Consider the following 56,075-nt stretch of genomic DNA (forward strand, 5'->3'; position numbering starts at 1 on the left):
GAGTCCTCCTTTGAAGACAGTCTGACTGGGTACGACGAGGAGGGGTCTCGAGCAGAATCTCTTGGAAATGCATCGACCCGTCGCGAGTTCTCTCAGCACGTGGGAGAACTGGCGACGGGTCGACGGTTCAGATCAGGCCTTCAGCAGGTTGCGCAGGACGTACTGCATGATGCCGCCGTTGCGGTAGTAGTTCGCCTCACCGGGAGTGTCGATGCGGACGACCGCGTCGAACTCAATGTCGCCTGCCTTGACCTTGACGGTCTTCGGCGTGGTGCCGTCGTTGAGCGCGGTGATGCCGGAGATCGCGAACGTCTCGTCGCCGGTCAGGCCCAGGGACTCGGCGTTCTGGCCCTCGGGGTACTGCAGCGGGATCACGCCCATGCCGATCAGGTTCGAGCGGTGGATCCGCTCGTAGGACTCGGCGATGACCGCCTTCACACCGAGCAGCGAGGTGCCCTTGGCCGCCCAGTCACGCGACGAGCCGGAGCCGTACTCCTTGCCGGCGAGAACCACCAGCGGGACGCCTGCCGCGATGTACTTCTCCGACGCCTCGAACACCGTGGTGACCGGCGTGCCGTCGGCGAGCAGGTCGCGGGTGAAGCCACCCTCGGTGCCCGGGGCCATCTGGTTGCGCAGGCGGATGTTGGCGAAGGTGCCGCGGATCATGACCTCGTGGTTGCCCCGGCGCGAGCCGTAGGAGTTGAAGTCACGCGACTCGACGCCATGCTCGGCGAGGTACGTGCCCGCGGGCGAGTCCTTCTTGATCGCACCGGCCGGGCTGATGTGGTCGGTGGTGACCGAGTCGCCCAGCTTGAGCAGCACGCGCGCGCCCTCGATGTCGGTGACCGGGTTGGGTTCATCGGGCATGCCGTCGAAGTACGGCGCCTTGCGGACGTAGGTGCTGTCCTCGCCCCACGCGAAGGTCTTGCCCTCGGGGGTGGGCAGCGAGCGCCACCGCTCGTCACCGGCGAACACGTCGTCGTAGCTGTCGAACATGTCGGCGGTCAGGGCAGACGCGATGGTCTCCTCGACCTCGGACGGCGAGGGCCAGATGTCCTTGAGGAAGACGTCGTTGCCGTCGGTGTCCTGACCGAGCGGGTCGGTGAACAGGTCGACATCCATCGAGCCGGCCAAGGCGTAGGCCACGACCAGCGGCGGGGACGCCAGGTAGTTCATCTTGATGTCCGGGTTGATCCGGCCCTCGAAGTTGCGGTTGCCCGAGAGCACCGAGACGACCGAGAGGTCCTTCTCGTTGACCGCGGCGGAGACCTCGGGGATCAGCGGACCGGAGTTGCCGATGCAGGTGGTGCAGCCGTAGCCGACGAGGTTGAAGCCGAGCTTGTCGAGGTACGGCGTCAGGCCGGCCTTCTCGTAGTAGTCGGAGACCACCTTGGAGCCGGGAGCCAGCGTCGTCTTGACCCACGGCTTGCGCTGCAGCCCCTTCTCGACGGCCTTCTTGGCCAGCAGGGCGGCACCGATCATCACCGACGGGTTCGAGGTGTTGGTGCACGACGTGATGGCGGCGATGGTGACCGCACCGTGGTCGAGGGTGAACTTCGTGCCGTCGGCGAGGGTGACATCGACCGGGTCGCTCGGGCGGCCACCGTCCCTCGGTGCGGCCGAGAGGTGGTTGCTGGGAGCCTCCGAGCCGTTGCTGCCGTGGTACGCTGGCGCGTCAGAGGCCGGGAACGACTCGGCTGAGGCCTCGTCGTACCCCTTCTCGTCCTCGTCGACGTAGTCGGCGAGCGACGCACGGAACGACTGCTTGGCGTCGGTGACCTGGATGCGGTCCTGGGGCCGCTTCGGGCCGGCGATCGACGGGACGACCGTCGACACGTCGAGCTCGAGCCGCTCGGAGAAGCGCGGCTCGGCCGACGGGTCGTGCCAGAGGCCCTGCTCCTTGGCGTAGGCCTCGACGAGCGCGAGCTGCTCCTCGGTGCGGCCGGTGAGGCGCAGGTAGTTGACCGTCTCCTCGTCGATCGGGAAGACCGCGATCGTCGAGCCGAACTCCGGGCTCATGTTGCCGATCGTGGCGCGGTTGGCCAGCGGCAGCGCCGAAACGCCGGGTCCGTAGAACTCCACGAACTTGCCGACGACGCCGTGCTTGCGCAACATCTCGGTGATGGTGAGAACGAGGTCGGTGGCGGTCGTGCCCTCGGGCAGGTCGCCGTTGAGCTTGAAGCCGACGACGCGCGGGATCAGCATGGAGACAGGCTGGCCGAGCATGGCCGCCTCGGCCTCGATGCCGCCGACGCCCCAGCCGACGACGCCGATGCCGTTGACCATGGTGGTGTGGGAGTCGGTGCCGACGCAGGTGTCGGGGTAGGCCTGGAGCACTCCGTCGACCTCGCGGGTGAAGGCCACCCGGGCCAGGTGCTCGATGTTGACCTGGTGCACGATGCCGGTGCCGGGCGGGACGACCTTGAAGTCATCGAAGGCGCCCTGGCCCCAGCGCAGGAACTGGTAGCGCTCGCGGTTGCGCTCGTACTCGATCTCGACGTTCTTCTCGAACGCACCCGGGGTGCCGAAGACGTCGGCGATGACGGAGTGGTCGATGACCATCTCGGCCGGCGCCAGCGGGTTGATCTTCGACGGGTCGCCGCCGAGGTCGGCCATCGCCTCACGCATGGTGGCGAGGTCGACGACACAGGGGACACCGGTGAAGTCCTGCATGATCACGCGGGCCGGCGTGAACTGGATCTCCTTCGACGGCTCGGCGTCGGCGTCCCAGCCGGCCAGGCCCAGGATGTCGTCGGCGGTGATGTCCGCGCCGTCCTCGGTGCGAAGCAGGTTCTCGAGCAGCACCTTCAGCGAGAAGGGCAGTGACGCGACGTCAACGCCCTCTCCGGTCACGGCGTCGAGGCGGAAGATCTCGTACGACTTCCCGTCCACGTCCAGGGTGCCCTTGGCACCGAAGCTGTCCTGACTGGCCATCAGCCACATCTCCTCAGAAGTCTTTGGTTCACTCGCGCCCATCTTGCCGTCGTCGGCCATCCCCTGGGAAGAGAGGGTTGCCTAACCACGAACGCGGAACGCGAATGCAATGTCTCTTGACATCAAGATACATGACGTCAAGGGGAGAGCCAACACCGATCAGTGTCAGCGACTGGGTCGTTCCGACGCGATCCGGACTTGGTCTTGCGCTCGCCGGGCCGACGGTTCGCGGCCTTTGACGATCACGCTGCGTCGTTGGCGCAGCGGAAGCCGATGTTGCCCGAGGACGACTCGGCCGTATTCGAGGAGCGCGCGGCGACTCGGTAGCGGTTGCAGTCGCTGTCGTGGCAGAGGTAGGAGCCTCCTCGCATGACTCGACGTATCGCCCCGGAACCGTCCGCGTCCGACGGCTCCGGGGAAATCGGGTCCACAGCGGGTTCAACACCGGCGCGCTCGGCGTACTCGGTGTCGCGAAAGGCGTCCTGGCACCATTCCCAGACGTTGCCGACGGTGTTGAGCAGGCCGTAGCCGTTGGCTGGAACGCCGTCACCGGCGCAGTGGTGAGGTAGCCGTCGTCGAGAGTGTTGCGGTGGGGCAACTCGCCAATGCCAATCGAATCAGTCCCACGACCGCGAGCTGAGCACCAGGCGGTACCCGTCTGGGTCCACGACGGTCACGCCCCACCTCTCCCAGTACGGGTTTCGTGTCCGTACGCGCCGTGAGCCGTGCTCCTCCAAGCGTGCGAGCCACTCGTGGGGGACGTCATTCCCGAGGTAGATGACCAGAAGATCCTCCGCACTCGGCGGATGATCAGCCAGGGCCTCGGGATCCTGCACAAGCTCGAGATGCCAACGCGCGTCGGGGATGCCCACCATCAGCAGATTCCGCTCACCGTCACCGTCGGCGCGCACACGCTCGATGACCTGTAGGCCGACACCGCCGACCCAGAACTCTTCGGCAGCAGTCAAGTCACGACTTGGACGGGCAATCCGAAGCGTTGTCTCAACGGGAATGGCTGACACAGGTCCTCCCTCAGTCACGAGTCTCGGACGGGTTCTTCATGAACCGCCCGACGGTCCACCGATTACCGGCACGCATGCGCCAGCTCGATTAGTCGAGGAAGTACTCCTCGAAGATCCAGAAGCCATAGAGGCTGCTTTCGAAGTCGCAGCCACCCACGCAGTACCACCGGTTGCCGAATGAGTTGTCGCAATAGCCTCCGATCCGGTAGGACGTGCCCGCCGAGGCGAAGTATGCAAGGCCGGAACTTCCCTTGGGGAGGGTGTGGACGGGCGCTCGGTGTTGCACCGTCAGGGTCGCTGCTGCCTGGTGACACTCGATGGATGCAGCCGACGCCGGCGCAGGCGACGCTGACGCGGCCGACGCGGCCGCTGGCCAGGGCACACCCGTCGACAGCAGGCCGGCCCCCGCGAGGACGGCTGAGGAAAGGAGCAGACGGTTCTTCATGGACTACCTCCAAGGTCGTGGTTTGATACCGCACTCACTCACGTGATCCCTGGTGCGGCACGAGCCACGTTCGCAGGCGATCCGGAAGTCCCGCTTCCTCATGGAGGCCTGATTTTTTCGGGAGCGTGCCGGACGGTGTCTGTGTAATGGTGAAGAACATGTCCCGTTCCGCAACCCGCCTGCTGTCGCTGTTGTCGCTGCTCCAGGGCCCGCACATCCGCAGCGGACCCGAACTTGCGAAACGGCTTGAGGTCACTGTTAGGACGGTGCGCCACGACATCGAGCGCCTCCGCGATCTCGGCTACGAGGTCAACGCGATCCGCGGAAGCACCGGTGGCTACCAGCTGTGCGCGAGTCGCGACAGTGGCCTACCACCCCTGCTCCTCGACGACGACGAGACGATGGCAGTGGCCGTCGGACTGCGGACCGGCGTGAACTGCATCGTCGGTGGCATGGAGGAGACGTCGTTGCGGGCACTGGCCAAGCTCGAGCAGGTGCTGCCGCAGCGCATGCGTTCCCGCATCCAACAACTCAATCGCTACACCGTCCCGATGCCAAGCACCGCACCGGTGCCGATGGACGACCCCGGCCTGCTGGTGTCACTGGTCAACTCGTGTGCCGAGCGACGACGGATTCGCTTCCACTACGACGGCAGCGAGGATCCGGCCGGCGTCGAGGTGGAGCCGTACCGCCTCATCGCCAGCGGGCACCGCTGGTTCCTGCTCTCGTATGACGTCCGCACCGAGGAGTGGACCATTCATGATGCCGCCGGGATCAGCCTGCGGGTCCCGGGGGGCCCGCACTTTGAGGCGCGGCCGCTGCCAGCTGAGGACCTGGAGACATACGTCGCGCGACGCGTGCCGCAAGCCCGGCTGTGGAGTCACATGGCGCGGGCCGACGTCGCAGCCCCGGCTGAAGAGGTGCGCCGTGCACTCGCACCCGCTGAGGGCATTGTTGCGAGCACAGGCGAGTCGACCAGCGACGTCTGGGTCGGTGGGACGAGCTGGCGCATCGTCGCCCTCAACCTGCTCCGACTCGGAAGCGACTTCACCGTGACGGAGCCGCTGCATCTCTTGGACGAGTTGTCGCTGCTGGCACAACAGTGCAGGTCAGCCGTCGCTGTCTGACCCCGCCACGCGCCCACGAGGGCGGGGAGAGGACCGCCGGCGGTAGGCGGCAAAGCACGCAGCTCCACCAGGCACGTAGGACGAGTGCGGCGTTGACTATGGTCCGCCGGCGGGTTCGCTGCCAAAGGGACGTACGTCGAGTTCGGCGGCCATCTCTGTCTGAGTCCCAGAACACTTGGACGACGTCTGCGCAGAGGACACGCGCCTCGAGACCGTTGATTCCGATCACTTGAACATCGGGGTCAGCCGACTCCTGTGCCAGCAGGTCGAGCGTGGCGTCGATATCCCAGCGGCGACCCGACGTGCCGATCTCTATGAAGGTCGTGGCCAACGGCTCCAGCAAACGCACCGCGCTGCTGCGCGCCGCCGAAGACTGGACCTCGAGCTCCAGCTCGAAGACGTGCTTGATCTCGGCTTCGGTCACAGTCATGACATCGATCCTCGACCGCCTCCGTTGGCCGACACAAACTCAATTCTCGACCCGACGACGACGTCTATGCTCGGTATGACAGTCCAGGTCTTGAGTGCAACACCAGTACCCCACACGGCGCGCCGAACCGGACCAAGGGGTGCAGGCTGACCGAGTGGGTCGTCAGCGAACTCGAGTCCGTCGGGGCTGTCAAGAACCACCGGAGGGGGGTATCGATCAGCCTTCGTGCATGAGAGCAAGGCGGCCCATCGGCTCGATTCTTCCGGCGCCCTCGCTCAGTCGTTCGGCAGCGAGGCGTCGAGCCGCGTCGTCCGTGGTCAGGCCCTGGGCTCGTGCCTCGTCGAAAATGTTGCCAAGCGTGTCTCCGATGCCTTCGACATGCTGAGCAACACGTTCGACTGACCAGCCGAGCACTTCGCGGCCAATGAGATCGATGGCACCTCCGGCATTGGCTACGAAGTCCGGGGCATAGACGATGCCCCTCGCGCGCAGGATCCCCGCCGCTGCAGGATCCGCAAGCACGTTGTTAGCGGCACCGGCGACTACCCGCGTCTGGATCGAGGCGGCGGTTGCGGAGTCGATGACACCACCGGTCGCACAGGGCACGAACACGTCAGACGCGACCTTGAGCACTCGATCGGCAGAAATCACGTCCGCTCCCACTTCGGTCGCCCGAACGGAAACTTCGTCGTCAACGTCGGCCACGAGCAGTCGCGCGCCATCGACGGACGCCAACCGGGCGACGTCGAAGCCAACAGCCCCCAGTCCCTGGACCAAGATCGTCAGTCCCGCCACCTCTCCCATACCTGCTTCCGTGACAGAGCGTTTGATGGCGGCGTACACCCCACGGGCGGTCGATGGCGCACTGGACCCCGGGCCACCGCTGGCTGGCGATCGTCCGGCGGCGTAACCACAGCGAGCATGCAGGACGTCCATGTCGGCCGACGTCGTTCCGATGTCTGGGCCGGTGAAGTAGTTGCCTCCAAACGTCGCCACGTTCTGTGCATGGAGTTCGAGGATCCGCTTCCACCTGCTCGGGGCCAATTCACTCCGAGGCGCCGGGAGAGCGATCACGGACTTCCCACCACCGAGCGGCAAACCTGCTATGGCCAGCTTGAGCGACATCGCCTCGGCCAGTCGGCTGGCATCGGCAACAGCATCCGCGGAGGAGGCGTACTGCATCGCTCGGGTGCCGCCGGCCGCCGGTCCGCGGGCTAGGGAGTGGATGGCGATCACGAAGAACGCGCCGGTCTCCTCGTCGAATCGAGTGGCCCGGAGCAAGCCGCCCCAGGCCTCCAGATGGTCATTCATGACAGCGTCCTCTCCTCATCGTCGACTGCAGCCAGAAGGCCGATGCGCGCCTCGTCATATGCGGCGACAGAGCGCAACTTGACCTCTTCGTAGCCACGGATCACTTCAGGCAGCCGCGCGAGCGCCAGCGCTGTGGGCAGGGTCCGCGACGACAGGCGACCCGCGATCCGGTGCATCGTCTTCTCGTACTCCTCAGCTAGTCGACGCTCGGTTCGTCGCACGTGGGCGTACCCGAACGGATCGAACGCAGTGCCTCGCACCCGACGCAGACGAACCAGCACCTGGAAGGCCGGCCTGAACCAGGGGCCCAAGCGCAACTTGCGCGTCACCCCGAGCGCACGCAGTACCGGTGGGTACAGGTTCCAAGCCACCCTGGCGTTGTCGCCAAACTCCGCCGCGACCCGGGCACCTTCGTCGGGGTCCAACGCCAGTCTCGCGACCTCGTACTCGTCCTTGTAGGCGAGGAGCTTGAAGAACCCACGGGCCACAGCATCGGTCAGGTCGGTCTCCCCCGGGGCCACCAGTTGCTCAGCCTTGCGCACCATTTCGAGCAGGGCCGAATAGCGACGTGCGTACCGTGCGTCCTGGTAGGCAACGAGCTCCGCAGTCCGACGCGCGACGAGGGGCTCACCTGTAGGCACGGGCTCGTCATTCCAGCGTTCTGTTGCTGCGCGCGCCCTGGTCAATGCAGCGGGGTCCGCGACGAATTGACGACCACGACGAAAGGCCTGCACGTTGGTCTGCACCGCCACGCCGTTGAACTCAATCGCCGCCTCGATCACCTCGGCAGAGAGGGCAAGCGCCCCAAGTTGGTGGGCGATGCCGAGCAACATCATGTTTGCGAACTGCTCCGACCCGAAGAGATCGCTTGCCACCCGAGCTGCGTCGAGGGTGACCAGCCGACCGCCGCTCAGGTGGGCGTTGATCCGGCTGGTCACCTCCCCGACAGCGGGCATGTTGCGGGACCGATCGCGCACCATTGCCCCGGTGGGTACCTCCGAAGTCGACAGGATCGCCGTCGCTTCGGGAGAGAGAACTGTCAGGTTCTGAGGGTCGGCTGCGACGAGAGCGTCGTAGCCGAGATACAGGTCACAGGCCTCCGGACCGAGTCGATTGCCACGGCTGGCAGAGTCGACCAAGATCCTGATGTCCGAGACGACGGCACCGCCCTTCTGGGCCAGACCCGTCTGATCGAGGGTCCGGACATGTCGACCCGACAGGAACCCGGCCGTCGCCAAGATCTGGGACGTAGTGACCACTCCTAGTCCCCCGATTCCCATCAGCCTGATCCCTTGGTCGCGCGCGGTCATTGTCACGTGCGGAAGGTCGGTCGCGTCCAGCGTCATGCCAGTCCCTGGTCGTGCCGGAGCAGCGCCTCCACGCACGGTGAGGAACGCCGGGCAATCGCCTGCCAGGCACGTGAGGTCCGCGTTGCAGGACGCCTGGTGGATCTCGGTCTTCTCGCCGTACTCCGTCGCACGTGGGCGCACCGACAGGCAGTTCGAGGTAACGCCACAGTCACCGCATCCCTCGCAGATCCGCTCATTGATGAACACACGCTCCCGAGGCTGTGGCGCGTTGCCTCGCTTACGCCGTCGCCGCAGCTCGGCCGCGCACTCTTGGTCGTGCAGGAGGACGGTCACTCCCGGCGTGGCGGCCAACAGACGTTCTGCCTCCGGCACGCGAGCGCGATCCCATACGGTCACGGCACGTGGCAGAACCCGTCGGGTTCGACGGACGTCATCGCTGGTCACGATGACACGTGCCACTCCCTCGGACCTGAGGTTCTCGACCAGCCGGCGAAGAGACATCTTGCCGACGGGGTCCTGTCCCCCGGTCATCGCCACAGCCGAATTGTGGAGGAGTCGGTACGTGATGGCATGCCCGGAGGCTACGGCTGCGCGGATCGCCAGGCTCCCGGAGTGGTGGAAGGTCCCGTCACCAATGTTTTGCACAAAGTGTCTTCCCTCGACGAACGGTGCCATCCCCAGCCACTGGGTGCCTTCCCCACCCATCTGGGTCAAGCCGAGAACGTCACCCACGTGTTCGGCATCCATGAGGAGCACCATCCCGTGACAACCGATACCCCCGCCCACCAACGCGTCCGTGGAAGTCCGCGTAGACGTGCTGTGCGGGCAGCCCGAGCAGAAGTAGGGCGTCCGTGGCGTCAGCGGTACCACGGGGAGCAGACGCCGACGCCGTTCGGAGCGCGCCTCCCGTTCAGCCAACCAACCTCGGACCGATGTGATCTCCTCGTCACGGAGGAGCACACGGGCCAGGCCAGCGGCGACGGTGTCGGGGTCGAGCTCACCGAAGGACGCGAAGAGTCGCGCTCCTTCACGGTCCTGCTTTCCCTCGACCAGGGGGGCCCGGGTCGACCCGTAAAGGATGCGGCGCACGGCTGTTTCCAGGAAGCCGCGCTTCTCCTCGACCACGACGATGTGGCGCAGCCCGACGGCAAAGTCGCGCAAATCGCGCTCCGCCAACGGCCAGACGAGACCCACCTTCATGAGGCGAATCCCCCACTTCGCGAGCTCCTCGTCGTTCAGACCAAGCTCGGCCAGCGCCTCGCACACATCGCTGTAGGTCTTCCCGGCAGCGAGGATGCCCGTTCGGTCGTTCTCATGGCGGCTCGTCACCGGATTCAACTTGTTGCGAGAGGCGTACTCCTCAACGATCGAAAGCCTGGTCGTGGCTGCGTCCTGCTCCATCGCCCCGAGCGTTGGCTGGATCAGCTTGGCACTGGGCCGATGCCGTTGCGAACCTTCCGGGAGGATCGGCTCGGCCTCCGCTTCACCGAGGTCCACCACTGTGGAGCCATCTGCGACTGCGGTCACGATCTTGAGGGCGGACCAGAGGCCACTTGCCCGCGACATCGCCACCGCGTGACGCCCGAGATCGAGGATGTCGGCCGCGTCTGCTGGATAGAACGTCGGAATGCCGAGGTCGGCGAGCGTGTGTTCGGATGCGCACGGGAAGGTCGACGATTTTGCACCCGGGTCGTCCCCGACGAAGGCCACGGCGCCTCCGGTGGGGGCAGTGCCCATCAGGTTCGCATGCCGCAGGGCGTCGGAAGCACGGTCCAAGCCGGGCCCCTTCCCGTACCAGTACCCCACAACACCGTCGAAACGCATCGGCTGCCCCGCCGCGAGCTGACTGCCCTGGACCGCCATTGCTGCCGCTTCCTCGTTGAGACCCGGCTCGAAGACAATGTCGTGCTGGTCCAGCAGCCCTGTCTGTCGGCCGAGTTCGAGGTCGTACCCGGCAAGCGGGGATCCTTCGTACCCGCTGATGTATGACGCCACACGGGCGCCAGATTGGCGATCCCGGCGTGCCTGGTCGATCGGCAGCCTGGCCAAGGCCTGGATCCCCGTCAGGTGGGCGCGGCCCTGGATGCGTTGGTACCGCTCTGCCACGGGGTTGGCCCGTGGGGACGTCGTTGTCATGGGACTCCTCCCGATTTGCGTATGTTGGTGAGTGGTTCAGAGGGCTGACCTTTCGGACATGGGCCCCGATCGCCAGCACTCGGACCGGCCTTCCGGCTGGCTAGTCGGACAGCTCCACGAGCAGCTCGACCTCCACCGGAGCGCCGCCAGGTAGGGAGGACACGCCCACGGCAGTACGTACATGACCTGTGTCCGGAAACGCAGTTCGCAGCACGGCCGATGCGGCATCCATGACCCACGCATGGTCCTCGTAGTCCTCGGCGGCCCGGACGTAGCCTCGCAGCTGCAACACTCCTGAAACCGCGCCCAGCCCCCCGCAGGCGTCTGCGATGGCAGACAACGCATTGAGCGTGGCCATCTCCGCGGCCGACCGGGCTTCCTGTTCGCTTACCTCGCTGCCTACTCGGCCTCGGTACGCGAGTTCACCGGCTACGCGGGGCAGCTGACCAGACGTACGAGCACACCCTGCCGCGATCCGCGTCAACACGTAGTCGCCGGCCGATCGCGGAAGAGGTGGAAGCGGCCACCCGGCAGCCTGGAGCCGTTGTTCAGGAGTCGCGATGATCGACATTGGCTGGACCACCGGAATCAACCCTTCATCCGGATCGAACTTGGGTCGATGAGACCGGCCTGCAGCTCGAACTCGACGCCGGCGCCGAACGTTGGAATGGTGCCGTCGACGATCGGGACGACGTCCAGATCTTGGAACAATGCCTGCTCGGCGGCCACCCACCGCGGGCAGGACTTAGCCAAGGGCAGCGCAGTTGCCGCAGAGGTCTCCTCAACGTAAGTCTGGTTGTCGATCGACGCCAGGTTCGACCCCTTCGGCGGGGTCTGTCCCGACAGACGGGCTACCAGATCACTCGGGATGCCGACCGTGATCGGGAGCCAGCCGGCGTCCCAGTCTCCGGATTCGTAGACGATCGGTCCCAGTCCCGAAGGGGGCACGCCTTGGATCTCCATGTCCACGCCGATCTCCGACCAGTTGTCCCGGAGGAGTTCTGCCGCCGCGGCCACGGAGTCGCCCAGCGCCGCGTTGTAGATGAACCTGAGGCTCAGCGTCTTCCCGTCCTTCTCACGGATCCCGCCATCGCCCGACACCCACCCGGCGTCGTCGAGAATCTGCGCCGCGGCCTCGGAGTCGAAGGGGGGCAGAGCCCCAGCAACAGTGTCCGCATGACAGGGATCCGGCGGGATGGTTAGCAGGCTCTCTGGAGTTTTGCCATACCCGTTTGTCATGACGGTACCGAGGGCTTCCATGTCCATACCGGTCGTGAGCGCTCGGCGTACGTCGGGATCGGCGCCCGGCCGACCGTCCGACTGATTGAAGAACGTCAGGCCGATCGGGGTTCGAATCTCTCGCTGCACGTCGGCCACAGCAGCGACGCGCTCCCGGTCAGGACCGAGCACACTCAACGCGTTGACTTCACCGGACAAGAAGAGGTTGGCCGCCGTCGTCTCGTTCGGCACCACCCTCAGAACCACCGATGCAGGCAGCCCCGCGGTCTGCGCCGTCACGCCACCTGGGCCCCACGTGAACTCGTCGCGGCGAGTCAGCGTGTAGTGGTCACTCGGCACCGTCTCTGAGAGCTCAAACAGACCTGTTCCCTGGGTCTGCTCGGCCAACGCCTTCGGATTCGAGAGACCCTCGGGGCACACCATCAGGACGCCCCCCACCTTGTGGATGAGGAACTGGTCAGGGTCCGCTGTCGTGACGGTGACCGTCCGACTTGCGTCGTCCGCAGTTGCTTTGAGCCCTTGCGGCAGATCGCGCAAGTAGTCGCTGCCCTGTGCGGGGTCCACGGCGAAGTTCAACGTCGCGGCTGCGTCGGTGGCTGTGAAGTCGTCGCCATTGGAGCAACTGATCCCGTCGCGGAGAGTGAAGACGACCGAGCTCTCCTTGACGTCCCACTTCTCTGCCAGGTAAGGCTGTACGGAACCGTCGGCATCAAAGGCGACGAGCGAATCGTAGGCAAACCTCAGCACGGTCTGTGTAATGCCCTCCGCAGCGTGCATTGGGTCCATCGTGGCTGGGTCACTCGGGATCGACATCGTGAACACCTGGTCGCCGGCGGAGCCGCCGTCGCCGCCTGAGCACGCCGATGCGGCCACTAGGACCGTCCCGGCCACGAGTGCTCGAGCAAGGGTCGATTTAGTCATTCGGTTCTCCTCTTGGGTGGGTCTGACTCCGCGCGGCGGAGAGCCTCCACGGCCAACCGCGCGGCGCGGCCGATGAAGTGGTCCCGAGAGCTGTTTCTAGAGCGGAAGTCCTCATCTCGGGTGAACACCGCGACGGCGTAGGCACCCCCGTCGGGATAGGTCACCACGCCTGCTTCGTTGCGCAGGCCCGGCAACGTCCCGGTCTTGCTCGCGATCTCGACATCGTCCTCGAAGCCGCTGGCCATCCGGTTGTCCCAGGCCTGGTGCGACAACCACTCACGGACATTGGCGCACGCGGCCGACGGTCCCGCCTCGTTCTGCCAGATGGCACGCAGCAGGCTGACCGTCTCACGCGCCGTGGAACGACACGTCCGATCTGGGTCGAGCGCCCGCAGCGTTCGGAGGCGCTCGGAGTCGATGCCTGCCAAGGCATTCTCCTTGTCGACATACCCGAGTCCGAGATCCTCGCCGACACTGCGGATGATCTCTGCGCAGTCCTGCGGCACAGCGGTTCTGGATAGGCCAAGCTCGCCGAGCAGACGCTCGACCGCATCACGCCCCACCATGCTGAGCAAGAAGTCAGTCGCGGCATTGTCGCTCAGTGAGAGCATCAGCACCGCGAGGTCGCGCACCGGCAGCGTCACCGGCCCACGTAACGTCCCGAGCCCGCTGGGTGACGGCGTCAGATCGGCCGGCGAGAGGGTCACTTGACGGTCGAGGTCGAACTCACCGGAAGCAGCTCGTCGCGCGAGCTCGAGCGCAACCGGGACCTTGAGCAGGGATGCCAGCACCACTGGAATGTCGGGCCCGACACCGACCTGCGTCACTGACCTGACCGACTGTGCCTGCAACCAGACCCGCACCCCCACGGCGGCCGCTTCCTTCAGAATGTCCTTCTCCACAGCAGGGCTCGTCGTGATCACGGCCTCTCCAGTCGCCGAGTGTCGACACGCCGCGCAAGACGCCCGCCGAAATCGAGTGCGATCACGCCGGAATCGTCTCGAACAAAACGGCCCCGGACATTCTCGTACTGACCGGCTAGAGCCACGAAGTGGTCGCTGCTCTCACCCACCACCAGGCCCACGGGTACCGCAAAGACCTCACCAGTTTCGTTCCGTTCTCCGGTCTTGGGATCGCACGGTGACACTCGAATGGTGAGCAGCAAAGTCTCGCCCTCCACGCCGACCACGACCACCAGCTCTTCGGTCTCATACGTACCGACCAACTCTGCTGAGACGTCGATCGGAACAGATCTCGTCGAAGGCGGAAGGTCCTCCACCCCGAGCAACTCGTTCAGGATCCGGGACCGCACCAGATCGATGACCCGGGCTCCTGAGGTGCCGCAATTGGTCATTGTGCCGATAGCCAGATCGTGATCAGGGGCGAGATCGAGCCGGACGATCTGGCCGGTGGCCACACCCGAGTGGCCGACCAGTCGCACACCTTCGACGTCCCTGAGGAACCAGCCGATGCCCACGGCGTCACCTAGCGCGCTCCCCTCAGCCCGCGCAGTCGGTCTCTGCATGGCTTGACGCAAAGTGCCACCAAGCACGCCTTCCATGGACGTCCCGGCGCAACCGAGGTGGAACCGCGCCCAGGTCAGCAGATCGGATGACGTCCCGGCCAGCCCGCCAGCGGGCATGGCGTACTGCGGCGCCGGCCAGGGACCTACGACTGCGGCCCCGTCGAGGACAGACTCATGCCCCACGGCGAACCGGCGCGTCATCACGTCACCGGCCCGCTCGAAAGTGTTGATCATGCCGAGGGGATCGAGCAGCTGATCGCGAATCGCTTCAGCGAAGCTCAGTCCGGTGGCGCGTTCGACGAGGTGACCAGCGAGAATCAGGGATGCGTTGTTGTAGGTGACCACGGACCCTGGTCTTGTGAGCTGCGGAGCCCGTGCCAACGCCCCAACGAAACCTGCGATCGGTTCAGTTCCCCGGTCCGGACGGAACGGTAGGTCGCCCGCCCATCCAGCGGTGTGATTGAGAAGGTGGAGCACCGTGACCTCCGCCAGGGCCACCGGGTCCGAGAGCCGCAAGTCCGGCAAGTACGTGGTCACAGGCTCATCGAGATCCACCAAGCCGCGCTCGACGAGCTGCATCACAGCAGTGGCCGTGAACGTCTTCGTGATCGAGGCCCAGGGAAAGACAGTCGAACCGTCGATCGGAAGGGGGTTATCCACACTGGTGATGCCACGAAAGACGTGCTGCTCGTACCCGGCGTACCGCACGGCTAGCGCAACTCCAGGGACGGTGAGTCCCTCGAGGGCCTCGTCAAGCCACTCCCCCATCGGCAGGTCGGCGACCTGCTCGTGCCTCGGTTCCCGCATGCCTCACCTCTTCCGACCGTCCAACGTTGCGCACCTCGAGGTGCCGACAGGGAAACCATGGCAACAGGCTGTGGCGGCGTCGCCGTTGTTCCGGACGAACTTCTGTCCACAGTTGGTCGGACTCCACAACACTTCCGGCACGTCGGGACGGGCACGGTTAGGGCCATACCTGAGAGGAGCAGCAACCGTGACATCTCACCCCACCACTGACCAGGCGTACGCGACAATGCTCGACGACACCGTCGGTCTCGGAGGCACCCGTGATCGCTTCCTCGTGCCCCCGGGCGTTGTGTACCTGGACGGCAATTCACTCGGTGCGCTTCCGCGGGGCGTGCCCGACCGAATCAACGACGCCATTGCCCGTGAGTGGGGAGCCGGCCTGATCGGGTCATGGATCGAGGCCGACTGGGCAGGGCTGGCCCAGCGCGTGGGCGCGAAGCTGGCGCCGCTGCTCGGTACGGCACCGGACGACCTCCATGTGGGTGATGGAACCTCCGTGAGCCTCTACAAGGCGCTTGTCGCAGGCTGCCGACTGCGCCCCGACCGCTCCGTCGTGGTTCTGGATCCCAGCACTTTTCCCACCGACGCGTACGTCGCTGAGGGAGTCGCGAATACACTTGGGCTCCGGCTGCGGTGGGCCGACCTTGGGCAACCTGCCTCGTCCGTCGACGAGGATGTCGCCATGGTGCTCATCAATCACGTCGATTTCCGGACTGGCGCCATGCTGGACATCGGATCCGTCACTGAAGCGATCCATGATGCCGGGGCGGTCGTCCTCTGGGACGTCTGTCACTCTGTGGGAACAGTGCCCCTGACCCTCGCCGTGGACGACGTCGACTTCGCGGTGGGGTGCACCTACAAGTACCTCAACGGTGGACCGGGCTCTCCTGCTTTCATCTACGTAGCCCCACGCCACCAGCAGAAGATCGCCCCGCCGATCCCGGGCTGGTGGGGGCACGCCCGCCCGTTCGCCATGGAACTCGCCCACGCGCCTGCCCATGGCGCCGCCCGGATGGCGTCGGGGACGCCTCCTGTCCTCGGGCTCACAGTTCTCGACGCCGCTCTGGACGTCTTTGCCGACGTCGACTTGCCCCAGCTCAGGACACGTTCGCTCTCACTCACCAACTACTTCATCGAGCTGGTCGATCGCCTCGTCGGTGATGTGGTGGAGGTGATCACTCCCCGCTTGGAACACCATCGCGGAAGCCAGGTCTCGCTGCGGCATCCTGCTGCGTACGGCGTCATCCAGGCGCTGATCCGCCGCGGCGTGATCGGAGACTTCCGCGCCCCGGATGTGGCCAGGTTCGGCTTCGCCCCCCTCTACGTCACCCATCGCGACGTCCTGCGAGCCGCAGGGCACTTGGCAGCTGTGGTGGATTCCGCCGAGTTCGCACATCCCGACCATGCGACCAGGAGTCACGTCACCTGACCAACCGGTCGAGCATCGCGACGGTCTCTGCCCACGCGACCGTCCCGGTCTGGATGGGCGCAAAGTGGTCTCCTGGCACTTCTACGAGCTCCGCCACTCCCCCGGCCGCGCGCACCCTTCGGACGAACTCGCGCGACTGCACAACGGGCACGGTGTCGTCCTCTGTCGGATGCAGGCATCCTACGGGGATCCCGAGTGGTATCTGACTGATCGGATCCAAGCAAGCATGAGCCGGTCCAGGTGCCGATCCCAGAAGGCCCGCCACCGCGTCCGACCCCAGGCCCTGCTCATGCGCTGCACACAGGTCGAGGACTCCGGCTTGGCTCACTACTGCGGCGATCCGTACAGCACCCTCGCGCCAGCGCGGGTGCCTGTCCCGGCTGGCGGCCCACATCGCCAGATGGCCTCCTGCGGAATGCCCGAGCGCGACCACGCGGCCCAGGTTCAGGCCAGGCACCGTGGACAACAGGTCGACTCCGGCGGACACGTCGTCAAAGGTCTCGGGCACACCCCCGTCGCCACCCACCCGCCGGTACTCCAGATTCCACGCAACCCAACCGCGGCGCGCCAGATCCTCGGCAAGTGCCCGTCCGTGCTCAAGCCCGTATGCCACTTTCCAGAACCCACCATGGACCACGACGACCACTCCCTGCGGCGATCCGGACGGTAGGTGGAGTTCCGCATGCTGGTCCGGGTGGGGACCGTAGTTCCAACGTTCGAGCGTCACGGGCGGACCCATTCGGTGAGCCAATTGACGACACGATGTGAATAGTCGATCCGGTACGACGGGCGGCCGTCCACCACGAATGTGTGTGACGCCCCGGGGTAGATCACAAGACGAGTGGGCACTCCTCGCGCACGCAAAGCGGCGTGCCACTGCTGCGCCTGAGGCAGCGGGCAACGCAGGTCGGCTCCGCCGTGAAGCACGAGGGTCGGTGTCGTCACATCACCCACGCGTGCCCATGGCGACATCCGCTCATACTTCTCCGGCAGGTCCCATGGCATCCCGCCCAGCTGCTCACGCGCCGTAGGAAGTCCCGCATCGGAGGGCCCGACGACACTACCCAGATCGCACACCATGCCGCCTGTGACGGCCGCCGCGAATCTGTGGTCGAAGGCAGTCAGGAAACTGGCCATGTACCCGCCGTAGCTGTATCCGGCGACGGCGAGACGGTGAGGATCCGCGATCCCCTCGTCGACCAACTGATCCACGGCACAGAGCAGGTCCGGGGCATCGGCCGTGCCCCACGCCCCGCGAGCCGCGGCAGCGAACGTCGAGCCATACCCATCACTGCCGCGCGGGTTGACAAGCAGAATCGCCCAGCCGCGCGCGATCAGTTCCTGCTGATACAGATGGGTGTCGTCCACGCAACCCTCCCAGGCACTGTGAGGGCCGCCGTGGATGTCCAGGAGCAGCGCCCGCGGACCCTGCTTGCCGGAATCACGTAGTAACCATCCGTGAACCGCACTGCCATCAGAGGACAGGAACTCCCTCTCCTCACCGACTACCGGGACGAGGTCCGGACCGGACCGCAGACGCGAGTAGTCAGACCGCAGGGTCACCGTTTTCGTCGATCGGTCGAGCGTCGCTATTTCGCCGTACGACGTCGAGCTCCGGAGCAGGAACGCAACCCTTCCTGCAGCCTCCGTCACGCCCGAGACGCTGGTCCCGGTATCGGCGAGTAGAGCCACGAGTGGCGCACCGTCGAGGGGGACGTAATACAGATGGCTTGCACCTCGATCCCGCACGCAGCACAGAACGCCTCCACCGTCCGATGTGACTTGTGGTGTTCCACCGGGATACCCCGGAGCAGCGCGCAGCAGGTTGCGGTTCAAGAGGCCGGTCAGCGATCTCGCGGCCCCCGTCACCACGTCGAGACGGAACAGTTCATCGGGAACCGACGTGTCCCTTTTGCCGGTGACCAGCATGCTGGCCCCGTCGGGGGTCCACGAAACTGGTCCGCGGGCCAGCACATCCGGTGCGATGCGACGCGGTATCCGTTCGGTCGCAGTCGCGTCGAGAGAGACCGCGACCACATGAGTGTCGGTCCAGAGGGTGAGATCGGAGTCGTGGTCGGGCCCAGCGGTGAACGCCAGCCATCGGGAGTCTGGTGACCATGCGGGGTCGCCGCAGAATCGGATGTTCTCAGCCACCGCACGGCACCACCCTGTCGCCACCTCGAGAACGTGAATATCACTTGAGGTCTCACCGATGATGCCGCCTCCGTCGGCGTGATAATCGACCCGTTCGGAGACGATCGGCCCGTCCTGAAGTCCAGTGCCACTGGGGGCGGTGAACGCCAACCACCGTCCGTCGGGGCTCCAGGCCGGTGCCCCAGCCCCGCCGTCAAGATTCGTCAGTCGGCGCGGCTCGACTGCTCCACGCCCGCTCGCATCGAGTAGCCAGACCTGAGGCTGACCACTTCCACGGAGGAACGCGATCCAACGTCCTTCCGGGCACCAGACAGGGGCTGTGTCTGCGGGACCCGACGTCAGCCGATAGGTCGAGTCACCCTCGACACTCCACAGCACCCGCCTCGTTCGGTCCTCATCACGGTCGTGGGAGCAGAGTACATAGCAGATCCGTGAGCCATCAGGTGAGATCACCGGACTCTCCGGGCTCGAGAGGTCCCACAACTCGTCAATTCGCAGCGGTCGCGCCATCCAAGTGACCTCCATCCAGGGTGTTCGCAGCATCATCACCGAGTAATCCTGGGCTGCATCGGTTCGATCGTCCGAACTCTCCGGATCACCCTCGGAACATCCGACACACTGCCGGGCAACCGCCCTCGCCTAGGCTAGGTTTGTCATGCTGACCACGTCTGAAGATCTTGAGAGCGCTCGGGTACGGATCGCTGCATCCTGTGTGAAGACTCCGGTCCTTCGCTTGTCGTCACCCGATGTCGAGAGTCCACTGTGGCTCAAGGCCGAGTCACTGCAGCGAACCGGCTCATTCAAGTTGCGCGGGGCAACGAACGCGATCGGCCTGCTCGACCGCGCACGTCAGATCGCTGGAGTTGTGAGCCACTCGTCAGGAAATCACGGACAGGCGGTTGCCTGCGCAGCCTCCGCTGCCGGCATCTCAGCGACGGTAGTGATGCCGGAGACGGCCTCCCGAAGAAAGATCGAGCTCACGCGTGGCTGGGGAGCCCGCGTCCTCCTGTGCCCAGCGGAGGAAACGGTTCGTCACGCCCAGAAACTGGCCAGCGAAACAGGGGCGACGCTGGTTCCACCCTTCGACGACGCAGGCGTGATCGCGGGGCAAGGCACCGTCGGACTCGAGCTGATCGCGCAGGTGCCCGACCTCGCGGTCGTCCTGGTTCCGGTCGGAGGCGGCGGTCTAGTGTCCGGGGTGGCTGCGGCCGTCAAGCAACATCTGCGGCACGTCTCAGTGATCGCCGTCGAGCCCGAGCTGGCCTCCGACCTGGCCGAAGGCTTTGCCACTGGTGTTCGCTCCTTCTGGTCGACCGACCGCACTGGACGAACGATTGCCGACGGGCTGCGTTCCGCAGCGGTCGGCGAGTTGCCGTGGGCCCACATCCGCAACTACGTCGATGACGTTGTGACGGTCTCCGATGACGCGATCGCGGAAGCCATGCGGCGCCTTGCCGAGGACTCTAAGCTCGTGGCCGAGCCCAGCGGAGCGGTCGCGACCGCCGCCTGGCTCGAGCACAGTGACCGACTTCCGAAGGGAGTCACAGCAGCGATCGTGACGGGCGGCAACGTGGACCTCGACGCGTTCTTCGCTATCACCCGCGGCTGACCCCAACCCGGTTCACAGGACGCTACGGGCGTCCCACAGTTCCGGGAAGAATCGCTTCAAGGTTGTCGACCGCAGGTACTCCACCCCGGAGGAATTCCCCGTTCCCGGCTTCGCGCCGATCTGTCGTTCGACGGCCAACACGTGACGCGACCGCCAGACGGCGAACGCCTCGTCGAAATCGACCAGCATCTCCGCGAGGTCGCCGAGCTGGGGATCCATCGGCGCACTGATCAGTTCTTCGACGGTCTGACCTGAGTCAGCAACGGCATGCATGAAGACCTGCCGCAGTGTCGGCGACTCGAGGCGCGCGTGAAGCCGGCGCCGTTCGTCGTCACTGAGCCACGGGGACGCGACATAGTCGCGGTCCGGAAGACCCGCGGTGAACTCGATCTCGCGGAACTGTGCGGACTGGAAGCCGCTGCCGCTGTCCAGCTCGCCCCGGAAGGCCAAGTAGCCCAGCGGAGTCATTGTGTCGAGTACTTCCCACTGGGTGACGAGCGAGCGCACGATGCGATTGACTCGACGCAGCGGACCGATCGCGGGCCTGAACGTGCCCTCCTTGATCAGTTCGACGGCGAGGTCGAGCTCATGGAGGAGGAGCTTGAACCACAGTTCATGGGACTGGTGGATCACCACGAACAGCAACTGGTCGTGGGCAGCACCTTCGACCTGGAGGTCGAGGAGTCCGTCGACCTCCAAGAACGAGGAGTACGTCGTAGGCCCGGTACGGGCGACGGGGCAGGTGTCCATGGCTCCGATTGTGGCGGCCAGCGCGCCGGCGGTGTTCGCGCTGGCGGATGAAGTCGAGCGCTTCACGTGGTCCTCCTCGACAAGTAGGTTGGATCGGTCTGCGGGTGCCAGCACGCGACCCGATGGTCGGATGCTGTTGGGACGAGTTCAGGCAGGTCGTGCCTGCAGCGATCGGTCGCGAACTCGCAGCGCTCAGCGAACGCGCACCCCCTGGAAACCAAACCTGGATCAGGCGGACTTCCCTCGATCACGACCAGCGGAAGGTCTCGGTCCGTTTCCAAGTGCGGCGCGGAGGCCAGTAGCGCCCTCGTGTAGGGATGACGCGCCGAAGTCCCGACATCGGCGCTCAACAGCTCCTCTACGATGCGCCCGGCATACATCACCAGGATCCGATCGCAGACCTGCTCCACCACCGCCAGGTCGTGAGAAATAAGGAGCACCGCGGAGTCCTGGGTACTTCGTACCTCTTCGAACAAGCTCAGGATCTGCTGTTGCACCGTCACATCGAGCGCGGTGGTCGGTTCGTCGGCGATGACCAGCCGCGGACTGCCCATGAGGCCCATGCCGATCATCGCGCGTTGCCGCATTCCACCCGAGAACTCGTGCGGGTACTGTCGGGCGCTCTGCCGCGCCCGCGGCATGTGAACCGCAGTAAGGCGGTCGACGGCACGTTCCATCGCATCCCGGCGGTTGAGATCGTTGTGCACCTCCGAGACCTCTGCAAGTTGACGCCCGACCCGTTTGGAGGGGTTGAGGGAGGCCATTGGGTCCTGGAACACCATCGCCAACGACGTGCCGAGGAGCTTGCGGTGCGCGCGACGAGACACCAACAGGGACTCACCCAGAAAGTCCAGACGGTCCGCACGAACCCTGACTGGAGCCTCGGTGAGGCGGGCAATTGCCATGGCGGTAAGACTCTTGCCGCAGCCCGACTCTCCGACCAATCCAACCGTTTCCCCCCGTTTCAGATGGAAGGAGACATCTCGAACAGGCATCACCCACTCTCCCTGGCCACTCGGCGCGTAGACCTGTAGCCCCTCGACGACGAGGACGTCATCGTCATCCGTTGACTCGGCGGCAACCCCGGCAGCGATCGAAGACGCGGTAAGCGGCCCTTCACCAGGCCGTAGCTGTTCACCACTGAGAACCTTCGCCGCCACTTCGCCGAACATGCTGAATCCGAGGCCGGCTGCCACGACCGCGACTCCTGGAGCAAGTGCGGCCGCTGGATCGATGTAGATGCGGTTGAGGCCTTCGCCTAGCAGGCGGCCCCAGTCATACGAAGGTGCCTGAACACCGATACCTAGAAATGACAACCCGGAGAAGGTCAACAGAGCCCCCCCGGCCGCGATCGTTGCGTTGATGACGAGCGGCTCCGCGATGTTGGGCAGGATATGCCGAAAGAGGAGACGGAATCGCCCGACCCCGGCCACCCTCGCGGCTGCGACGTACTCACGCCCTTCCACCGATGCAGCCAGAGTCTGGGTCAACCGCGCGAACGACGGTGCCATTGCGAGGCCGATAGCCAGCACTGCGCCACGCATTCCGACACCGAAGACGACTGCGAAGAACAACACGACAAGGAGGCCTGGAAACGCGACCGCGATATTGATGCTGGCGGTGACGGCTCGTCCCGCATGACGCCCCAGCACCGAAGGTGCCGCACCCAGAAGGATGCCAATCGTCAGACCGATCGCGGTCGACAGCAACGTCAGGCCGATCGACAGCCGGCTGGCCACCAGAACACGGGCAAGGATGTCGCGCCCGAGACTATCGGTGCCGAGGAGATGTCTGCCAGGACCGCCATCGACGTCGATCCTGGCCGCATCCTCGCCCCACACCAGCGGTGCCACCAGTGCCAGGAGGAGGAACACCAGGATGAGGAATGCCCCGGTGGCTCCCACCGGGGTCCGGAACACAGCCATCCATCGTCTGCCCGTAGCTGAGGCGCGGATCCGATTCGTCATGTCAGGCCTCCCGAATCGCGGAGCGCGGATCAAGTATCGCCAGCAGCAAGTCGACCAGCAGGTTCACCAACAACACGCCAGTGCCGTACACGAGCACGACTGCTTGGACGACCGGATAGTCCTTCTGCAAGATCGACTGAACAATGGTCGTCCCCAGACCTGGCCACGCGAAGACACTCTCGACCAACACGGTGCCTGCGATCAGTCCCATGATCAGCAGACCTCCCAGAGTGAGCGTGCCGGTCAGCGCGTTGGGCAACGCATGTCGGAGGTAGATCAGCCGGGCAGGCAGACGTTTGGCCCGAGCCGTACGCACGTAGTCCTGATCCAGCACAGCAAGGATCTCCACGCGCACCACTCTGGCGAGCGCTCCTGCTGAGCCGAGACTGAGCGCAAGCACTGGCAGGACATACGAGTCAGGGCCCTGTCTACCGGCCACAGGGAACCATTGGAGTTCGACCGCGAAGACGTAGACGAGGCCCACTGCCAAGAGGAATTCGGGGATGGCAGCAGCGAAGGCTGTGGTGGCAGCAAACCCGAGATCGAGCCCTCGATTGCGCCCGCCACGGGTGTGCACGGCGGCGAGAAGCCCGACCGGGATCGCGATCAGCATCACAACCACGAAACTGAGGACTGCGATCTCGACGGTAGCGGGAAGCCGATCCTGCACGATCTGGGACACGGGAACTCGGCTGAGCGTCGACGTCCCGAGGTCGCCGTGTGCCAGCCCGGTCACATAGTCGACGTACTGGCGCCAAAGAGGACGGTCCAGTCCCAGTTGGGCGCGGCGGCTGGCCACGAGATCCGGAGGGGCATCGAGGCCCAAGGCAGCTCGGACAGGATCACCCGGAATCAGGTGGATCATCAGGAAGGATGCGGTAACCAGCACCCACAGAGATCCAATGAAGCGGGTGGTCCGGCGTATGACGAAGTCGGTGCCCGGTCTGTGCACACGACGATTGGGCAATCGGATCGCTCCGGCTTTGGTGAAGTCTGTCGTCACGAGGCTGCCACCCCTGTGACGAAATGGCAGGCTGCGCGGTGCCTCCGGGAACTCGCGAGCAGTTGCGGGTCTTCCTCCAAACAGAGTCGACGGTCACCCGCGGGCTGGGGAGCTGCATCCAAAGGACAACGAGTCCGAAACGCGCAGCCCGCCTCGCCAGTGGTCGGCGCGTCGATGAACTGAGTGTCAGCGGCAAGCGCCGATGAGCCGTGCTGGCCGCCCAGGCGCGGCACGGACGCGAGCAGGGTTTGGGTGTAGGGATGCTGGGGGGCACTCAACAGAAGCTCCGTGTCGGCAACCTCGACAATCTGGCCCTGATACATCACTGCGATCACGTCACTGACGTAGCGGATGACGGCGAAGTCGTGGGAGATGAACAGCATCGTTAGCCCGAGTCGACGCTGGACCTCTCGCAGAACGTTGAGGACCGATCCCTGCACCGAGACATCCAGCGCACTTGTGATCTCGTCGGCAATGATCACGGCGGGATTGGCGGCAAGCGCACGCGCTAGAGCAATGCGCTGTTTCTGCCCACCCGAGAAGGTACGGGGAAGCTCGACAGCACGGGACGGGTTGATGCCGACCAGAGCTAGCGAGTCCGACACCCGAGCCTGTCGCTCTGCGCGCCCGCGTACGCCGGTCATGGATTCGGCTACCGATTCCCCGATGGGCATCCTCGGATCAAGAGAGGACGACGGATCCTGGAACACCATCTGGATAGGCCGCGGGCCTTTGACCACGCCCAGCGCATTCCTCCCGTCGAGCAAGACTGAGCCAGTGCTGAGGGGCACGAGTCCGACGGCTGACTTGGCCAACGTTGACTTCCCCGAACCGCTTTCCCCGACCAGGCCCACTACTTTCCCGGACGGGATCGCGAGGTTCACCCCCGCCACAGCGGTAGTACACCTCGCACCGTGCCCGAAGGTCACGCCGAGATCAACAAACTCCAACTTGCTCATGCGGGTCGACCTCCACTGCGTGTGCCGTGTCCCTGACTCGATCCAGCTGGCCGGGAGTGAAACGAGGTTCCAGCATCCGTCGGATCGCCAACCTTGCGACTGTCGGGAAGGCACAACTCAGTCGGCACTTTTCGTTTGCGTCGACAAAGGTGGTGGCCTACCCCATGATCTCCAGCATCCGGAGCTCGAGCATCGCGGCAAACCGGGCCTCCGGATCGTCGAGGTCGACGCCGCCGACTGCAGCGACTCGCCGGAGTCGGTAGCGGAATGTGTTGGGATGGACGTGAAGAGAACGCGCCGCAGCATGAACGTCTCCGAACGCGTCGAGCCAGGCCCCCAAGGTTTCGATCAGGGCCGAACCACGACTTTCGTCATGCGCCCTCAAGGCTCCCAAGGAGCCCGACACCCGCCAACGGCGGTCGGCGGCCAGGGCGCACACATCGAGAAGGACCTCCTGGACGGCCACATCGCTTGACCTGGCGGTCTGTCCCGAGACCTGCCCACTGCGCAACACCCGGAGCGCTCGCACGGCATCACTGCCCGCCTGTGCCAAGTCTGCTGGGCCGTCAGCCACTCGGCCCAGCCCGATCAGCATCCGCCTCGGACTGCCCAACCTGCCGATGAACTCACCGGCGACCTCGAGCACCCGGAGCTCTGCAGCGACGCTCGCTTCGCGAACCCGCATGACGCCGTACACAACGCCACCGACGAGGGCCACCGCTGAGCTCGGCTGGATCGCAGACAGGTGTAGGGATAGTGCACCCCGGGCACGCTGTAGCTCCGCTTCGAGGCCCAGAGCATCACCGTCGTCCAGGAGCCCGAGCGCGAGCACGCACGACGGCCCCCCCGCGAGACCTAGACGCTCGGCGGCCTCGCGGGCGCGGGGACCACCCTCGATGAGAGTGGCAACCAGGTCCGTGCGCAGTCGACGTTCAACGTCGGCGCCGGCTCGCTGGCGCAACATCTGCAGCGCCACGATCTTGGCCGAGTCGACGAACGCCTGCTGACGGTCCTCACTCAGCGGTTCGGCGACTGCGGCCCACATCGATCCGAGTACCTCATCTCCAGCGCACACGCGCAGTGCAACCCGGGAAAGGTCACCTTCGTGAAAGGCACGGATGAACACGGGGTCGGAGCTGCTGTATACCCTTCGGAAGATCCCACGTTCCGCGAGTTCGCGTGTGTATCGCTCCGGTACACGTCGGCCGAGGATCCCTTCCTTGCGAGAGTCATCGGCTTCCTCCTGATTGGCAGAGAATGCCAAGACCGCCGAATTCAGATCCTCGATCGTTACCGGTGCGTCGAGCAGTGACGACACTGCCGTGGCGAGAGTGAACAAGTCGCCGTGCCCACCTGCAGGAAGCTCTCCCCCGCCTTCCTCAAGATCGTCGACCGTGATCAGGGAGCGCAGAAAGGTCGCGACATGCGCCCACGATGCGCCTCGGGTCAGGCCCAGCAACACAGTGCCAGCGTTGTCCACGACCTGGCGCAGCTCTTCGTCAACCTCGATCGGGAGGCGGGCCATGACGCCTGCCACAGACCGATCACCCATGGACCGGATCAGGTCGACCAACTCGGCGGTGCCGCTGACACCCACACCCAGGACGAGCGCATGATCGGGAAGCTCCGGGGGGTCTCCGGCATCGTGAATGACGACCCCGCCGACCCCGGCATCGGGGCCGACTTCACCGGCAACGACCTCAAGAAGGGTGGATCCGAGATGGTCGATAACCCGACTGAGCGTGGCTCGCGGGCTTTGGTCCACGAAGATCATCTCCGGATGCTAGAAGCGCCTCTTCGACACTATCTCGTCGTCAGAGACGATTTCCACGGGTTGGTTCTGTCCATCGGGACAGATCTACCTAAGCAGGCGTCAGGGTCGCCGTCCATGTGGTCACTTCGTCCAGGACGCCGGGGTCAGGCTCTCGCCCGAGCCCAAGACCGTCAGGTACTGCAAGCCCACCGTCGACCAACACGAACGGCTCCGTGATGTCACGGGCGTAGTAGCGCGAGGACGCCGACGTGTCACCAGGCAACGTAAAGCCTGGGAGTGCGGCCAGTGCGACATTCGCAGCCCGACCCAGGCCCGTCTCTAGCATCCCGCCGCACCACACTGGGACACCGTTTGCCTGGCACAGATCATGGATGCGTCGCGCTTCCAGGTATCCACCAACGCGCCCGGGCTTGATGTTGATGATCTGGGCTGCCCCGAGCGCGATGGCGTCGGCAGCATCCTTGGCCGACTCGATCGACTCGTCCAGGCAGATGGGGGTGCGGATTCGTTGGGCCAGGATCGCGTGATGCCGCAGGTCGTCATGGGCGAGCGGCTGTTCGATCAGGAGCAGGTCGAACGGGTCGAGCCGGGCGAGATGGGGGGCGTCTCCGAGGGTGTATGCCGCGTTGGCATCCACCTGGAGCAGGAGATCGTCGCCAAAACTGTCACGAACGGCGCGAACAGGCTGAAGGTCCCAACCCGGTTCGATCTTGAGTTTGATCCGCGCATATCCCTGATTGAGGTACTCGTCGACGGCATCAAGAAGTTCGGGAATCGAGTCCATGATGCCCACAGAAACCCCCGAGACGACGTGGGTACGTGAGGCCCCGAGGTACTCCGCGACCGATCGACCGCTCTCGCGAAGTTCGGCGTCCAGCACGGCCATCTCAAGCGCTGCCTTCGCCATCTTATGGCCCTTGACGGGTTCGAGTGCTCGTCCAACCATCTCCGCACAAACGTCGTCGAGCGCGAAGAGACGAGGGGCCAGGAACCTGGTGATGACATCAACAGAACCGTCGACGTACTCACTTGAGTACAGCGGGTCAGCACTGGACACGCACTCACCCCATCCTTCCCCCTCGGGCGTCGTCACACGGATCAGCAGGATGTCGCGCGCAGTCTCGGTGGCGAAGGACGTTCGGAATGGACTGACCAAGGGAAGGGCAATACGCCGTAGCTCAATGCTGAGGATCTTCAACGTGGATTCCTTTCGAAGTGGTAGGCGCCGACACTGGATAGGCCCAGGAAGGTCGCCCGATCGCGGATCAGATCAGCCAAGACCATGCGCAGAGCCATGCGCCACTGGAGGGCGACCGACGGATCGGAGCCACGCAGGGACTCGATGTCGCGCGGTGTGTCGACAACGACGCGCGAGGCATCTCCCCACTGGTCGCTGCCGATCACCACCGGCACGTCACCGTTCGCCCGGACCGCGTGAACAGTCATGGCCGGAGGCGGCTGACGAAATGTCTTCGTCGAACTCCGGAGGGACTCATGCACATGGTCGGACGCCAGCTCCCACGTTGCGAGAAGTCGGTCACTCCCCTGCCCGGCATTGATGACGTCATCGGAGTCTCCGTAGAAGTTGACGAAGTATTCCGATGGATTCGCGCCGAGCTTGACGAGGTTGAAGTGGGCGTTGCGGCGTATCACCGGATCGAAAGTCCACGTGACCCTGTCCACCCCCAATGACAGCGCCCAAGCTCTTTGATGGATCTTGAGTGCATAGCCGACGTTACGACCGCGAGCGCGTTCTGCGACCCCTGTGATGTGCGAGTGCAGACTTCGGTCGGCGGGTGCACCGAAGAAGCCAACTGAACCCGCCACCAGACGTTTGCCGGCGTAGGCGCCAGCCACATAGTTGCCGGCATGAGCCATGGCACGCAGCTGCTCGAGAGGGATCTGGGGAGACCCACCGCGAGGCACCAACCAGATGCTGTCGAGCAGTCGCGACAGCGTCCCCAGGTCTGGCAGTGAGTCAAGGAGGCGGATCTCGACTCCAGCGTCGCGAGCAACAGCGCGAGCCATTGCCTCGGCGTTTGAGGGGTCAAGGGCCTCAGGTGTCGTGGTCACAACCCAATGCTCGTCGTCTGCGAGGGTCTTGGTCGTCGTCCGTCTGGCCGAGGCTTAGGCATAGTTTGGTGCTGGGCTACGAATTGCTGACGATTCGCTCAACCAAGGCTGCTAGCAGTTGGGCACGTGGCGCCATCGTTGACGCAAGGACGTGCTCGCCCGGAGCGTGAGCGTTGCCGCCAACCGCACCGAGGCCGTCCAAGGTAGGTGTGCCTACCCCGGCCGTGAGATTCCCGTCGCTTGCACCCCCAACGCCTGCGTGGCCCGGTGGACTCAGGCCCACATCCGTGCTGGCTTGTACCGCCAGCTGGTAGAGCGCACTCGATGCCGCGGACTCCATCGGCGGGTGCCGCAAGCCACCCTCGAGGTTCAGCCGAGCGCCCAAGAGATTGGGTTTCAGGGCGCGCAATCCGTTGTCGACGCGCTCGAACTCGGCGATCGATGGCACCCGGCAGTCGATGCTGACAGACGCTGACTCCGGCACGGTGTTGGTCGTCGCGCCACCAACGAGAACGCTGGGCGTGACCGTCGCACCGGCTGGTCCGCGGTCGAGCCCTACGAGGGCGAGGACTTGGGTGGACAACTCCACCGCAGCGTTGACACCTCGCCACGGCTCGAGCCCGGCATGGGCAGCACGGCCTCGCGCGGTGAGGGTGTACATCGCAACGCCCTTGCGTTCTGTCTTCAAGGCACCACCGTCGGCGCTGCCCTCCATGACCAGCGCGGCCACCGCGTTTCGAGCTTCTACCTCGATCAACTCGCGGGAGCTCGGCGCTCCCAGCTCCTCATCGCCGGTCACCAGCACAGTCATGCCGTACTCGCCGACTGCGGAGTCGTCCACCAAGGTGAGCGCATGGAAGAGTTGGACGAGACCAGCCTTCATGTCGAAACATCCCGGACCCTGAACTCGGTCTCCGTCGACAAGCCAGGGGTGCTGCTCCAAGCTGCCAATCGGCCAGACCGTGTCGTGATGCCCCACCAGCAGGACGCCGCGACGAGACTGATCACCCAACCGCCACCGCAAATGGGTACGGCCGTCGAGCACGATGCGTTCGGCATCGGCTCCGACCATTGCCCGCCCGAATTCGGCAACCACCTCGGCGCTGCGAGCGACCGCCGCACGGTCAGACGAAGGCGATTCGCATTCGACCAAGCGACGCAGATCCGCAAGCATCGCCTCGGTGTCGGGCGTCGTCATGTGGGGTTCACCTTCAGTTGCTCGCGGAACAGACGCAGCACGTTTCCTCCGAGGACTGCCACGATGTCGGACTCCTGCCAACCCCGTGCCATCAGATGTTCGGTCACCAGCGGAAGCCCATCGGGACCCTCGAGACCTTCCAGATAGCTGATCGGGGCGCCAAGGTCCCCAGCCGCGGCGAGGTCGCACCAGGCCGGCTTCGTGTCGGTCCTGACCTCCTTCACAAAGTCGGGGCCGAGGCCCACCCCGGTCATGCCGATTAGCGACGCCACGTGCTCGATGTGATCGACGAGGTGGTCGACGGTGCCACCTGACTCGGCGAGGAAGGGGGCGAAGAAGTTCACGCAGACCAGGCCACCTGTAGCTCCCACCCCCCGAATCTGCTCGTCAGAGAGGTTGCGATGGTGGTCGCGCAACGCTCGAGCCGACGAGTGGGTCGCAATCACCGGACGGGTGGCCAACTCGAGGACGTGAGCAACCCCCCGCATCCCGAGATGGCTGACATCGAAAATCATCCCAAGCTCCTCCATGACGCGCAACGACTGCACGCCCTTGCGAGTGAGCCCACCCCCAGCGGCGTCTTCAGCACTTCCGTCAGCCAGCGCAGTACGCCCGAAATGAGCGATCGATGCAACGCGGACACCAAGGGCGAACAGTGTGCGGAACAGCTCGACGTCATCATCCACTCCGGGCGCACTCTCAAGCGCCAGCACCAACGCGATACGTCCCGATGCCAATGCCGCATCGATATCCCCGCCGGTCGTGCATAGCGTCACTTCGCTCGAGTTCTCCTCGGAAATCCTGCGAGCGCATTCCACCATCAACAGGGTCTGCCGCAGAGCCCCCTCGGGTCGAAAGGACTCATCCACGAAGATAGGGAGCACCTGGATATCCACGCCACCGGCCCGCAGCTGAGGCAACCAGGCCTCACGAAAGAAGCGCCCCCAGTCGGCTGGTGGTCGTGCAACGACCGCGCACAGGAGGTCGTTGTGTGTGTCCGCAACGACAGCTCTTGAATGCAGCTCGCGCCCAGCACTGCCCATGGTTCCTCCTCGTTTGCTCACAACTTGGTCGCACGGTGGCGAAACCGCCCTTACATGATGGCGCGCAAACAAGCGCTGCCGGTTTGGAGTCTGCGACGAACAGCCCCCGTCTTCCTTGGCGCAATCGACAGATTCGACCTGCCCATCATCGGCGACCATGGTCCGATGAGGGCACAGGATGAGTTGACCGCATGGCTCGACACGACCTTGGAGACACTGGACATTGCCGGGGTAGCTGTAGGGGTGCAGCACGCTGGAAGGACCACCTTGCACTGTCGAGGAGTGTCGGATCGAAGAACTCAACGGCCGGTGACTGCCGACACCATGTTCCAGGTGGCCTCAGCTACCAAGCCCTTCACCGCCACCGCCGTGCTCCGCCTGCATGAGCAGGGTCAGCTGGACCTTGACCTCCCGGTCCTTACCTATCTGCCTGACCTCCGACTCGGCGACGAGGCAGCCACCGGAGCATTGACCACCCGCCACCTGCTCACGCATACCGGTGGCTTCGAAGGAGACGACTCGCCCATCCAGGAATGGGGCGCGGACGTGTTGGATCGTTCACTCGTCGAGCTCGCCACCTTGCCCCAGATCTTTGAGCCCGGCAAAGCGATGTCCTACAGCAATTCTGGCTTCCGGTTGCTCGGGATCCTCGCTCAGCGCATCTCCGGTCTGCCGTACGACCAGCTCATCCGCGAGACCGTGCTCGAGCCGCTGCAGATGAACTCCAGTCACTTCTTACCGTGGGAGGTCGTCGGCCGTGATGTTGCTCTCGGCCACGGAACTGCCGACGGCGGCTTGGACCCCTGGCCATACTCCCAATGGCGTTCCGAGCTCCCGGAGGGAGGCCTCCTCTCGTCGATCTCCGACATGATGACCTGGGCCGACTTTCAGTTGCACGGCACCACCACGGGTGAAGATGTCCTCAGCGACGAACTCAGACTGTGCGCACAGTCGCCGGTTGCGCCCGCGGGGCCGCCCCTGACCGGGGTCGGGATGCCATGGCATCTCAGTGAGCAACACGGCACCCACCTCGTCAGCCACGGTGGCAACCTTTCGAACGTCACCATCTCGACGTTCGACTTGGTTCCTGACCATGGCCTTGCCGTCTGTGTCCTTGCGAATGCACGGGCGGGCAAGGCACTCGGCGAGCGGCTGTTGCGTTGGTGTCTGGAGAATCTTTGCGGTCTCCAGCCCAGCGCCGGCGCCAGGCCGGTAGCCCTTGCAGCAAGTGAGGCGGTCGCCTACTCAGGCAACTACGCACTGGGTTTGGGAACCTTTGTCGTCGAGCAGAGAACGCCGGGGCTCCGCATCACCATCAAACCGAACTCAGGTTTGGCCGAGGAGCACGACGAGTTCCCCCCGGTCGACGTCGTCGCATTGGGAAATGATCTCTTCGGTCTGGCGAGCGACCCAAGCAGGGCCACTGCTGCGTTCGTTCGCGGTGAGGACGGAACTCCCTCGATCCTCCATATGATGGGTCGGGCTGCGATCAAACAACACTGACGACATGCTCCGGTGCCACTGACGACTCTCGGACCGTTCATCAATTGACAAGCCACGGATCTTGAAGAGCATCAGCTTTCAGACTTCATCGACAATCACGACGTGGACCGGGTCAGACGCAAGGTGGGTCGTCGGTAGGCCAGTAAGCAAAGTGTTGCGATCGTTGCCCCCGTGACGCCGAGGAACCACAGGGGAATCGCCGGCAGTGGTGATCCAGTGATCGCAAGGGCGATCATCGAAGTGGGCAAGGCTCCGACCAACGCCGTCCCCAGCAGCGCGACCAGGATGATGGTGCGCAGTTCCGCACGCAGCACGACTCTCAACTGCGCGGGTGTGACCCCGAGTCTGCGCAGGATCCGGAACTCGCGCCGATAGGCACGAAGAGCCAGCCCGATCATTGTGATCATGGACAACGCGACGTAGGCGATGACCACCAAGATCGGAAGCACACTGACCGCGACCGCCTGAGTGGGACTGCTGCCCGCCAGCGCAGTATGCGGATCTGACCGCTCCGCTCCTTGAAACCCGTTGGGCTCGCTGGACGAGCCGGTGAGCACGGTGGTTGTGGACGGGGCGCCGGCGGTTCGTGCTGGCCTGTGCTCGGACAACACGTCATACGGCAACATGACGTCAAGGAGTCCGGCAGGAACGTCAAGGACAGCAACGACCGTGGGCCGGTGAGACGTGCCGTCCGGAAGGACGAGATCAAGAGAGTCGCCGGGTCCGACTGCGAACGTTGCTGCTGCGAAGGTGCTCAGAACCACGGTGTCCGCCGGTACTGGTGTCGCCGGGTCCCAGTCCCCCTTTGCCACCGATAACTCGAGGAACGGGTGCGGTGGGCGGTTGAAGCCGATCGCCGCAAGGTCGACGTCCTCGGGGCTGCCCAGAACTTCACGCCAGGCGGTTACCGTTGCTTGGGCGACAGCGACCGCAGCAGGGTCGTCGCTAACGTCGAGACCGGACTCTGCAGTCCACGCCGTCGGCGCGGCAACGACAGAGTCGGTGGCGCGACTGGCAGATTCGGCCAAGGTCGCCGGTACTGCAACCTGAACCAGCGCCAACCCACCGGCCAGAACGAGTGGAGCGGCACCCGCCGCAATCCGGCCGGCAGACCCTCGCCGCAGATGCGCCCCCAGCCAGACCTCAGGGCTCGACGAGTGGAGCTTCGGACGTACCGCCAGACGGATCACGCGGGTTGCAACGGGTCGGAGGACCATCGGCGAGGTCAGCGCCATGATCAGTCCGCCACCACCGGCGACTGCGGCCGAGATCAAACCTGGTCGGAGGAGTGGGAGGCAGCAGGCCGACATGCCGGCCAGAAAGCCGAACCAGCCGAGAAGAACGCGACTTCGCCGGACCTCGACTCTGCCAGTGTCCGACGCCCAGCGGAGCCTCGCAGGTGGTGACAAGGCGAGTTCGCGGATGCCCCACCACCGCACCGTGGCGATGAGAGCGAGGACTAGTCCAGCGGAAGCCACAACGACCACTGGACCCGCAGCGACATCAACACCTTCGGGCAACACACCCACCAACTGCAGCGCTGCACCAAGGACTCGCGAGCCGACGAGGCCGGCGGGCAACCCGACCAGGCACCCAATGACCCCCAGCACGACCCCCTCCAGCACCATCGCCCGGAGCAGTTCGCGAGGTGTCGCTGCCAAGGAGCGCAGCAGCACCAGATCCCGTCGACGGTTCTCGGTCAAGGCAGCTGAGGTGCCGCTCACCACCACCAGGCTCACGAGCACGACAATGGCCACCAGACTCCCGCCCAGACTCGCCAGTCCGGCGCGCCCACGAGATCTTTCGGGGTGCTCAATTTCGGCGCGTTCTCCGGCGCTCGCCACGATGGCGTCGCCCGGTTCGATCGCCGCACGCAGCTCGTCCCGAGCCGCCTCGGAGGAACCGACGGGGGTCAACACACCGAGCAGCGTGGGCCGTTGTGGTCCGGCCAGTGCCGCCGCGACGTCGTCAGACAAATAGACGGCTCTCTCTCCGCCAGCATCGGGGACCGTTCCTACGACCTTGAGGTCCAGCACCCGCCCAGAATCACGAAGACGCGCTCGATCACCAATCTCGAGCCCGGCGCGTGATGCGACCGTATCCTCCAGCACCACCTCTGCCTGTCTGGGAGGCGGCGTCGAGGCGGTCCCCGTCTCGGTGAGATACAGGGCCGACCAGGCGTGCACCTCCAGCTGCGCGTTTGCGGTGCCGAAAAGCATTCCGGGTGTCACATAGTCGGCTATCACTCGCGCGTTGTTCTCAGCCGCCCACTCGTGTGTGGCGTGCTGGGCATCGACACTCACTGGAGCAGGTGCTGGGAGTTTGATGCGTTCCGAGCCTCCGGCCGAATGCACCTCGACACTGTCCACACCCCCGACGACGACATCTGCGCGCGCTAGTCGCCGGACCTCATCGGAGTTGTCCACGGCTGATTCCAACAACGAACCCGAGATCACAAACAAACCAGCGGCCAGGGCAAGCGATGCGGTCATCGCTGCTGACCCCGGGAGTCGCAGCAGCACCGCCAGAAGCCGGCTCATGGGTCGGTCGCAGCTTCGAGTTTGGCCAAGTGTTCGGCGATGGTCTCGGCACGCGGCGCCTTGATTCTGTCTTCGACATGGCCGTCGACGAGCAGGATGACGCTGTCGCTATAGGAAGCAGCCACCGGATCGTGCGTGACCATCACGATAGTCTGGCCTAAATCGTCCACGCACTCACGCAGCAGCGTCAGGACCGCTGCAGAGGTGCGCGTGTCCAACGCGCCCGTGGGTTCGTCGGCGATCACGAGCTTCGGCCGCGTCATCAGGGCACGCGTGATCGCCACGCGTTGTTGCTGTCCACCCGAGAGCTGTGCGGGCCGCCGAGCAAGGTAGTGAACAATGCCTGTCGCGTGTGCAAGCTGGTTCAGCCAGTGCGGGTCCATCACTCGCCGCGACATACGCATCGGCAACTCGATGTTCGCGCGCGCGTCCAGGCTCTCAATCAACCCGTAGTCCTGATACACGAAGCCGATCTGCTCGCGTCGGAACAACGTGCGATCGGTCTCATCGAGTTCATGGATGGCCACGCCGCTAACAGCAATCCGGCCATTCTGCGGGGTGTCCAGGCCAGCAATGCAGTTGAGCAGGGTGGACTTCCCCGACCCGGACGGACCCATGATCGCGACGAACTCTCCTTGTTCGACCATGAGGTCGACACCAGTCAGCACAGGAGTCTCGAGTCGCCCTGTGCGATAGCTGTATCCAAGGTCCTGGACATCGAGTGCTAGCTGTTGGTTCATCTTAGGTGCTCGAGTCAGATGGTCAGGGCGATATTGATGGCGATCCCAATGATGACCACGATGAGAAGGACCCACGGCCACCAGCGCCTCTCACGCTGCGGCTTCCAGGGCTCGTCAGGCGATGAGGTGGACGATTGCTGGTTCCTGTCGTTCATGTTTCGACCGTAAGCAACCCGAGCGGATCCGGGAATGACGCGTTCACCCGTCTTGGTGGTGCAGCATTCTGCACCACCAAGGGGTCGCTCACCGACTGGCGAGGAAGAGGAGCACTGCTCGTACGCGTCGGTGCCCGCGGACCTCTGCGGTCAGGCCGAGTTTCACGAAGATGGCGCCGACATGCTTATTGACGGCGCTTTCGGTGATCACCAGACGCTCGGCGATCTCCCGGTTCGTCAGGCCTTCGCCCACCAACGCCAGTACCTCTGATTCTCGCCGTGTCAGGTTCGCAAGCGGATGCGCAGGGCTCCTACCGATGAGGGCCGCAACGACCTCTGGATCGATCGCCGTTTCACCAGACATCACTCTGCCAACGGCCGACAGGAAGTCGTCAACCTCACCGATTCGGTCCTTGAGCAGGTACCCGACGCCGCCTTGAGGGTCGGCGAGCAGTTCGGCGGCGTACTCGACCTGGACGAAGGACGACAGCACCAGCACGCGCAGACCGGGATACCTTCGTCTGGCCGCCAGGGCGGCGACGAGCCCTTCGTCCCGATATGTCGGGGGCAGCCGGACGTCCGCGATCAGGAGTTCCGCATAGTTCCCATCCAGCACTCCATCGAGACCGTCGACCGAATCTCGCAGGGTCACCTCGTGGCCGCCCCGTTCCAGGATCAGCCGCAGGCCTTCACCCAGCAACGCGTTGTCTTCCAGAATCAGGACACGCATGGCAGCTCCACCAGGACAGATGTTGGCCCCCCAGATGGTGAACTGATCGACATCGATCCCGCGAACGCCTCAGTACGCCGCCGCAGCCCGTACAGCCCGCCACCCTCGACACCCTCGTGCGCGCCGCCGAGCCCATCGTCGATGACCTGCACATAGAGCCGGTCCGGGTCCCGGGTCAGCTGCACCCAGGTGCCGGTGGCGTCGGCATGGCGTACAGCGTTGGTGAGGCACTCGGCAACCACGAAATACCCGGCGGATTCGATCGCAGGAGACACCACACCCAGTGGCTCGACGTGCACCTCACATGGCAACGCACATCTGCTGCCTAACGCTCGAACCGCCCCGGCGAGGCCACGCTCGCTCAAGATCGGAGGAAGGACAGCGTCCACGACACCACGGAGCTCGGCCAAGGCAGCCATCAACTCCGCCCGAGCGGCCTGAATGCGGTCACGCTCTTCGACACGGTCCGTCAACGACAACTGCGCGATGCCGAGTTGGACGTTGGCGTTGACTATCCGCGCCTGAGTGCCGTCATGGAGGGCGCGCTCGATCCTGCGCAACTCGGCCCCGTGTACCCGCACCTGCGACGTGTCGCCCGCCTCAGCGGCATCGGGGTCCAGGCCGAGCCTGCCAACAGACAGTGTCGAGAGCAGCCGACCCGCCGGGCGCGCCCCAGCAAGCAGGATGATGGCATACGCCACCCCGAGCAACGGCACGAGCAGGGCCTGAGGCCATGTCGTGATCCGGACGCCGGGCAGCGGTCGGGTCGCCTCCATACCGGTCAATGGCCACCATGCCGGAAAGGTCAGGGCATTGAGGCCTCCGAGCAGGAGGTAACCCGCGATCAGAGAACAGATCAGCCCCACGCTCGCCTCGAGTCCCAGCCAGGCGGCAAGCCGCCCCCCGGTCACCGGCTTCCCCGAGAAGATCCTTCGAAGTACGATTCCGGCGCGACGGCGCTCCCACAAGGTGAGGCTGTGCGAACACTCGAACAACCAAACACCCAGGCGGGTCTTCCTCCCGACGAGGACAGCCACCGGCAGCGCCGCCAGCATCACGAATGCCGCCAGGGCGACGAAGATGTTTCCGGCCACATATGCTGTCGCACGCGTAGTCCCCAAGAACCAATCCGGCATCAATCCACTGTGCCCTACAGCGGCTTCACAGGCACGTTCTGGGTGACTGATCTGAGAGCCGCAGGCGACCGCGGTGTACGCCGACCTGAGTGAGCGCATGCCCCCAATCCAGGGGCGGACACCGGTCGAGTGCAACGAAGCGAGCCATAGGGCCAGTCTGCGGGACCATGCCACTCACGATATCTTGCGTTTGCCCAGGTCAGAATCGGTCTTCACGAACAAGGCAACGCATTCGACGTGGTGCGTCATCGGGAACAGGTCGAAGGCCCGCAGCTTCTCCAGGCGGTAGCCCGCCTCGAGGAAGGTCGCGGTGTCACGAGCCAGCGAGGCCGGATCACAGGCCACGTAGGCGACGGCGCGTGGCGCCCGGTCCACGATCTGGAGCACCACCTTGCGGCGCGCTCCCTCCCGGGGCGGATCGAGGACGACGACGTCGAACGGCTCGTCGTAGGTCCTGGCCAGCACGCGGTCGACCGTCCCCACGCCGACAACGGCCTTGCGGTGCTCGACCAGGTTCTCGCGGGCGTGGCCGCAGGCCGCCTTGTTGCCCTCGACGGCCACCACCCTGCCGCTCTCCCCCACCCGTTCGGCCAGGAAGCGGGCGAACAGCCCCACACCGGAGTAGAGATCGAGCGCCTTCTCGCCGGGCTGGGGGTCGAGAAACTCGAGGACGGTGTCGACCAGGGTCTCCGGGGCTCCCGGGTGCACCTGCCAGAAGCCGTCAGCAGCGACCGCGAACTCCCGGCCGTGCACCGACTCAACCACGGGCTGACTGTCCGACACCGCGGTGTCGATCGCGTCGGGTGCGGCGATGAGACAGTTCTCGATCGGCACCACGCCGTGAGAGCGGTGCTTGCGCATGCCCCGGCGACCGTCGGGTGTGACGGCGTACTCGACCCGGGTGCGCCAGGCCAGACCGTTGTCGTCGCCGGGCACCGGCTCGACGACCAGGTCGACCTCCATGTGCGCCAGGCGACGGAACTGCTCCTGCACCACGCGGGCCTTCAGGGCGCGCTGCTCCGCGAGTGAGACGTGCTGGAAGTCGCAGCCCCCGCACAGGCCGGGCCCGGCCACCGGGCAGGGAGGTGACACCCGTTCCGACGATGGCGACTCGACCGTGACCGCGTCGCCGCGCCAGAACCGGTCGCCCTCGGTGCCCTCGGTGACCTCGACAGTGACCACCTCACCGGGGAGCGCGTGCCGGACGAAGACGACCCGCGTCTCCCCCTCGGTGCCACCGGCGACCGGGATCCGGGCCACGCAGTGACCACCGTGCGCGATCGGGCCGACCGTCACCTCGTGTCGCTCGCCGACGTGCGAGGCGCCCTTGGCCTGCCGGGGTCGTGTGTTGCGAGGAGACATCGCTCTATTTCACCTGTCGGTCGTTGCGGTTGCGCCGGGCGGCTGCACCGATGGCACCGCGGCGTACGTCGCCCGCTCGGGTGCGGGTCAGATCGCGTTCTTCACGTTCGAGGGCAACCACGGAGGACCGCAGCTGGTAGGGCACGGAGGTCACCATGACGCCGGGCGTGAAGAGCAGGCGACCCTTGAGCCGCAGCGCGGTCTGGTTGTGCAGCACCTGCTCCCACCAGCGGCCCACGACGTACTCAGGAATGTAGACCGCGACCACACCGCGGGCGTTGGCGCCCCGGATCTCGTTGGCGTAGTCGACGATCGGCTTCACCAACTCGCGATAGGGCGAGTAGAGCACCTTCAGAGGCACGTCGATGCCGCGCTCGTCCCACTCGGCGAGCAGCTTGTCCGTGGCCTTGGTGTCGGTGCCGACATAGACCGCCTCGAGCACGTTGGGCCGGGTCGCCTTGGCGAAGGCCAGCGCGCGCAGCGTCGGCTTGTGCAGCTTCGAGACCAGCACGATGGCATGCACCCGGGTGGGCAGCACCTTGTCCTGGTCGTCAGCCGCCAGCTCCTCCTCGACGAGGTCGTAGTGCTTGCGGATCGCCTTCATCAGCACGAAGAACACGACCATCGCCAAGATGGTGATCCAGGCGCCCTGCAGGAACTTGGTGACCAGGACGACCACCAGGACAGCCCCGGTCATGGCCAGCCCGATCGTGTTGATGACCCGGGAGCGCTGCATGCGACGCCGCTCGACCGGATCACCCTCCGAGGCGAGGTGACGGGTCCAGTGCCGGATCATGCCGAGCTGGCTCAACGTGAACGACACGAAGACGCCGACGATGTAGAGCTGGATCAGCCGGGTCACCTCGGCGTCGAAGGCCAGGATCAGCACGATCGCGACCACGGCCAGGAAGACGATGCCGTTGCTGTAGGCAAGCCGGTCGCCCCGGGAACCGAGGGCCCGAGGAGCCAGGCCGTCGCGAGCCAGGATGGAGCCGAGCACTGGGAAGCCGTTGAACGCGGTGTTGGCTGCGAGCACCAGCACGATGCCGGTCATGGTCACCACGAAGTAGAAGCCCGGCGAGAAGTCGTTGAACACGGCGCGGGCGATCTGCGCGATCACCGTGTGCTGGTCGTAGTCGGCGGGCAGCGCCTTGCCGTCGGCGGTCCTCAGCCGGTCGAGGTGGTGCGGGTCGACGTACTTCAGGCCCATCTCGCGGGCCAGCATGATGACACTGGTCATCATCGTGATCGCGATCATGCCCAGCAGCAGCAGGGTGGTCGCCGCGTTCTGCGACTTCGGCCGACGGAACGCGGGCACCCCGTTGGAGATCGCCTCGACACCGGTCAGGGCCGCGCATCCCGACGAGAACGCGCGGGCCAGCAGGAACACCAACGCCACGTTCGTGAGGGTCCCCTCGTACCCGGGGGCCTCGGTGATCTGGAGGTCGGCGCTCTCCACCTGGGGCAGATCACCGACGAAGTAGCGCAGCAGTCCGAAGGCGCACATGCCCAGGATCGCCAGCATGAACGCGTACGTCGGCACCGCGAAGAGCGTGCCCGACTCGCGGATGCCTCGCAGGTTCAAGGCGGTGAGCACGATCACCAGCACCGTGGCCGCCGTCGCCTCGTGCCCGGAGAGCACCGGGAAGGCCGAGGCGGCGTACTGGGCTCCCGACGAGATCGACACGGCCACCGTGAGCACGTAGTCGACCAGCAGCGCAGCAGCGACCGTGACCCCGGCGTTGCGGCCCAGGTTCACCGTGGCGACCTCGTAGTCACCTCCGCCGCTCGGATACGCGTGCACCGTCTGGCGGTACGACGCGACCACGGCGATCATCACGAGGGCGACGGCCAGGCCGATCTTCCACGACCAGGTGTACGCCGAGGCGCCGGCCAACGACAGCATGATGAAGATCTCGTCCGGTGCGTAGGCGACCGAGGAGAGCGCGTCACTGGCGAACACGGGGAGCGCGACGCGTTTGGGCAGCAGGGTCTCACCCAGCTGCGAGCTGCGGAGCTTGCGGCCCAGCAGGATTCGTTTGGAAACGTCACCGACACCCACGAGCGAACAGGCTAGACCCATCGGTGGCCACATGGTGCACCGCCGCACCACGTGGCTCTCGCTGCGGTAGCGTCTGCGCTGTGCATGTCGTGATCATGGGTTGTGGCCGGGTGGGCTCCACGCTTGCCCGCAGCCTCGAGGACCGCAACCACACCGTGTCCATCATCGACAACAACCCCGATGCGTTCCGGCGCCTCGGACCGTCGTTCAACGGCGACAAGATCACCGGCTACGGGTTCGACCAGGCCGTGCTCGCCAAGGCCGGCATCGCCCGGGCCGACGCGTTCGCCGCGGTGTCGAGCGGTGACAACTCCAACATCATCGCCGCCCGGGTGGCCCGCGAGAGCTTCGGCATCCAGCAGGTCGTCGCCCGGATCTACGACCCCGGTCGCGCCGAGGTCTACCAGCGGCTCGGCATCACCACGGTCGCCACGGTCAAGTGGACCGCCGACCAGGTGTTGCGCCGCATCCTGCCGGCCGGCGCCGAGCCCGACTTCCGGGACCCCTCGGGCACGATCAGGCTCGACCAGCTCCCGATCAGCGAGCCCTGGATCGGGCAGCGCACGATCCACCTCCAGGAGCAGGCACGCGTCCGCATCGCCTGGATCGACCGTCTCGGCGAGGGCATGCTGCCCGACAAGAACACCGTGCTGCAGGAGGGCGACCTCCTCCACGTGGTGATTCGCGAGGAGAACGCGGCGGCTGCCTACACCGTCATCGAGACCGGTCCGGAGGACAAGAACTGATGCGCGTCGCCATCGCCGGAGCCGGTGCGGTCGGCCGCTCCATCGCCCGAGAGCTGATCGACAACGGCCACGAAGTCCTGCTGATCGACAAGAACGCGGGCTCGATCAAGCCCGAGAGCGTCCCCGACGCCGAGTGGCTGCTGGCCGACTCCTGTGAGCTGAGCTCCCTCGAGGAGGCCCGTCTCCAGCACTGCGACGTGGTGATCGCGGCCACCGGCGACGACAAGGCCAACCTGGTCACCTCGTTGCTGGCCAAGACCGAGTTCGGCGTGCCTCGCACGGTCGGTCGGGTCAACCACCCCAACAACGAGTGGCTGTTCACCGAGGCGTGGGGCGTCGACGTCAACGTCTCGACCCCGCGGATCATGTCGGCGCTGGTCGAGGAGGCCGTGTCCGTGGGCGACCTGGTGCGGTTGTTCACCTTCCGCAAGGGCAACGCCAACCTGGTCGAGATGACGCTGCCCGACGAGTCGCCGTACGTCGGTGAGCCCACCGGGCTGATCCCCTGGCCGGAGAACTGTGCCCTGGTCTCGATCCTGCGCGACGGGCAGGTCTACACCCCCGACGCCGAGCAGCCCCTGGAATCTGGCGACGAGCTGCTCTTCGTGGTCTCGGCCGAAGTCGAGGAAGAGCTCGAACGGCTGCTCGTCCCCCACCCCCGGTAGCTCGACCCCGGGCCGGCCGGGTCAGGCGGCGGTCTCGGGCTCCTGCATGGGGGTCGCGTTGCGGGCCAGCAGCCAGACCATGGCGGCCAGGGACGCGAGCTGAAGGGGCCAGCCCATGACGATCTTGGCGATCCCCAACGCCGCGACGGCGGCATCGGGATCCATCGAGCCCCCGGTGCCGGCCAGGTAGAGCGGTGCCTGCACCACGACCCGGAGCACGCACGGGGCGACCAGCACCCACGTGAGGCGGCTGCACAGCTTCACGATCTGCGGGTCGTCCCGCCACGCCGTCGGGTCGCCGGTGACACTGCCGACCATGAACCCGACCAGCGGCCACCGCACCAGGCAGGACAACGACAGCACCACGGCGTAGCCGGCGTTGTAGAGCAGGCCCGGCAGGAAGTAGGCCAACGCCTGGTCGTTGGCGTCTCCGCCGGCGCGCGCGGCGCGCAGGGCGAAGAAGGCGCCGATCGCGATGCCGACCAGCGCGTTGACCACGAACTGCACCGAGGAGCGCTGCACCAGTCTCACGACCAGGGCGATGACGGCGGCGGTCACACTGACCCCGAGCGCCAGCAGGAGCTCCTTGGTGGTCAGGAACGTGGCGGTGAAGAGGATCGTCGGGACGGCAGCCTCCAACATGCCCCGGCGCCCGCCGAGTGCGGTGGAGAGCTGACGGCGGACCAACGCCTCCACGGTCTCGGCCGTGGCCCGCGGTGCGTGGGCGGCGGGGACAGCGGGATCGGAAGCACTCATGGAGCAAGCTCGTAGCGTGGATTGAACATCACGCGGGTGTGCTCCTGGACTCCGATGCGGCCCTCGACGGTCAGCGCCCGCCCGGGGTCGATGCCGGTGATGCGCCGCCGGCCGAGCCACACCAGAGTGATCACCCCGGTGCCGTCGTAGAGCTCCGCCTCGAGGGCGGGCACTCCGCCGCGGGGTCGCAGGGTGACGGTCCGCAGGGTGCCGGTGAGCCGGATCCGCTCGCGGTCCGGGGCGTTCTCGATCGTGGTCAGGCCCGACGTCGCGACGCTCTCGCGCAGGTCACGGGCGTGCTGGTCCGTGCTGTTGGCCCAACTGCTGATGGCACGTCGCAGTCGGCTGCGCTCCTTGCGTTCCGGCATGGGTCAAGGCTACTGACTCAGCCGACGCGCCGGGCCTGCGGCGGCAAGGTGATCGGCAGCTGGTCACCCGGGGCCATCGGTCCATCGCCTCGGCGTACCACGAGTGAAGCCACCGCGGCCTCCCACGGACCGGCCTCGTCGGCGTCGACGGCCGGCTTGCCGAGGTAGGTGGCTCGCAGGAACCACCGCGGGCCGTTGTAGCCGACGATGCGCGAGGGCTGCTGGCTGGTGGTCCCCTCGGGGGTGCGCACCGTGCGCTGGCAGACCAGCTCGGTGCCGTGAGGACCTTCGGTCTCCGTGGCCGTGCCACCTTGGCGGGCGGTCTCGGAGGCGATCTGGCGGCGTACGTCGCTCCACAGGTCACCGTTGCGCGGCGCGGCGAAGGCCCGCACCTCGACCGCACCCGTCGGGCCGGCGATCAGCACGCTCTGGACGTCACCGGACTTCTCGTCCACCTGGAGTCGGAGCTCGAGGCCCTCGGCCGGGGCGATCAGGATGCCGCCGAGGTCGACGCGGTCGACGTCGTCATCGTCGAGATCGACCTCGGAGCTGTCGTAGGGACCGGAGGGAGCGGCGGACTCGGTCGGGTCCGCGGTCTCGGTGTCCTGGTCGGCCGCGGCGGACTTCTCCTCGACCTGGGAGGCCTTCTCGTCCGTGCGGGACTTGCGTCCGAACTTCACTGCGTACTCCTCTTGACGTCTGCGGTGGCGAAACCACCCGTGGAACCGTAGCCCCCGGCACCACGCGACGTGTCATCGAGTGTGTCGGTCTCGACGAACTCGGCCCGCTCGTGACGCTGGATCACCAGCTGGGCGATCCGGTCGCCGCGACTCAGGTCGATGTGCAGGTGGCGGTCGAGGTTGATCAGCATGACCTTGATCTCGCCCCGGTAACCGGCGTCGATCGTGCCCGGCGCGTTGACGATCGACAACCCGTGGCGGGCGGCCAGACCTGACCGCGGGTGCACGAGACCGACGTACCCCTCGGGCAGCGCCAGGGCGACCCCGGTCGGCACCATCAGCCGCTCCCCCGGTTGAAGGGTGACGTCACGGGTGGTCATCAGGTCGGCCCCGGCATCTCCGGCATGTGCGTAGGACGGCAACGGGAGGCCCGGATCGAGACGGACGATGCGGACCGGAACCGGCGGAACTGACATGTCTCCGACCCTACCTGCGCACCCGAGCGGTCGGGATGAAAGGCTTGACCCGTGCAGTACGCCGAACAGCTCACCGTGTCGCTGCGCTGGTGGGTTCAGGGAACCATGCTCGTGGCGACCCTCTGGTTCACCATCGCCGTCGCCATCCCCTCGATCCTCGCCGCCGCCCTGATCAGCCTGGGCTTCGCGGTTCTCGTGGCCGGGGGACTGCTCCTCTACGGCTCGGCGCGCATCACCGTCGGCAACGGCGAGCTCCGAGCCGGACGGGCCCACATCGCGCTCGACCTGGTCGGCACCGCGGAACCCCTCGACGCCGAGGGAACCCGCCGGGTGGCCGGCGTGGACGCTGACGCCCGCGCCTACCTGCTGCTGCGTCCCTACCTCAAGCGTTCCGTGCGCATCGAGATCACCGACCCCCGCGACCCCGCGCCGTACTGGCTGGTCTCCACCCGGCGTCCCGACAAGCTCGTGGCCGCACTGTCTGCTGTCACCGCCGAGTAGACCCACTCGTCCCGGCCTCACTCGTCTAGGGTGGGCAGGCATTCCAACCCCTCAGGAGGATCTGATGGCATCCGGCTCCAAGGCATGGTCGGCACTCTCACTCGGCGCCGCTCTCGGCAGCGCAGCGGTGGCCAAGAAGGCACTCAACGGAGGCTGGAAGGCGGCCACCGGAAAGAATCCGCCGGCCAACCCGGCCGACCCCGACATCGACCTCTGGGAGGCCGTCATGTGGGCGGCCGTCAGCGGTACGGCGGTGGCGATCGTGAAGATGCTGGCCACCCGCAAGGCGGCCAACTACTTCGCCAAGTCCACCGGGCACCTGCCGCCCGGGCTCGAGGCCGACGGCAAGTCGTCGAGCTCGCGCAGCTCCGACACCGGTGACATCCTGGCTTCGGGCATCAACGACTAGGTCCTCGGCACATGCAAGAGCCGCAACCCTGCGTGGGTTGCGGCTCTTTGTCTTGTTCGCTCACCCGGCTCGGGGACGCAGCCCCTGTCGGGGTCCCAGGTCGGGGTTGCCGAGTCGATGCTGCGTGCTGACCTGCGCGGACCACGCTCCCGGCGCTTCGTGCCTTACGCGCAGTCCTTGCAGATCAGCTTCTTCGCATCGGCGAGCTGGCTCCGGTGGTGAACCAGGAAGCAGCTCATGCAGGTGAACTCGTCGTCCTGACGCGGCTTGACCTCAACGGCCAGCTCTTCGTGGGACAGGTCGGCTCCGGGCAGCTCGAAGGACTCCGCCGCCTCGGCCTCGTCCTCGTCGACCTTGCCGGAGTTCTTGTCGTGACGGCGGGCCTTGAGCTCTTCAATGCTCTGTTCGCCCTGGTCTTCTTCGTTCTTGCGGGGTGCGTCGTAATCGGTCGCCATCAACTTCTCCAGTCAATCAACTGCGGTCGCGTCGTCATCTGTTCGCGCGAGTCCCGGCGCCAGATTGTGCACCATCGGCCAGCAACTTGCACGCGCATTCCACACGATGTCTCGACTGCAACGATCACCGGGGGTCGGCTATTCCCGATTCGGGGCGAGAAACCCGCACGAGATGACCGTCTCGCGGAACTCCACGAAGCCGTGTTCGGGCGCGCACACGAGCGCCTCCTTGCCCCCGCGCCCCACGGCCAGTTCGGACGTGGCACCGGCCTCACGAGCGATCAGCGCCCCGGCTGCGTGGTCCCACTCGGCCACCCCCTCCTCGACGTAGCCGTCGGCCGAGCCCGCGGCGATGCTGCACAGGTCGAGTGCGCAGGACCCCATCCTGCGAATGTCGCGGACCAGCGGCAGCAGTCGGGCGACCGCCGCGGCCTGCACCAGTCGGGTCTCCGCCTGGTAGTTGAAGCCGGTCAGGACCAGTCGTTCGGCCAGCGGGGCCGCAGCACGGACCCGCAACCGGGCCCCGTCACGCCAGGCGCCACCGCCCAGACTCGCGTGGAAGGCCTCCCCCGTGGCCGCGTTGACCACCACGCCGGCCACCACCACGCCGTCGCGTTCGGCGGCGATGGAGACGGCGTACTGCGGGATGCCGTAGAGGAAGTTGACCGTGCCGTCGATCGGGTCGACGATCCAGCGCACTCCCGTGCCGCCTCCGGTGCCGCCACCCTCCTCACCGAGGAAGGCGTCCTCGGGACGCGCGGCCAGCAGCTGCTCCCGGATCAGCCGTTCACAGTCCCGGTCGACCTGGGTGACCACGTCGACGGTGCTCGACTTGGTGGCCGCCACCGACACGCCACCGCGTCGCTGCTGCGCCACGAAACGGGCGGCCTCCCCGGCCACGTCGCGCGCCAACGCCAACAGGTCGTCCATCGGGGACCGCCCTCAGTCCAGCCCACCCAGGGCCGGCAACGACTCCCGGGCGTTCGCGCAGCACCCGGCGGCGCAGATGTCCCAGCACGCGGGCAGGCTGCCCTCACTGGCCCGAACGACGTCCTCCCCACGCTCGATCGCGGCACGCTCGAGGAGCAGGTCGCGAACCATCGCCACGAAACGTGGGTCGATGCCCGCCGTTGCCGCCCGCGCGAAGGGCAGCCCCAGCTTCTCGGCCGTGGCCGCCGCCTCGGTGTCGAGGTCGTAGACCACCTCCATGTGGTCGGAGATGAATCCGATCGGCACCAGCACCACCGGCGGGGCCTCACCCTGGGCCAGGTGCTCGAGGTGGTCGTTGACGTCGGGCTCCAGCCACGGAATGTGCGGCGCTCCCGAGCGCGAGCAGAAGACGAGGTCGTGGACGTGACGGTGGCCGGTCTCGAGTCGCACGCGCTCCACGATCTCCTGCATGACGCTGCGGTGCTGGGCGACGTACGCCCCGCCGTCGGGCCCACTCGCGTCGTCCATGGCGATCGGGATCGAGTGCGTGACGAAGAGCAGGTGTGCGTCCTCCCGTTTCGCGTCGGGCAGTTCAGCCAGCGCGGCCAGGGTGCTGTCGACCATCGCGGTGATGAAGCCGGGGTGGTTGAAGTAGTGGCGCAGCCTGTCGAGTCTCGGCGCGCCCTCGACGGCCGCGCTCGCCGCGGCCAGGTTCTCGCGGTACTGCCGGCACCCGGAGTACGACGAGTAGGCGGACGTCACCAGACAGGCCGCCCGGGTGATGCCGTCGGTGGCCATCTCCTCGAGGGCGTCGGTCAGGTAGGGGTCCCAGTTGCGGTTGCCCCAGTAGACCGGGAGGTCGAGCCCGGCACCGGCGAAGTCCTCGCGGATGGCGGCCAGCAGCTCCCGGTTCTGGTCGTTGATCGGCGAACGGCCGCCGAACCCGAAGTAGTGCTCGCCCACCTCAACCAGCCGTTCACGGGGGATGCCCCTGCCGCGGGTCACGTTCTCGAGGAAGGGCACGACGTCCTCGGGCTTCTCCGGGCCTCCGAAGGAGACCAGCAGGAGTGCGTCGTACGGGCCGGGATCGGAGTGCATGCCGACCATCCTAGGAACCACCTGCACGTCACCGCGACGAGGTCGGGCAAGCAGCCGTCGAAGCCCGGGCAGAAGGGAGTGGGAGGCCGACCGTGCTCGCGGTCGGCCTCCCACCCGGTCGGTCGATCAGCCTGCGGGGAGCAGGCACCCCTCCTTCGCCAGGTCGAGCGAGTTGTCATCGGCCAGGCAGGTGTAGAACCACGAGGTCTGCTGGGCGTAGGCCGCGCCCTTCTCGACGGTGACGTTGCCCTCCTCGTCAACCTCGCACGGGTTGTTCATCGTGCACTTCTCGCCGTCCTCGTTCCCGGTGTTGTTGGCGGCGACCACCTCGTGTGTCTCGGTGTCGACCACCGGTGAGCCCGAGGTGCCGCCGACCGTCTCGCAGCCGGGCTGGTGGTACTTCACCGAGTCCTCCATGGTCCAGTCGGCTTCCTTGAGCTGCGGGATCGTCGAGTCGACCGAGCAGCTGTAGATCTTCTGCCAGTAGCCGGAGACGACCGCGATCGACGTGCCGTCGGCCGGCGACTCCTTGGCCAGGGTGAGCGGCGTGAAGCCGTCGAACTCGTCGGCCAGCTCCTGGTAGGTCTTGTCCAGGCGGTAGAGCGACACGTCGGTCTTGGTCATCGTGGAGTAGAGGACGTCGGTCGCGTTGACGTCACCGGCCTCGTTGCCCTCGGTGTCGAGCAGGGTGAAGGTGCGGTCGGACGGCTGGTCGACGATGACCTCGCCGGCCTCGGGCATGCCGCCCTCGTAGCAGTGGCCGTTGGTCAGGCCGAGCGCCTTGTCGGTGGCCACGGAGTCGTCGAACCGGACCACGGAGGCCGAGCAGTTGTCGAGCGCGGCGATGCCGGTGAAGTCGACACCACCGGCAGGCGGGTCAGTCGGGTCAGTCGGGTCGGTGGGATCCGTCGGGTCCGTGTCACCGCCACCCTCACAGGTCGGCTCGTCCGCCTGGGCCGGTACGTCGACCGCGTCCCACGCCGCCTTGACCGCATCGAACTCGGTGCAGCTGTCGGGGTAGAGGTTCTTCGCCGCGGTCAGCGTCCAGGTGCGGTACTTCAGGTAGGAGCTGTCCGAGGTCTTCAGCAGCATCGCGTTGTAGACGATCTTGCCGGCCTTCTCGATGCCGATCCCACTGACGTCCGTGTCGTTGCAGGTCGGGCTCTCCGGGCCGCTGGCCGGCTTGTTGCCCTGCGCCAGCAGGTAGAACCAGTGGTTGCCCGGCCCCGCGGTCGCGTGCACCTCACCGTCGGGGATGTCGTCGGTGTAGCAGTTGGGATCGCCGCTGACCTGGGACGGGTCGTACATGTTGCGGATCGGGCCCGACCCGACGAGATCGATCTCCTCACCGACGAGGAAGTCCGGCTCGTCGAACTCCTCCGGCTGGGCGGCGTAGGCCTCGGTCAGCGCGCCGAAGACGTCACCGATGAACTCCTGGGTGCCGTTGCCGGAGATGCCGCCCGGGGTGTGGTCGTCGATGCCGTGGCCGAGCTCGTGCGCCATGACGTCGATCGAGGAGATCCAGTCCCCTGCCTGGTTGTGCCCGATCTGCACCTGGGTGCCGTCGTAGTAGGCGTTCATGTCGTCGAGGCCGACGCGGATCGGCAGGAAGCCGCCCTCGCCGTCCATGCCGTCGCGTCCGAGCCACTCCTCGAGCATCTTGTTCTGGGTCTGCGCCGCGAAGAGGGCGTCGACGCAGCCGGTCTCCTTGTTGCCGGCGTCTCCGTCACCCCAGGTGTCGTCGGGGCCGCTGAAGGTCTTCTCGGTGTCGGCGTCCTGGCAGGCGAGGTCGGTGACTGCCGGGTCCGCCAACGTGAAGCCACCGTCGGCTTCGGAGGTGTCCAGGGCCAGCGGTGCGGGGCCGTTGTAGGCACCGGTGCCCTCCCCTGCGAGCACGTGCTCGGTGCTGCCGATGACTGAGCCGGTGCGTGCGTCGACGTACACGGTCTGACGGGACGGCGAGCCGGACCTGGTGCCCGCCACGGTCGTCGCCCACGCCAGCCGGGGCTGGGCACCGAGCGCGTGCACGACGAGTTCCGGGGTCTCCGTGGAGGTGACCTTCGTCAGCCGGGCCTCGGCCTTCTGCGTGGCCGAGCTGGAGCTCACCGTCGGCTGGACCGCAAGGCTCGAGATCGTGCGGTCCTGCGCGACGGAGGTGCCCTGCACGTTGCCCTGGAGGTCGGTGACCACGACGAAGTCGCCACCGACCACGGGGAGCCCCTTGTAGGTGCGCTCGTAGGGGACGTACTGCGTCTTCCCGGAGCGGATCACGGTGCCGGCGTCGAACGTGTCGGACCCACTCGCATGCAGGGCCGCTGGTTGACCCTTGACGAACTGGCCCGCGGCGGTGGCGGCCAGCGCACGCGGTGTGGGATCGGCCTTCTGGTCCGACGACGGCGAAGCACTGGCTCCTGCGACGGCGAGGCTCGAGAGGCTGAGCGCCGCGACCACGGAGAGCGTCGTCGTCATGGCCACCTTGCGGATGGAGGATGCTGACACGACCATATTTGTTCCCTTCGGATGGGGTGTGGTGCACGACATCTTGTGGCGGCACCCACGATGAGGGGAACGATCTTCGGCTGGCCGAGAAGCGCCATGGCCGCGATCAGTCAGTGTCGCGGTGGCCCTCAGACGAGGCCGCGGCGCACGGCTTGTACGCCGGCCTGGAACCGCGACTCGATGCCGAGCTGCTCGAAGAGCACGCGCGTCTTGCGGGTGAAGGTTCGCGGCGCCACGCCCAGCTGGCGGGCGATGGCCTGGTCGGTGAGGCCGTCGGCGAACAGTCTCAGCATGAGTCGTTGCTCGTCATCGAGGTCGGGCCCGTTCAGTCGCACAGGCCGGCCGATGGCGGCCTCCATCGGGGTGGCCTCGGCCCAGCAGAACTCGAACATGCGGGTGAGCAGCTGCACGTAGGCACTGCCGCGTACGACGACCGCGCCCGAGCGTCCTTCGGCCCACTTCATCGAGCACACGGCGGTCATCCCGTCGGCCAGCACCATGCGGAAGGGCAGGGTGTCGCGGATGCGCACCTGGGCGCCGGCCTCGATCAGCTGCTCGAGATAGCGCAGTGTGGGCAGGCTGCGCACGGCACTGGAGAGGTAGATGGTGCGCACCTCGACGCCGCGCTCGAGCACGGCGAGGTCCTGCGGCAGCGCGGCGTCGATCGCCTCCTGCGGCAGCGCACCACCCGAGTGGGCGGTCAGCAGCTGGTGCTGCAACGAGTCACCGAGCTCGGCCAGGAAGGCCCGTGCCGTCTCGTTGCCCTCGAGCACGGTGTTCATCGCGTCGTCGTCGACGATCACGCGCAGTGCGGGCAGGAGGGAGGCCATCGACTCGATGTCGGCGGCCAACCGGCTCGCGGTCGCTGACCAGTCCGCCACGGACCTGCCGTGCTCCTGGAGCACCTGCTCCGTCGCGCGCATCGGGTCGACGACGCTCCAGCGTTCGTCGTCGCTTTCACGGAGCAGCCCGAGCTGGACCAGCTCGTCGCGCGCAGCGTCGAGGGCCACCGGGGTGACCCCGAGGGTCTCGATCATGCGGGTGTCGGACCAGTCGCCGTTGCGTCGGGCGAGTCGGTAGAGGCTGATGGCGAGGTCATGGTCTGAGGCGGGCACGAGGTCAACCTTTGCGGTTTCCACCCGGCATTGTCGAGTGGCCCGACCCGGTTCGCCCGGCACCCGGGGCCGTCAGCACCGACGCATGGCCGATGATGGCCGTGGCCACGATCGGCCACCGCGGAGGCGTAGCCCGACCCCTCCGTCAAGGGCGATCCTTCGTGCACCGACCGTCCCACCATTTGGACCACAAGGGGTCTCCACATGCGCGCGTCCCGGCACATCACGCCGTTCGTCTCCGTCGCCGTCACCACGGCCGCACTCTGCGCTCTCACCTCCCCGCCGGCCACGGCCAGCCTGGCCTGGGCGGACGACCCGTGCGAGAGCAACGGCGGGCAGGTGGCCGTCGCTCCCGACATGTCCGCGGCTCCCTCGGTCGAGCATCCGCTGGCGTACGTCGCCTGCGCCGACGGTGCCCTGCTCTACCACGGCGCCTCCGGCCGGGGCACGAACGAGCGGATCCCCGACGTCGAGGCCGACATCTTCGTCGACGTCGTCTCCGCGCCCGGGCACAGCATGTACGCCGTGACCAGCTACGGCCGGATCACCACGGTCGGTGCCGAGGCCGAGTTCTACGGCGACATCTACCCCACCGCAGGCGTGGTCGCCGTCGAGGTGACCGAGTCGGGTGAGGGCTACTGGATCGTGACCCGCAACGGCGAGGTCTTCGGCTTCGGCGACGCCGCCGACATGGGCCCGGCCGAGGACACGGTCGTCGACGCGCCCATCGTGGCCTTCACCGCCGACGGGTCCGGTGGCGGCTGGGTCGTCACGGCGGCCGGCCAGGTGGTGCCCCTCAACGGCGCGGCCGACCACGGCTCCGTGCGCAGCCGCGTGGCCCCCGACGACCGCGTGGTCGGCATCGTCTCCGACCGGCAGACCGGAGGCTACTGGGTGGTCACCCGCGCAGGCCGCATCATCGAGGCCGGCGGTGCCCCCGCCGAGACCGAGCAGGCCACCTGCCAGGACAACCCTGGCGGCCAGCCGCCGTTCAGTGGAGCGGTCGGCGACTACCACCCCGACGCATCGGCGCGCCTGTGGATCTACAGCGTCAACGGCGGCATCTGCGGCTTCAATCCCGGGGCCTGAAGGCATCGGGTGATCACCACCCGGCACTGAGAAATGGGTGAGCCTCGGGGCACCGGATCTGAGAGGCTGCGCAGTGACCGCCTGATCGGTCGCCCATCCCCGTGAGCCGGAAGGAAACCACCCGGTGCTGTCGTCCTACGGCCGCGTGCTGTCCACTCCCGGCGGATGGCAGTTCAGCCTGAGCGGACTCGTCGCCCGCCTGCCGATCTCGATGATCAGTCTCGGCATCGTGCTCCTGGTCTCCGCCTCCACCGGCTCCTACGGTCTGGCCGGCACGATCGCGTCGGCGTACCTGTTCGCCAATGCGGCCTTCGCGATTGTGCAGGGGCGTCTGGTCGACAGGTTCGGCCAGCACGTGGTGCTGCCGCTCGCGCAGACCACGTTCACCGTCGCGCTCTGCTTGATGATCTGGGCGATCGAGGCCGATGCGAACCGCCTCGTCGTGCACGCCCTGGCCGTGATCGCGGGTGGCGCCCTCCCCCAGGTCGGCGCGTGTGTGCGGGCCCGCTGGTCCCACGTGCTGTCCGAGGGCAGGTCGGTCCAGACGGCCTACGCGCTCGAGTCCGTGGTGGACGAGGTCGTCTTCGTCACGGGCCCGACCGTGGTCACGTTCCTGGCCACTGCCTGGCACCCGATCGCCGGGCTGGCCGCGGCCATGACCTCGGGTCTGATCGGCACGTTGGCACTCGCTGCGCAGCGCCGCACCCAGCCACCGCCGCGAGCCCACCGGTCCACGAACGGCGAGCGTCCACCGATGCCGTGGCGCACCGTGGTGCCGCTCGCCATGATGTGCGTGGCACTCGGTGTGATCTTCGGATCCGTCGAGGTGATCACCGTCGCCTTCTCGGAGGAGCTGCACGCCAAGCGGTGGGCCGGGCCGCTTCTCGGGCTGTGGGCGCTGGGCAGCCTGCTGGCCGGTCTGGCCAGCGGCGCGGTCAGCTGGCGCACTCCCCCGGAGACCCGGGCGCGCTGGGGCGTGCTCGCGCTCGGACTCACGATGGTGCCGCTGGCCTTCGTCGGATCGATGGTCGTGATGGGCGGGTTCCTCCTGCTCGGCGGCATGGCGATCGCGCCGACCCTGATCGCGACGTTGTCTGCCACCGAGCGTGCGGTTCCGGCCAGCCGTCTCACCGAGGGGATGGCGATCCTGCACACCGGCCTGGGCGTCGGTGTCGCTCCGGGTGCCGCCTTCGCCGGCCTGCTCATCGACGCGTACGGCGCCTCGCCGGCGTACGTCGTGCCCGTGGCGGCCGGGGTGCTGGGCGCCGCCGCTGCGTGGAGCGCACGGGCACCAGTAACCTCCTCGCCATGACGCAATGGCGCAACTGGTCCGGCCTCGAGTCCACTTCGCCGTCGGAGGTCGTCGTACCCGCGGACGTCTCCGAGGTGGCGGCTGCGGTCACCGAGGCCGCGGAACGTGGAACGACCGTGAAGATGATCGGCACCGGCCACAGCTTCACCTCGATCTCGGCACCCGAGGGCGAGATGCTGCGTCCGGAGGCTCTCCAGGGCATCGTCGCCGTGGACCGGGAAGCGATGACCGTGACCGCCCTCGCCGGGACTCCCCTGCACGTCCTCAACACCGAGCTCGCCCGGCTCGGTCTCTCTCTGCACAACATGGGCGACATCGCCGAGCAGACGCTGGCCGGGGCGATCAGCACCGGCACCCACGGCACCGGTGGCCTCAAGGCGTCCCTGTCGGCGCAGGTCTCCGGGCTCGAGATGGTGGTCGGTGACGGATCGGTCGTGCGGGCGTCGGCGACCGAGAATCCCGACGTGCTCGCCGCGGCCCGACTGGGGCTCGGCGCCCTGGGCGTGCTGACCACGATCACGTTCGACGTCGAGCCGCTCGGCGTGCTCCTGGCCCACGAGCAGCCGATGCTGTGGGACGAGGCGCTGGAGCGCTACGACGAGTTCGTCGCCGAGAGCCACCACTGCGACATGTACTGGTTCCCCCACACCGATCGCATGCAGGTCAAGCGCAACTACCGCCAGGACCTCGCCCCCGGCGAGGCGGAGCCGCTGTCCCGGTTCCGGGCGTGGCTCGACGACGACTTCCTCGCCAACACCGCCTTCGCCGGCGTCAACGCGATCGGCAACCGGGCCCGTTCACTGGTCCCGCGGCTCAACGAGATGTCGGGGCGCCTGCTCTCCGAGCGCAGCTACAGCGACGTCCCGCACAAGGTCTTCACCTCGCCGCGGCGGGTGGTGTTCCGCGAGATGGAATATGCGCTGCCTCGCGAGGTCGGCCTCGACGCGCTGCGCGAGGTACGCCGACTCGTCGACGCCTCCGACTGGCGGATCAGCTTCCCGGTGGAGGTCCGGATGACCCCGGCCGACGACCTGACCCTGGGCACCTCGACGGGTCGCGAGTCGATCTACCTCGCCTTCCACGTGAACCGGCGCACCGACCACACGGCGTACTTCGGTGGGGTCGAGGAGATCCTGCGAGCCCATGACGGGCGACCGCACTGGGGCAAGGTGCACACGCGCACGGCGGCCGACCTGGCTCCGGCGTACCCGCGCTGGCAGGAGTTCCTCGACCTGCGCGACCGGCTCGACCCGGCCCGGGTGTTCAGCAACACCTACCTGCGTCGCGTCCTCGGCGACTGACCCCACCCCGCCCCGTGCAGCGCGGGGTTGTGGTCGCTCCACACGTGTCGTGACACCGCACCAGCGACCACACCACCGCACAAGTGCCGAGCCGGGCTGCACGGGCCGGGCTGACCGGGCCGGGCTGTCCGGGCCGGGCTGCCCGGTCAGACGCTGGAGGACCCGCGCGGCATCGGCGCGGTCCAGTTGCGGCGCAGGGCCAGCAGACGCCAGACCAGGCACACCGTGCCACCGGTGACGGCGGCGAGCCACACCGGCTGGTCGAGCTGGTGGATCGTGGC

General features: G+C 66.5%; 47 protein-coding genes and 1 pseudogene. 11 read left to right on the plus strand and 37 right to left on the minus strand.

Annotated elements, in window-relative coordinates; translation table 11 throughout:
- Window positions 1-132: 132 nt before the first annotated feature.
- The 4 genes and pseudogenes from NJ4_RS14210 to NJ4_RS14220 form a co-directional block, all read right to left on the minus strand.
- Window positions 133-2,934 carry an aconitate hydratase gene (locus tag NJ4_RS14210; RefSeq protein ID WP_067436435.1) on the minus strand — a complete coding sequence of 934 codons (2,802 nt, stop codon included), beginning with the start codon at window positions 2,932-2,934 and terminating at the stop codon, window positions 133-135.
- Between the two features lie 242 nt (window positions 2,935-3,176).
- Window positions 3,177-3,538: pseudogene (locus NJ4_RS25215) on the minus strand (formylglycine-generating enzyme family protein); the annotation flags it as partial.
- A 13-nt stretch (window positions 3,539-3,551) separates the two neighbouring features.
- On the minus strand, window positions 3,552-3,956 hold the full coding sequence (locus NJ4_RS25220; protein WP_217996864.1) for a VOC family protein: 405 nt from the start codon (window positions 3,954-3,956) through the stop codon (window positions 3,552-3,554).
- 88 nt (window positions 3,957-4,044) lie between these two features.
- The gene (locus tag NJ4_RS14220) at window positions 4,045-4,401 is read right to left on the minus strand and encodes a hypothetical protein (protein WP_067436310.1); all 357 of its coding nucleotides are present in this window, start codon (window positions 4,399-4,401) and stop codon (window positions 4,045-4,047) included.
- Window positions 4,402-4,559: 158 nt separating this feature from the next.
- Here NJ4_RS14220 and NJ4_RS14225 point away from each other — a divergent pair, with 158 nt between their 5' ends.
- Entirely contained in the window at window positions 4,560-5,528 is a 969-nt protein-coding gene (locus NJ4_RS14225) for a helix-turn-helix transcriptional regulator (RefSeq protein WP_169799267.1), read from the plus strand.
- Between the two features lie 646 nt (window positions 5,529-6,174).
- Here the strand turns inward: NJ4_RS14225 and NJ4_RS14230 are convergent.
- The 6 genes from NJ4_RS14230 to NJ4_RS14255 all read right to left on the minus strand — a co-directional run bounded on the left by NJ4_RS14230 (window position 6,175) and on the right by NJ4_RS14255 (window position 15,207).
- Window positions 6,175-7,269 (minus strand): Glu/Leu/Phe/Val dehydrogenase family protein, encoded by a 1,095-nt coding sequence (locus NJ4_RS14230; protein ID WP_067436313.1) that lies wholly within the window; start codon window positions 7,267-7,269, stop codon window positions 6,175-6,177.
- Complete coding sequence (locus tag NJ4_RS14235; protein WP_067436317.1) at window positions 7,266-10,715, minus strand: indolepyruvate ferredoxin oxidoreductase family protein; 3,450 nt, start codon at window positions 10,713-10,715, stop codon at window positions 7,266-7,268. Before NJ4_RS14235 ends, NJ4_RS14230 begins: the two co-directional genes overlap by 4 nt.
- Before the next feature lie 100 nt (window positions 10,716-10,815).
- A complete protein-coding gene (locus NJ4_RS27190; RefSeq protein WP_082748628.1) occupies window positions 10,816-11,286 on the minus strand; it encodes a RidA family protein in 471 nt (156 codons plus the stop codon).
- Window positions 11,287-11,303: 17 nt separating this feature from the next.
- Complete coding sequence (locus tag NJ4_RS14245; RefSeq protein WP_082748630.1) at window positions 11,304-12,875, minus strand: ABC transporter substrate-binding protein; 1,572 nt, start codon at window positions 12,873-12,875, stop codon at window positions 11,304-11,306.
- Window positions 12,872-13,798, minus strand: a complete 927-nt coding sequence (locus NJ4_RS14250; RefSeq protein WP_217996865.1) for a serine hydrolase — start codon at window positions 13,796-13,798, stop codon at window positions 12,872-12,874. Before NJ4_RS14250 ends, NJ4_RS14245 begins: the two co-directional genes overlap by 4 nt.
- A complete protein-coding gene (locus NJ4_RS14255; protein WP_067436329.1) occupies window positions 13,795-15,207 on the minus strand; it encodes a serine hydrolase domain-containing protein in 1,413 nt (470 codons plus the stop codon). The genes NJ4_RS14250 and NJ4_RS14255 overlap by 4 nt, the downstream gene beginning before the upstream one ends.
- 226 nt (window positions 15,208-15,433) lie before the next feature.
- Between NJ4_RS14255 and kynU the strand changes: the two genes are divergently transcribed.
- Window positions 15,434-16,636: a kynureninase gene (gene kynU, locus NJ4_RS14260; protein WP_067436332.1), complete on the plus strand. Its 1,203-nt coding sequence runs from the start codon at window positions 15,434-15,436 to the stop codon at window positions 16,634-16,636.
- On the opposite strand, the gene NJ4_RS14265 is transcribed toward kynU, so the two are convergent.
- Both NJ4_RS14265 and NJ4_RS25230 read right to left on the minus strand, forming a co-directional pair.
- A complete protein-coding gene (locus tag NJ4_RS14265) occupies window positions 16,629-17,363 on the minus strand; it encodes an alpha/beta hydrolase (protein WP_217996866.1) in 735 nt (244 codons plus the stop codon). The two genes, kynU and NJ4_RS14265, sit on opposite strands and share 8 nt — an antisense overlap.
- Window positions 17,360-18,940: a S9 family peptidase gene (locus tag NJ4_RS25230; protein ID WP_217996867.1), complete on the minus strand. Its 1,581-nt coding sequence runs from the start codon at window positions 18,938-18,940 to the stop codon at window positions 17,360-17,362. Before NJ4_RS25230 ends, NJ4_RS14265 begins: the two co-directional genes overlap by 4 nt.
- A gap of 505 nt (window positions 18,941-19,445) precedes the next feature.
- Between NJ4_RS25230 and NJ4_RS14275 the strand changes: the two genes are divergently transcribed.
- Window positions 19,446-20,399, plus strand: coding sequence for a threonine ammonia-lyase (locus NJ4_RS14275; RefSeq protein WP_067436339.1), 954 nt, complete (start codon window positions 19,446-19,448; stop codon window positions 20,397-20,399).
- A 12-nt stretch (window positions 20,400-20,411) separates the two neighbouring features.
- Here the strand turns inward: NJ4_RS14275 and NJ4_RS14280 are convergent, their stop codons facing one another.
- From NJ4_RS14280 to NJ4_RS14320, 9 genes are all read right to left on the minus strand, one after another.
- Window positions 20,412-21,215 carry a tryptophan 2,3-dioxygenase gene (locus NJ4_RS14280; protein WP_067436343.1) on the minus strand — a complete coding sequence of 268 codons (804 nt, stop codon included), beginning with the start codon at window positions 21,213-21,215 and terminating at the stop codon, window positions 20,412-20,414.
- Window positions 21,212-23,074: a dipeptide/oligopeptide/nickel ABC transporter permease/ATP-binding protein gene (locus NJ4_RS14285; RefSeq protein WP_245644573.1), complete on the minus strand. Its 1,863-nt coding sequence runs from the start codon at window positions 23,072-23,074 to the stop codon at window positions 21,212-21,214. Before NJ4_RS14285 ends, NJ4_RS14280 begins: the two co-directional genes overlap by 4 nt.
- Window positions 23,075-23,117: 43 nt before the next feature.
- Window positions 23,118-24,119, minus strand: coding sequence for an ABC transporter permease (locus tag NJ4_RS14290; protein ID WP_245644574.1), 1,002 nt, complete (start codon window positions 24,117-24,119; stop codon window positions 23,118-23,120).
- Window positions 24,116-25,078, minus strand: coding sequence for an ABC transporter ATP-binding protein (locus NJ4_RS14295; RefSeq protein WP_067436349.1), 963 nt, complete (start codon window positions 25,076-25,078; stop codon window positions 24,116-24,118). Before NJ4_RS14295 ends, NJ4_RS14290 begins: the two co-directional genes overlap by 4 nt.
- 157 nt (window positions 25,079-25,235) lie before the next feature.
- The gene (locus NJ4_RS14300; protein WP_067436352.1) at window positions 25,236-26,852 is read right to left on the minus strand and encodes a PucR family transcriptional regulator; all 1,617 of its coding nucleotides are present in this window, start codon (window positions 26,850-26,852) and stop codon (window positions 25,236-25,238) included.
- A gap of 88 nt (window positions 26,853-26,940) precedes the next feature.
- The gene (gene menC, locus NJ4_RS14305) at window positions 26,941-28,050 is read right to left on the minus strand and encodes an o-succinylbenzoate synthase (protein WP_067436355.1); all 1,110 of its coding nucleotides are present in this window, start codon (window positions 28,048-28,050) and stop codon (window positions 26,941-26,943) included.
- A complete protein-coding gene (locus NJ4_RS14310) occupies window positions 28,047-28,730 on the minus strand; it encodes a GNAT family N-acetyltransferase (RefSeq protein WP_217996868.1) in 684 nt (227 codons plus the stop codon). Before NJ4_RS14310 ends, menC begins: the two co-directional genes overlap by 4 nt.
- A 271-nt stretch (window positions 28,731-29,001) precedes the next feature.
- Window positions 29,002-30,123 carry a M20 family metallopeptidase gene (locus NJ4_RS14315; protein ID WP_082748637.1) on the minus strand — a complete coding sequence of 374 codons (1,122 nt, stop codon included), beginning with the start codon at window positions 30,121-30,123 and terminating at the stop codon, window positions 29,002-29,004.
- The gene (locus NJ4_RS14320; protein WP_067436361.1) at window positions 30,120-31,166 is read right to left on the minus strand and encodes a dipeptidase; all 1,047 of its coding nucleotides are present in this window, start codon (window positions 31,164-31,166) and stop codon (window positions 30,120-30,122) included. Before NJ4_RS14320 ends, NJ4_RS14315 begins: the two co-directional genes overlap by 4 nt.
- Before the next feature lie 165 nt (window positions 31,167-31,331).
- On the opposite strand from NJ4_RS14320, the gene NJ4_RS14325 reads away from it, so the two are divergent.
- Window positions 31,332-32,669, plus strand: coding sequence for a serine hydrolase domain-containing protein (locus NJ4_RS14325; RefSeq protein WP_245644577.1), 1,338 nt, complete (start codon window positions 31,332-31,334; stop codon window positions 32,667-32,669).
- Between the two features lie 95 nt (window positions 32,670-32,764).
- On the opposite strand, the gene NJ4_RS14330 is transcribed toward NJ4_RS14325, so the two are convergent.
- From NJ4_RS14330 to NJ4_RS14355, 7 genes are all read right to left on the minus strand, one after another.
- Entirely contained in the window at window positions 32,765-35,209 is a 2,445-nt protein-coding gene (locus NJ4_RS14330; protein WP_082748639.1) for an ABC transporter permease, read from the minus strand.
- The gene (locus NJ4_RS14335; RefSeq protein ID WP_067436375.1) at window positions 35,206-35,949 is read right to left on the minus strand and encodes an ABC transporter ATP-binding protein; all 744 of its coding nucleotides are present in this window, start codon (window positions 35,947-35,949) and stop codon (window positions 35,206-35,208) included. The genes NJ4_RS14330 and NJ4_RS14335 overlap by 4 nt, the downstream gene beginning before the upstream one ends.
- Window positions 35,950-35,963: 14 nt before the next feature.
- Window positions 35,964-36,104 (minus strand): hypothetical protein, encoded by a 141-nt coding sequence (locus tag NJ4_RS25995; protein WP_169799269.1) that lies wholly within the window; start codon window positions 36,102-36,104, stop codon window positions 35,964-35,966.
- An 88-nt stretch (window positions 36,105-36,192) separates the two neighbouring features.
- Window positions 36,193-36,834, minus strand: a complete 642-nt coding sequence (locus NJ4_RS14340) for a LuxR C-terminal-related transcriptional regulator (RefSeq protein ID WP_067436378.1) — start codon at window positions 36,832-36,834, stop codon at window positions 36,193-36,195.
- A complete protein-coding gene (locus NJ4_RS14345) occupies window positions 36,822-37,928 on the minus strand; it encodes a sensor histidine kinase (RefSeq protein ID WP_169799270.1) in 1,107 nt (368 codons plus the stop codon). The genes NJ4_RS14340 and NJ4_RS14345 overlap by 13 nt, the downstream gene beginning before the upstream one ends.
- Before the next feature lie 216 nt (window positions 37,929-38,144).
- On the minus strand, window positions 38,145-39,332 hold the full coding sequence (locus NJ4_RS14350; RefSeq protein WP_067436384.1) for a class I SAM-dependent RNA methyltransferase: 1,188 nt from the start codon (window positions 39,330-39,332) through the stop codon (window positions 38,145-38,147).
- A 4-nt stretch (window positions 39,333-39,336) separates the two neighbouring features.
- Window positions 39,337-41,394, minus strand: coding sequence for an APC family permease (locus NJ4_RS14355; RefSeq protein ID WP_407668063.1), 2,058 nt, complete (start codon window positions 41,392-41,394; stop codon window positions 39,337-39,339).
- An 80-nt stretch (window positions 41,395-41,474) separates the two neighbouring features.
- On the opposite strand from NJ4_RS14355, the gene NJ4_RS14360 reads away from it, so the two are divergent.
- Both NJ4_RS14360 and NJ4_RS14365 read left to right on the plus strand, forming a co-directional pair.
- Window positions 41,475-42,140 carry a potassium channel family protein gene (locus tag NJ4_RS14360; RefSeq protein WP_067436390.1) on the plus strand — a complete coding sequence of 222 codons (666 nt, stop codon included), beginning with the start codon at window positions 41,475-41,477 and terminating at the stop codon, window positions 42,138-42,140.
- Window positions 42,140-42,805 carry a potassium channel family protein gene (locus tag NJ4_RS14365; protein ID WP_067436393.1) on the plus strand — a complete coding sequence of 222 codons (666 nt, stop codon included), beginning with the start codon at window positions 42,140-42,142 and terminating at the stop codon, window positions 42,803-42,805. Before NJ4_RS14360 ends, NJ4_RS14365 begins: the two co-directional genes overlap by 1 nt.
- A 21-nt stretch (window positions 42,806-42,826) precedes the next feature.
- On the opposite strand, the gene NJ4_RS14370 is transcribed toward NJ4_RS14365, so the two are convergent.
- The 4 genes from NJ4_RS14370 to dut are packed head-to-tail and all read right to left on the minus strand — an operon-like array spanning window position 42,827 to window position 45,085.
- On the minus strand, window positions 42,827-43,561 hold the full coding sequence (locus NJ4_RS14370) for a DUF3159 domain-containing protein (protein ID WP_067436396.1): 735 nt from the start codon (window positions 43,559-43,561) through the stop codon (window positions 42,827-42,829).
- Window positions 43,558-43,929 carry an OB-fold nucleic acid binding domain-containing protein gene (locus tag NJ4_RS14375; RefSeq protein WP_067436400.1) on the minus strand — a complete coding sequence of 124 codons (372 nt, stop codon included), beginning with the start codon at window positions 43,927-43,929 and terminating at the stop codon, window positions 43,558-43,560. The genes NJ4_RS14370 and NJ4_RS14375 overlap by 4 nt, the downstream gene beginning before the upstream one ends.
- A gap of 17 nt (window positions 43,930-43,946) precedes the next feature.
- Window positions 43,947-44,609: a DUF3710 domain-containing protein gene (locus tag NJ4_RS14380; protein WP_067436404.1), complete on the minus strand. Its 663-nt coding sequence runs from the start codon at window positions 44,607-44,609 to the stop codon at window positions 43,947-43,949.
- A complete protein-coding gene (gene dut / locus NJ4_RS14385) occupies window positions 44,606-45,085 on the minus strand; it encodes a dUTP diphosphatase (RefSeq protein ID WP_067436407.1) in 480 nt (159 codons plus the stop codon). The genes NJ4_RS14380 and dut overlap by 4 nt, the downstream gene beginning before the upstream one ends.
- A gap of 51 nt (window positions 45,086-45,136) precedes the next feature.
- Here dut and NJ4_RS14390 point away from each other — a divergent pair, with 51 nt between their 5' ends.
- Window positions 45,137-45,586, plus strand: a complete 450-nt coding sequence (locus NJ4_RS14390; RefSeq protein WP_067436411.1) for a DUF3093 domain-containing protein — start codon at window positions 45,137-45,139, stop codon at window positions 45,584-45,586.
- 64 nt (window positions 45,587-45,650) lie between these two features.
- Entirely contained in the window at window positions 45,651-45,995 is a 345-nt protein-coding gene (locus NJ4_RS14395; protein ID WP_067436414.1) for a DUF4235 domain-containing protein, read from the plus strand.
- Window positions 45,996-46,159: 164 nt separating this feature from the next.
- Here NJ4_RS14395 and NJ4_RS14400 read toward each other — a convergent pair whose 3' ends face one another.
- From NJ4_RS14400 to NJ4_RS14420, 5 genes are all read right to left on the minus strand, one after another.
- Window positions 46,160-46,450, minus strand: coding sequence for a DUF4193 domain-containing protein (locus NJ4_RS14400; protein WP_056677086.1), 291 nt, complete (start codon window positions 46,448-46,450; stop codon window positions 46,160-46,162).
- A gap of 138 nt (window positions 46,451-46,588) precedes the next feature.
- Entirely contained in the window at window positions 46,589-47,380 is a 792-nt protein-coding gene (locus tag NJ4_RS14405; protein WP_067436417.1) for an inositol monophosphatase family protein, read from the minus strand.
- A gap of 12 nt (window positions 47,381-47,392) precedes the next feature.
- Entirely contained in the window at window positions 47,393-48,478 is a 1,086-nt protein-coding gene (locus NJ4_RS14410) for a ferrochelatase (protein ID WP_157551143.1), read from the minus strand.
- Window positions 48,479-48,604: 126 nt separating this feature from the next.
- Window positions 48,605-50,977, minus strand: a complete 2,373-nt coding sequence (locus NJ4_RS25235; RefSeq protein WP_407668064.1) for a M4 family metallopeptidase — start codon at window positions 50,975-50,977, stop codon at window positions 48,605-48,607.
- A 128-nt stretch (window positions 50,978-51,105) separates the two neighbouring features.
- Window positions 51,106-52,092, minus strand: a complete 987-nt coding sequence (locus tag NJ4_RS14420; protein WP_067436423.1) for a LuxR C-terminal-related transcriptional regulator — start codon at window positions 52,090-52,092, stop codon at window positions 51,106-51,108.
- Window positions 52,093-52,296: 204 nt separating this feature from the next.
- Here NJ4_RS14420 and NJ4_RS14425 point away from each other — a divergent pair, with 204 nt between their 5' ends.
- From NJ4_RS14425 to NJ4_RS14435, 3 genes are all read left to right on the plus strand, one after another.
- On the plus strand, window positions 52,297-53,181 hold the full coding sequence (locus NJ4_RS14425; RefSeq protein ID WP_067436426.1) for a hypothetical protein: 885 nt from the start codon (window positions 52,297-52,299) through the stop codon (window positions 53,179-53,181).
- 124 nt (window positions 53,182-53,305) lie between these two features.
- Window positions 53,306-54,493: an MFS transporter gene (locus NJ4_RS14430; RefSeq protein ID WP_067436429.1), complete on the plus strand. Its 1,188-nt coding sequence runs from the start codon at window positions 53,306-53,308 to the stop codon at window positions 54,491-54,493.
- On the plus strand, window positions 54,490-55,794 hold the full coding sequence (locus tag NJ4_RS14435; RefSeq protein ID WP_067436432.1) for a D-arabinono-1,4-lactone oxidase: 1,305 nt from the start codon (window positions 54,490-54,492) through the stop codon (window positions 55,792-55,794). Before NJ4_RS14430 ends, NJ4_RS14435 begins: the two co-directional genes overlap by 4 nt.
- The last annotated feature ends 281 nt before the right edge of the window (window positions 55,795-56,075 follow it).

Origin of the sequence: Nocardioides jensenii JCM 1364 = NBRC 14755, assembly GCF_001552535.1 — a bacterium.
In the GTDB taxonomy this organism is placed as follows: Bacteria; Actinomycetota; Actinomycetes; order Propionibacteriales; family Nocardioidaceae; genus Nocardioides; species Nocardioides jensenii.

Bases quoted from the DNA above. Each gene is read 5' to 3' on its own strand.
- NJ4_RS14210 (WP_067436435.1), bottom strand. From the start codon at position 2,934: ATGGCCAGTCAGGACAGCTTCGGTGCCAAGGGCACCCTGGACGTGGAC.
- NJ4_RS14220 (WP_067436310.1), bottom strand. From the start codon at position 4,401: ATGAAGAACCGTCTGCTCCTTTCCTCAGCCGTCCTCGCGGGGGCCGGC.
- NJ4_RS14225 (WP_169799267.1), top strand. From the start codon at position 4,560: ATGTCCCGTTCCGCAACCCGCCTGCTGTCGCTGTTGTCGCTGCTCCAG.
- NJ4_RS14230 (WP_067436313.1), bottom strand. From the start codon at position 7,269: ATGAATGACCATCTGGAGGCCTGGGGCGGCTTGCTCCGGGCCACTCGA.
- NJ4_RS14235 (WP_067436317.1), bottom strand. From the start codon at position 10,715: ATGACAACGACGTCCCCACGGGCCAACCCCGTGGCAGAGCGGTACCAA.
- NJ4_RS27190 (WP_082748628.1), bottom strand. From the start codon at position 11,286: ATGTCGATCATCGCGACTCCTGAACAACGGCTCCAGGCTGCCGGGTGG.
- NJ4_RS14245 (WP_082748630.1), bottom strand. From the start codon at position 12,875: ATGACTAAATCGACCCTTGCTCGAGCACTCGTGGCCGGGACGGTCCTA.
- NJ4_RS14255 (WP_067436329.1), bottom strand. From the start codon at position 15,207: ATGCGGGAACCGAGGCACGAGCAGGTCGCCGACCTGCCGATGGGGGAG.
- kynU (WP_067436332.1), top strand. From the start codon at position 15,434: ATGCTCGACGACACCGTCGGTCTCGGAGGCACCCGTGATCGCTTCCTC.
- NJ4_RS14275 (WP_067436339.1), top strand. From the start codon at position 19,446: ATGCTGACCACGTCTGAAGATCTTGAGAGCGCTCGGGTACGGATCGCT.
- NJ4_RS14285 (WP_245644573.1), bottom strand. From the start codon at position 23,074: ATGGCTGTGTTCCGGACCCCGGTGGGAGCCACCGGGGCATTCCTCATC.
- NJ4_RS14295 (WP_067436349.1), bottom strand. From the start codon at position 25,078: ATGAGCAAGTTGGAGTTTGTTGATCTCGGCGTGACCTTCGGGCACGGT.
- NJ4_RS14300 (WP_067436352.1), bottom strand. From the start codon at position 26,852: ATGATCTTCGTGGACCAAAGCCCGCGAGCCACGCTCAGTCGGGTTATC.
- NJ4_RS14310 (WP_217996868.1), bottom strand. From the start codon at position 28,730: ATGGCTCATGCCGGCAACTATGTGGCTGGCGCCTACGCCGGCAAACGT.
- NJ4_RS14315 (WP_082748637.1), bottom strand. From the start codon at position 30,123: ATGACGACGCCCGACACCGAGGCGATGCTTGCGGATCTGCGTCGCTTG.
- NJ4_RS14320 (WP_067436361.1), bottom strand. From the start codon at position 31,166: ATGGGCAGTGCTGGGCGCGAGCTGCATTCAAGAGCTGTCGTTGCGGAC.
- NJ4_RS14325 (WP_245644577.1), top strand. From the start codon at position 31,332: ATGAGGGCACAGGATGAGTTGACCGCATGGCTCGACACGACCTTGGAG.
- NJ4_RS14330 (WP_082748639.1), bottom strand. From the start codon at position 35,209: ATGAGCCGGCTTCTGGCGGTGCTGCTGCGACTCCCGGGGTCAGCAGCG.
- NJ4_RS14335 (WP_067436375.1), bottom strand. From the start codon at position 35,949: ATGAACCAACAGCTAGCACTCGATGTCCAGGACCTTGGATACAGCTAT.
- NJ4_RS25995 (WP_169799269.1), bottom strand. From the start codon at position 36,104: ATGAACGACAGGAACCAGCAATCGTCCACCTCATCGCCTGACGAGCCC.
- NJ4_RS14340 (WP_067436378.1), bottom strand. From the start codon at position 36,834: ATGCGTGTCCTGATTCTGGAAGACAACGCGTTGCTGGGTGAAGGCCTG.
- NJ4_RS14350 (WP_067436384.1), bottom strand. From the start codon at position 39,332: ATGTCTCCTCGCAACACACGACCCCGGCAGGCCAAGGGCGCCTCGCAC.
- NJ4_RS14365 (WP_067436393.1), top strand. From the start codon at position 42,140: ATGCGCGTCGCCATCGCCGGAGCCGGTGCGGTCGGCCGCTCCATCGCC.
- NJ4_RS14370 (WP_067436396.1), bottom strand. From the start codon at position 43,561: ATGAGTGCTTCCGATCCCGCTGTCCCCGCCGCCCACGCACCGCGGGCC.
- NJ4_RS14375 (WP_067436400.1), bottom strand. From the start codon at position 43,929: ATGCCGGAACGCAAGGAGCGCAGCCGACTGCGACGTGCCATCAGCAGT.
- dut (WP_067436407.1), bottom strand. From the start codon at position 45,085: ATGTCAGTTCCGCCGGTTCCGGTCCGCATCGTCCGTCTCGATCCGGGC.
- NJ4_RS14395 (WP_067436414.1), top strand. From the start codon at position 45,651: ATGGCATCCGGCTCCAAGGCATGGTCGGCACTCTCACTCGGCGCCGCT.
- NJ4_RS14400 (WP_056677086.1), bottom strand. From the start codon at position 46,450: ATGGCGACCGATTACGACGCACCCCGCAAGAACGAAGAAGACCAGGGC.
- NJ4_RS14405 (WP_067436417.1), bottom strand. From the start codon at position 47,380: ATGGACGACCTGTTGGCGTTGGCGCGCGACGTGGCCGGGGAGGCCGCC.
- NJ4_RS14410 (WP_157551143.1), bottom strand. From the start codon at position 48,478: ATGCACTCCGATCCCGGCCCGTACGACGCACTCCTGCTGGTCTCCTTC.
- NJ4_RS14425 (WP_067436426.1), top strand. From the start codon at position 52,297: ATGCGCGCGTCCCGGCACATCACGCCGTTCGTCTCCGTCGCCGTCACC.
- NJ4_RS14435 (WP_067436432.1), top strand. From the start codon at position 54,490: ATGACGCAATGGCGCAACTGGTCCGGCCTCGAGTCCACTTCGCCGTCG.